Source organism: Aeromonas salmonicida (assembly GCF_028355655.1).
Lineage (GTDB): Bacteria > Pseudomonadota > Gammaproteobacteria > Enterobacterales > Aeromonadaceae > Aeromonas > Aeromonas salmonicida.
In genome coordinates, this window is the sequence record NZ_CP110645.1 from 132,501 (window position 1) to 189,622 (window position 57,122).

49 protein-coding genes, 1 tRNA gene, 3 rRNA genes and 1 pseudogene (2 of these 54 cut by a window edge) are annotated in these 57,122 nt (G+C 59.0%); 27 read left to right on the forward strand and 27 right to left on the reverse strand.

What is annotated here, in order from left to right; genetic code table 11:
- From ONZ54_RS00640 to ONZ54_RS00665, 6 genes are all read left to right on the forward strand, one after another.
- Positions 1-2,727: ribosomal RNA gene (locus ONZ54_RS00640) — 23S ribosomal RNA — on the forward strand; it begins 161 nt to the left of the window's first position.
- A 121-nt stretch (positions 2,728-2,848) separates the two neighbouring features.
- A 5S ribosomal RNA gene (rrf, locus tag ONZ54_RS00645) occupies positions 2,849-2,963 on the forward strand.
- Positions 2,964-3,069: 106 nt separating this feature from the next.
- Positions 3,070-3,145, forward strand: a tRNA-Thr gene (locus tag ONZ54_RS00650).
- Between the two features lie 15 nt (positions 3,146-3,160).
- Positions 3,161-3,275: ribosomal RNA gene (gene rrf, locus ONZ54_RS00655) — 5S ribosomal RNA — on the forward strand.
- Between the two features lie 153 nt (positions 3,276-3,428).
- Positions 3,429-4,394, forward strand: coding sequence for a transcriptional regulator EbgR (ebgR, locus tag ONZ54_RS00660; protein ID WP_017412531.1), 966 nt, complete (start codon positions 3,429-3,431; stop codon positions 4,392-4,394).
- A gap of 364 nt (positions 4,395-4,758) precedes the next feature.
- The gene (locus ONZ54_RS00665) at positions 4,759-5,736 is read left to right on the forward strand and encodes a bile acid:sodium symporter family protein (protein ID WP_059169157.1); all 978 of its coding nucleotides are present in this window, start codon (positions 4,759-4,761) and stop codon (positions 5,734-5,736) included.
- A gap of 81 nt (positions 5,737-5,817) precedes the next feature.
- Here the strand turns inward: ONZ54_RS00665 and ovoA are convergent, their stop codons facing one another.
- Positions 5,818-7,968 (reverse strand): 5-histidylcysteine sulfoxide synthase, encoded by a 2,151-nt coding sequence (gene ovoA, locus ONZ54_RS00670; RefSeq protein WP_271787260.1) that lies wholly within the window; start codon positions 7,966-7,968, stop codon positions 5,818-5,820.
- Between the two features lie 347 nt (positions 7,969-8,315).
- Between ovoA and ONZ54_RS00675 the strand changes: the two genes are divergently transcribed.
- Entirely contained in the window at positions 8,316-9,038 is a 723-nt protein-coding gene (locus ONZ54_RS00675; RefSeq protein WP_271787261.1) for a head GIN domain-containing protein, read from the forward strand.
- 64 nt (positions 9,039-9,102) lie between these two features.
- Here the strand turns inward: ONZ54_RS00675 and fghA are convergent, their stop codons facing one another.
- Positions 9,103-9,939, reverse strand: coding sequence for an S-formylglutathione hydrolase (gene fghA, locus ONZ54_RS00680; protein ID WP_271787262.1), 837 nt, complete (start codon positions 9,937-9,939; stop codon positions 9,103-9,105).
- A gap of 50 nt (positions 9,940-9,989) precedes the next feature.
- On the reverse strand, positions 9,990-11,117 hold the full coding sequence (locus ONZ54_RS00685; protein ID WP_058395633.1) for an S-(hydroxymethyl)glutathione dehydrogenase/class III alcohol dehydrogenase: 1,128 nt from the start codon (positions 11,115-11,117) through the stop codon (positions 9,990-9,992).
- A 120-nt stretch (positions 11,118-11,237) separates the two neighbouring features.
- Here ONZ54_RS00685 and ONZ54_RS00690 point away from each other — a divergent pair, with 120 nt between their 5' ends.
- The gene (locus ONZ54_RS00690) at positions 11,238-12,143 is read left to right on the forward strand and encodes a LysR substrate-binding domain-containing protein (RefSeq protein WP_005320039.1); all 906 of its coding nucleotides are present in this window, start codon (positions 11,238-11,240) and stop codon (positions 12,141-12,143) included.
- A 70-nt stretch (positions 12,144-12,213) separates the two neighbouring features.
- Here the strand turns inward: ONZ54_RS00690 and ONZ54_RS00695 are convergent, their stop codons facing one another.
- The 4 genes from ONZ54_RS00695 to ONZ54_RS00710 all read right to left on the reverse strand — a co-directional run bounded on the left by ONZ54_RS00695 (position 12,214) and on the right by ONZ54_RS00710 (position 17,042).
- Positions 12,214-13,179, reverse strand: a complete 966-nt coding sequence (locus tag ONZ54_RS00695) for an ABC transporter permease (RefSeq protein ID WP_017412537.1) — start codon at positions 13,177-13,179, stop codon at positions 12,214-12,216.
- Between the two features lie 2 nt (positions 13,180-13,181).
- Positions 13,182-14,300, reverse strand: coding sequence for an ABC transporter permease (locus tag ONZ54_RS00700; RefSeq protein ID WP_005320035.1), 1,119 nt, complete (start codon positions 14,298-14,300; stop codon positions 13,182-13,184).
- Positions 14,301-14,379: 79 nt separating this feature from the next.
- The gene (locus ONZ54_RS00705) at positions 14,380-15,960 is read right to left on the reverse strand and encodes an ABC transporter ATP-binding protein (RefSeq protein ID WP_271787263.1); all 1,581 of its coding nucleotides are present in this window, start codon (positions 15,958-15,960) and stop codon (positions 14,380-14,382) included.
- Positions 15,961-16,043: 83 nt separating this feature from the next.
- Entirely contained in the window at positions 16,044-17,042 is a 999-nt protein-coding gene (locus ONZ54_RS00710; RefSeq protein WP_017412538.1) for a BMP family lipoprotein, read from the reverse strand.
- 429 nt (positions 17,043-17,471) lie between these two features.
- Between ONZ54_RS00710 and uvrD the strand changes: the two genes are divergently transcribed.
- Positions 17,472-19,643 (forward strand): DNA helicase II, encoded by a 2,172-nt coding sequence (uvrD, locus tag ONZ54_RS00715; RefSeq protein ID WP_271787264.1) that lies wholly within the window; start codon positions 17,472-17,474, stop codon positions 19,641-19,643.
- 682 nt (positions 19,644-20,325) lie between these two features.
- Here the strand turns inward: uvrD and ONZ54_RS00720 are convergent.
- From ONZ54_RS00720 to ONZ54_RS00730, 3 genes are all read right to left on the reverse strand, one after another.
- Complete coding sequence (locus ONZ54_RS00720) at positions 20,326-20,775, reverse strand: primase 1D-like protein (protein ID WP_271787265.1); 450 nt, start codon at positions 20,773-20,775, stop codon at positions 20,326-20,328.
- A gap of 183 nt (positions 20,776-20,958) precedes the next feature.
- Positions 20,959-22,470 (reverse strand): dGTPase, encoded by a 1,512-nt coding sequence (dgt, locus tag ONZ54_RS00725; protein WP_334312717.1) that lies wholly within the window; start codon positions 22,468-22,470, stop codon positions 20,959-20,961.
- A 319-nt stretch (positions 22,471-22,789) separates the two neighbouring features.
- Entirely contained in the window at positions 22,790-23,227 is a 438-nt protein-coding gene (locus tag ONZ54_RS00730; RefSeq protein WP_334312718.1) for a DUF2846 domain-containing protein, read from the reverse strand.
- 183 nt (positions 23,228-23,410) lie between these two features.
- Here ONZ54_RS00730 and ONZ54_RS00735 point away from each other — a divergent pair, with 183 nt between their 5' ends.
- On the forward strand, positions 23,411-23,914 hold the full coding sequence (locus ONZ54_RS00735; protein WP_271787267.1) for a hypothetical protein: 504 nt from the start codon (positions 23,411-23,413) through the stop codon (positions 23,912-23,914).
- 50 nt (positions 23,915-23,964) lie between these two features.
- Here ONZ54_RS00735 and ONZ54_RS00740 read toward each other — a convergent pair whose 3' ends face one another.
- Both ONZ54_RS00740 and ydfZ read right to left on the reverse strand, forming a co-directional pair.
- Positions 23,965-24,495: an REP-associated tyrosine transposase gene (locus ONZ54_RS00740; RefSeq protein WP_271787268.1), complete on the reverse strand. Its 531-nt coding sequence runs from the start codon at positions 24,493-24,495 to the stop codon at positions 23,965-23,967.
- A 261-nt stretch (positions 24,496-24,756) separates the two neighbouring features.
- Positions 24,757-24,954 (reverse strand): putative selenium delivery protein YdfZ, encoded by a 198-nt coding sequence (gene ydfZ, locus ONZ54_RS00745; RefSeq protein ID WP_271787269.1) that lies wholly within the window; start codon positions 24,952-24,954, stop codon positions 24,757-24,759.
- Between the two features lie 332 nt (positions 24,955-25,286).
- On the opposite strand from ydfZ, the gene ONZ54_RS00750 reads away from it, so the two are divergent.
- Positions 25,287-25,787, forward strand: coding sequence for a DUF1993 domain-containing protein (locus tag ONZ54_RS00750; protein WP_005320018.1), 501 nt, complete (start codon positions 25,287-25,289; stop codon positions 25,785-25,787).
- 95 nt (positions 25,788-25,882) lie between these two features.
- Here ONZ54_RS00750 and ONZ54_RS00755 read toward each other — a convergent pair whose 3' ends face one another.
- The 3 genes and pseudogenes from ONZ54_RS00755 to ONZ54_RS00765 form a co-directional block, all read right to left on the reverse strand.
- Positions 25,883-26,332, reverse strand: a complete 450-nt coding sequence (locus ONZ54_RS00755) for an SRPBCC family protein (protein ID WP_271787270.1) — start codon at positions 26,330-26,332, stop codon at positions 25,883-25,885.
- Between the two features lie 74 nt (positions 26,333-26,406).
- Positions 26,407-26,919: a cupin domain-containing protein gene (locus ONZ54_RS00760; protein WP_021138684.1), complete on the reverse strand. Its 513-nt coding sequence runs from the start codon at positions 26,917-26,919 to the stop codon at positions 26,407-26,409.
- A 177-nt stretch (positions 26,920-27,096) separates the two neighbouring features.
- A pseudogene (locus ONZ54_RS00765) lies at positions 27,097-27,195 on the reverse strand (DUF3313 domain-containing protein); the annotation flags it as partial.
- Between the two features lie 57 nt (positions 27,196-27,252).
- On the opposite strand from ONZ54_RS00765, the gene ONZ54_RS00770 reads away from it, so the two are divergent.
- The 4 genes from ONZ54_RS00770 to ONZ54_RS00785 all read left to right on the forward strand — a co-directional run bounded on the left by ONZ54_RS00770 (position 27,253) and on the right by ONZ54_RS00785 (position 28,579).
- Complete coding sequence (locus ONZ54_RS00770; RefSeq protein WP_271787271.1) at positions 27,253-27,420, forward strand: hypothetical protein; 168 nt, start codon at positions 27,253-27,255, stop codon at positions 27,418-27,420.
- Between the two features lie 232 nt (positions 27,421-27,652).
- Positions 27,653-27,811 carry a DUF3309 family protein gene (locus ONZ54_RS00775; RefSeq protein ID WP_005320005.1) on the forward strand — a complete coding sequence of 53 codons (159 nt, stop codon included), beginning with the start codon at positions 27,653-27,655 and terminating at the stop codon, positions 27,809-27,811.
- Positions 27,812-27,838: 27 nt separating this feature from the next.
- Entirely contained in the window at positions 27,839-28,258 is a 420-nt protein-coding gene (locus tag ONZ54_RS00780) for a BON domain-containing protein (protein ID WP_271787272.1), read from the forward strand.
- A gap of 33 nt (positions 28,259-28,291) precedes the next feature.
- Positions 28,292-28,579: a sll1863 family stress response protein gene (locus ONZ54_RS00785; protein WP_271787273.1), complete on the forward strand. Its 288-nt coding sequence runs from the start codon at positions 28,292-28,294 to the stop codon at positions 28,577-28,579.
- A 325-nt stretch (positions 28,580-28,904) separates the two neighbouring features.
- Here the strand turns inward: ONZ54_RS00785 and ONZ54_RS00790 are convergent, their stop codons facing one another.
- Positions 28,905-30,065, reverse strand: a complete 1,161-nt coding sequence (locus tag ONZ54_RS00790; protein ID WP_271787274.1) for a CgeB family protein — start codon at positions 30,063-30,065, stop codon at positions 28,905-28,907.
- Positions 30,066-30,580: 515 nt separating this feature from the next.
- On the opposite strand from ONZ54_RS00790, the gene ONZ54_RS00795 reads away from it, so the two are divergent.
- Positions 30,581-31,264 (forward strand): chromophore lyase CpcT/CpeT, encoded by a 684-nt coding sequence (locus tag ONZ54_RS00795; protein ID WP_192895816.1) that lies wholly within the window; start codon positions 30,581-30,583, stop codon positions 31,262-31,264.
- Here ONZ54_RS00795 and ONZ54_RS00800 read toward each other — a convergent pair.
- Complete coding sequence (locus ONZ54_RS00800) at positions 31,231-32,178, reverse strand: LysR family transcriptional regulator (RefSeq protein ID WP_271787275.1); 948 nt, start codon at positions 32,176-32,178, stop codon at positions 31,231-31,233. The genes ONZ54_RS00795 and ONZ54_RS00800 overlap by 34 nt on opposite strands.
- Positions 32,179-32,279: 101 nt before the next feature.
- Between ONZ54_RS00800 and ONZ54_RS00805 the strand changes: the two genes are divergently transcribed.
- Both ONZ54_RS00805 and ONZ54_RS00810 read left to right on the forward strand, forming a co-directional pair.
- Positions 32,280-32,900 (forward strand): LysE family translocator, encoded by a 621-nt coding sequence (locus tag ONZ54_RS00805; protein WP_271787276.1) that lies wholly within the window; start codon positions 32,280-32,282, stop codon positions 32,898-32,900.
- A 388-nt stretch (positions 32,901-33,288) separates the two neighbouring features.
- Complete coding sequence (locus tag ONZ54_RS00810; protein WP_271787277.1) at positions 33,289-34,446, forward strand: DUF2920 family protein; 1,158 nt, start codon at positions 33,289-33,291, stop codon at positions 34,444-34,446.
- A gap of 92 nt (positions 34,447-34,538) precedes the next feature.
- Here ONZ54_RS00810 and ONZ54_RS00815 read toward each other — a convergent pair whose 3' ends face one another.
- Positions 34,539-35,573, reverse strand: coding sequence for a YeeE/YedE thiosulfate transporter family protein (locus ONZ54_RS00815; RefSeq protein ID WP_034523575.1), 1,035 nt, complete (start codon positions 35,571-35,573; stop codon positions 34,539-34,541).
- A 1,336-nt stretch (positions 35,574-36,909) separates the two neighbouring features.
- Between ONZ54_RS00815 and mgtA the strand changes: the two genes are divergently transcribed.
- The gene (gene mgtA / locus ONZ54_RS00820; protein ID WP_271787278.1) at positions 36,910-39,672 is read left to right on the forward strand and encodes a magnesium-translocating P-type ATPase; all 2,763 of its coding nucleotides are present in this window, start codon (positions 36,910-36,912) and stop codon (positions 39,670-39,672) included.
- Between the two features lie 135 nt (positions 39,673-39,807).
- Here the strand turns inward: mgtA and ONZ54_RS00825 are convergent, their stop codons facing one another.
- The 6 genes from ONZ54_RS00825 to ONZ54_RS00850 all read right to left on the reverse strand — a co-directional run bounded on the left by ONZ54_RS00825 (position 39,808) and on the right by ONZ54_RS00850 (position 45,253).
- Positions 39,808-40,455 (reverse strand): LysE family translocator, encoded by a 648-nt coding sequence (locus ONZ54_RS00825; RefSeq protein ID WP_271787279.1) that lies wholly within the window; start codon positions 40,453-40,455, stop codon positions 39,808-39,810.
- Between the two features lie 116 nt (positions 40,456-40,571).
- Positions 40,572-41,408 carry an AraC family transcriptional regulator gene (locus ONZ54_RS00830; RefSeq protein WP_271787280.1) on the reverse strand — a complete coding sequence of 279 codons (837 nt, stop codon included), beginning with the start codon at positions 41,406-41,408 and terminating at the stop codon, positions 40,572-40,574.
- A gap of 68 nt (positions 41,409-41,476) precedes the next feature.
- On the reverse strand, positions 41,477-42,379 hold the full coding sequence (gene rarD / locus ONZ54_RS00835) for an EamA family transporter RarD (protein WP_087756736.1): 903 nt from the start codon (positions 42,377-42,379) through the stop codon (positions 41,477-41,479).
- Positions 42,380-42,504: 125 nt separating this feature from the next.
- Positions 42,505-42,678 carry a hypothetical protein gene (locus tag ONZ54_RS00840; protein ID WP_165484205.1) on the reverse strand — a complete coding sequence of 58 codons (174 nt, stop codon included), beginning with the start codon at positions 42,676-42,678 and terminating at the stop codon, positions 42,505-42,507.
- 125 nt (positions 42,679-42,803) lie between these two features.
- The gene (locus ONZ54_RS00845; protein WP_271787281.1) at positions 42,804-44,300 is read right to left on the reverse strand and encodes an aldehyde dehydrogenase; all 1,497 of its coding nucleotides are present in this window, start codon (positions 44,298-44,300) and stop codon (positions 42,804-42,806) included.
- Positions 44,301-44,710: 410 nt separating this feature from the next.
- Positions 44,711-45,253, reverse strand: a complete 543-nt coding sequence (locus ONZ54_RS00850) for a cupin domain-containing protein (RefSeq protein ID WP_005319966.1) — start codon at positions 45,251-45,253, stop codon at positions 44,711-44,713.
- 173 nt (positions 45,254-45,426) lie between these two features.
- Here ONZ54_RS00850 and aptA point away from each other — a divergent pair, with 173 nt between their 5' ends.
- The 6 genes from aptA to ONZ54_RS00880 all read left to right on the forward strand — a co-directional run bounded on the left by aptA (position 45,427) and on the right by ONZ54_RS00880 (position 52,024).
- A complete protein-coding gene (aptA, locus tag ONZ54_RS00855) occupies positions 45,427-46,758 on the forward strand; it encodes an omega-aminotransferase AptA (protein ID WP_271787282.1) in 1,332 nt (443 codons plus the stop codon).
- Positions 46,759-46,864: 106 nt separating this feature from the next.
- Positions 46,865-48,361 (forward strand): CoA-acylating methylmalonate-semialdehyde dehydrogenase, encoded by a 1,497-nt coding sequence (locus tag ONZ54_RS00860; RefSeq protein WP_271787283.1) that lies wholly within the window; start codon positions 46,865-46,867, stop codon positions 48,359-48,361.
- An 85-nt stretch (positions 48,362-48,446) separates the two neighbouring features.
- Positions 48,447-49,202 (forward strand): glutamine amidotransferase-related protein, encoded by a 756-nt coding sequence (locus tag ONZ54_RS00865; protein ID WP_271787284.1) that lies wholly within the window; start codon positions 48,447-48,449, stop codon positions 49,200-49,202.
- Complete coding sequence (gene ald, locus ONZ54_RS00870) at positions 49,199-50,314, forward strand: alanine dehydrogenase (protein WP_058395608.1); 1,116 nt, start codon at positions 49,199-49,201, stop codon at positions 50,312-50,314. The genes ONZ54_RS00865 and ald overlap by 4 nt, the downstream gene beginning before the upstream one ends.
- Positions 50,315-50,433: 119 nt before the next feature.
- A complete protein-coding gene (locus ONZ54_RS00875; protein WP_058395607.1) occupies positions 50,434-51,273 on the forward strand; it encodes a PfkB family carbohydrate kinase in 840 nt (279 codons plus the stop codon).
- Between the two features lie 298 nt (positions 51,274-51,571).
- Complete coding sequence (locus ONZ54_RS00880) at positions 51,572-52,024, forward strand: Rrf2 family transcriptional regulator (RefSeq protein WP_005319948.1); 453 nt, start codon at positions 51,572-51,574, stop codon at positions 52,022-52,024.
- A gap of 102 nt (positions 52,025-52,126) precedes the next feature.
- Here ONZ54_RS00880 and ONZ54_RS00885 read toward each other — a convergent pair whose 3' ends face one another.
- Positions 52,127-52,639, reverse strand: a complete 513-nt coding sequence (locus tag ONZ54_RS00885; RefSeq protein ID WP_271787285.1) for a ferredoxin-type protein NapF — start codon at positions 52,637-52,639, stop codon at positions 52,127-52,129.
- Positions 52,640-52,777: 138 nt separating this feature from the next.
- On the opposite strand from ONZ54_RS00885, the gene ONZ54_RS00890 reads away from it, so the two are divergent.
- Together ONZ54_RS00890 and rmuC are read left to right on the forward strand one after the other, a co-directional pair.
- Positions 52,778-52,993 carry a hypothetical protein gene (locus ONZ54_RS00890; protein WP_005319942.1) on the forward strand — a complete coding sequence of 72 codons (216 nt, stop codon included), beginning with the start codon at positions 52,778-52,780 and terminating at the stop codon, positions 52,991-52,993.
- The gene (rmuC, locus tag ONZ54_RS00895; protein ID WP_058395605.1) at positions 52,990-54,330 is read left to right on the forward strand and encodes a DNA recombination protein RmuC; all 1,341 of its coding nucleotides are present in this window, start codon (positions 52,990-52,992) and stop codon (positions 54,328-54,330) included. Before ONZ54_RS00890 ends, rmuC begins: the two co-directional genes overlap by 4 nt.
- Positions 54,331-54,418: 88 nt before the next feature.
- Here the strand turns inward: rmuC and ONZ54_RS00900 are convergent, their stop codons facing one another.
- Together ONZ54_RS00900 and trkA are read right to left on the reverse strand one after the other, a co-directional pair.
- Positions 54,419-55,861, reverse strand: coding sequence for a TrkH family potassium uptake protein (locus tag ONZ54_RS00900; RefSeq protein WP_005319936.1), 1,443 nt, complete (start codon positions 55,859-55,861; stop codon positions 54,419-54,421).
- A gap of 95 nt (positions 55,862-55,956) precedes the next feature.
- A protein-coding gene (gene trkA, locus ONZ54_RS00905) for a Trk system potassium transporter TrkA (protein ID WP_005319933.1) crosses the window boundary here: on the reverse strand, positions 55,957-57,122 show its 3' portion. It continues 211 nt past the right edge of the window; only the last 1,166 of its 1,377 coding nucleotides appear in the window; its start codon lies off the right edge, out of view; the stop codon is at positions 55,957-55,959.

Below are 57,122 nucleotides of genomic sequence, written 5' to 3' on the forward strand. Positions count from 1 at the left end.
ATACATAGTGCAACGAGGCGAACCGGGAGAACTGAAACATCTAAGTACCCCGAGGAAAAGAAATCAACCGAGATTCCCTCAGTAGCGGCGAGCGAACGGGGATTAGCCCTTAAGTTTCTTGGAAGTTAGTGGAATGGTCCTGGAAAGGCCAGCGATACAGGGTGATAGCCCCGTACATGAAAACGACCTTGAAGTGAAATCGAGTAGGGCGGGACACGTGACATCCTGTCTGAATATGGGGGGACCATCCTCCAAGGCTAAATACTCCTGACTGACCGATAGTGAACCAGTACCGTGAGGGAAAGGCGAAAAGAACCCCTGTGAGGGGAGTGAAATAGAACCTGAAACCGTGTACGTACAAGCAGTGGGAGCCCTTCGGGGTGACTGCGTACCTTTTGTATAATGGGTCAGCGACTTACATTTTGTAGCGAGGTTAACCGTATACGGGAGCCGTAGGGAAACCGAGTCTTAACTGGGCGTCTAGTTGCAAGGTGTAGACCCGAAACCGGGTGATCTAGCCATGGGCAGGTTGAAGGTTGAGTAACATCAACTGGAGGACCGAACCCACTAACGTTGCAAAGTTAGGGGATGACCTGTGGCTGGGGGTGAAAGGCCAATCAAACTCGGAGATAGCTGGTTCTCCCGAAAGCTATTTAGGTAGCGCCTCGGACGAATACTACTGGGGGTAGAGCACTGTTTGGACTAGGGGGTCATCCCGACTTACCAACTCCATGCAAACTCCGAATACCAGTAAGTAATATCCGGGAGACACACGGCGGGTGCTAACGTCCGTCGTGAAGAGGGAAACAACCCAGACCGCCGGCTAAGGTCCCAAAGTTCTGGTTAAGTGGGAAACGATGTGGGAAGGCTCAGACAGCTAGGATGTTGGCTTAGAAGCAGCCATCATTTAAAGAAAGCGTAATAGCTCACTAGTCGAGTCGGCCTGCGCGGAAGATGTAACGGGGCTCAAACCAGGCACCGAAGCCGCGGATTCACACTTATGTGTGAGTGGTAGGGGAGCGTTCTGTAAGTCTGCGAAGGTGTATCGAGAGGTATGCTGGAGATATCAGAAGTGCGAATGCTGACGTAAGTAACGATAAAGGGGTGAAAAGCCTCCTCGCCGGAAGACCAAGGGTTCCTGTCCAACGTTAATCGGGGCAGGGTGAGTCGACCCCTAAGGTGAGGCCGAAAGGCGTAATCGATGGGAAGCAGGTTAATATTCCTGCACGACTTGTAATTGCGATGGGGGGACGGAGAAGGCTAGGTGGGCCAGGCGACGGTTGTCCTGGTGAAAGTGCGTAGGTGGTGTTTCTAGGCAAATCCGGAGACACAACACTGAGACACGAGACGAAGCCACTACGGTGGTGAAGCCATTGATGCCCTGCTTCCAGGAAAAGCCTCTAAGCTTCAGATTACAAGTCATCGTACCCCAAACCGACACAGGTGGTCGGGTAGAGAATACCAAGGCGCTTGAGAGAACTCGGGTGAAGGAACTAGGCAAAATAGAACCGTAACTTCGGGAGAAGGTTCGCTCTTGACAGTGAAGTCCCTTGCGGATGGAGCAGTTGGGAGTCGCAGTGACCAGATGGCTGGGACTGTTTATCAAAAACACAGCACTCTGCAAACACGAAAGTGGACGTATAGGGTGTGACACCTGCCCGGTGCCGGAAGGTTAATTGATGGGGTTAGCGCAAGCGAAGCTCTTGATCGAAGCCCCGGTAAACGGCGGCCGTAACTATAACGGTCCTAAGGTAGCGAAATTCCTTGTCGGGTAAGTTCCGACCTGCACGAATGGTGTAACCATGGCCATGCTGTCTCCACCCGAGACTCAGTGAAATCGAATTCGCCGTGAAGATGCGGTGTACCCGCGGCTAGACGGAAAGACCCCGTGAACCTTTACTACAGCTTGGCACTGAACATTGAACCTACATGTGTAGGATAGGTGGGAGGCTTTGAAGGCGTGACGCCAGTTGCGCTGGAGCCGTCCTTGAAATACCACCCTTGTATGTTTGATGTTCTAACGCAGGGCCCTGAATCGGGCTCGCGGACAGTGCCTGGTGGGTAGTTTGACTGGGGCGGTCTCCTCCCAAAGAGTAACGGAGGAGCACGAAGGTTGGCTAATCCTGGTCGGACATCAGGAGGTTAGTGCAATGGCATAAGCCAGCTTAACTGCGAGACGGACAGGTCGAGCAGGTACGAAAGTAGGTCATAGTGATCCGGTGGTTCTGAATGGAAGGGCCATCGCTCAACGGATAAAAGGTACTCCGGGGATAACAGGCTGATACCGCCCAAGAGTTCATATCGACGGCGGTGTTTGGCACCTCGATGTCGGCTCATCACATCCTGGGGCTGAAGTCGGTCCCAAGGGTATGGCTGTTCGCCATTTAAAGTGGTACGCGAGCTGGGTTCAGAACGTCGTGAGACAGTTCGGTCCCTATCTGCCGTGGGCGTTGGATGATTGAAGGGAGTTGCTCCTAGTACGAGAGGACCGGAGTGAACGAACCTCTGGTGTTCGGGTTGTCACGCCAGTGGCACTGCCCGGTAGCTAAGTTCGGAATCGATAACCGCTGAAAGCATCTAAGCGGGAAGCGAGCCCTGAGATGAGTCATCCCTGACCCCTTGAGGGTCCTAAAGGGCCGTTGGAGACCACAACGTTGATAGGTGGGGTGTGTAAGCGCGGCGACGTGTTGAGCTAACCCATACTAATTACCCGTGAGGCTTAACCATACAACACCCAAGAAGTGTTCTAAGGCTTGTAGCAAATCGAAGAACTACTACCTAATTCAGTGATAGCGAAGCCAACAGGCAAATCGTTATTCACGTCAGCTTTCTCAGATTGAAGAATTTGCCTGGCGGCCATAGCGCCGTGGAACCACCTGATCCCATGCCGAACTCAGAAGTGAAACGCGGTAGCGCCGATGGTAGTGTGGCATTCGCCATGCGAGAGTAGGACACTGCCAGGCTTCAATTAAGCAATCACAGCGATGTGGTTGGTCGTGTGACAATGTAAGGTTGTTGCGGACAAGAGATTTAGATAACGCACGCAGTGCGGTCTTTACCGGTTAGTGTGCTGATATGGCTCAGTTGGTAGAGCGCATCCTTGGTAAGGATGAGGTCCCCAGTTCGACTCTGGGTATCAGCACCAGTTTTAAAGCTTTTGCCTGACGGCAATAGCGCTGTGGAACCACCTGATCCCATGCCGAACTCAGAAGTGAAACGCAGTAGCGCCGATGGTAGTGTGGCATTCGCCATGCGAGAGTAGGACACTGTCAGGCACCTATTTAGAAGAGGCCTCCCATTCGGGAGGCCTTTTTGCTTTGGAATTTTTCCTTCCGCGAAGTCATTTTTTAGTAAAAAAGCTGGGACGCCAATACGTTGCCCGATAGTCTTGTCTGATGTTGTCGGGAGCCATCGCCAAAGGAGTATGCATGGCCACGTTGAAGGAAATTGCGCAGGAGGCCGGGGTGTCCCAGGCGACTGTATCGCGAGTGCTCAATGAAGACCCTACGCTGAGCGTCAAGGAAGATACCCGACAGAAGATATTCGAGATTGCCGAGCGTCTGGAGTACAAGACCAGCAGCGCCCGCAAAGGGGTTCACAAGAGCAAGCTGCACTTTCTGGTTGTCTATGCCTACCCGCAGAGTACCGAGGTCAATGATCCCTACTATCTCGCCATCCGATATGGCATCGAGACCCAGTGTGCCCGCCTCAATATCGAGCTGACCCATTTCTACAACGGTGGTGAAGGTCGTGAACTCTCCGCCGTTGACGGTATTCTGGTCGTCGGACATTTGCCGCCAGAGCGTCTTGCCATGCTGTGCGGCCTCTCCACCCACCTGGTGTTTGTGGATTGCCGCTCCCAGAAAGAGTTCGATTCTGTGGATGTGGATCTGGCACTGATCAGCCAGCAGGTGGTCGATTACTTTATCGAACAAGCGCACCGGCGTATCGGTTATATCGGTGGTCAGAATGAGGCACCGGACCTGCGTGAGCTGGCTTTTTTCGACTACGGCCAACGGTTGGGAGTCGTGCAGGAGAGGGACCTCTACTGCGGGGATTTCTCCAGCGCTTCTGGTTATCGGTTGGCAAAAGAGATGCTGGAGGGGGATTGGCCCAAGGCGTTGTTCGTCGCCTCCGACTCCATCGCGATCGGGGTATTGAGGGCCATTCACGAGAAGGGATTGGCCATCCCCCAGCAGATTGAGCTTATCAGCGTCAATGACATCCCCACCGCCAAGTTCACCTTCCCGCCCCTCTCCACAGTGCGGATCCACTCCGAGTTGATGGGCTCCCAGGGGATCAATCTGCTGGTCGAACGGCTGCGCGATCAGCGCTCTGTACCACTGCGAGTATTGGTGCCCAGCCGGCTAATCTTGCGTGGTACCACCCGGTAGTTTTAGTAAAACTTGCTTACCTTCGGCCGCCTGATCCCGATACGGGGCTGCCTGGCTCTTTATCCATGATTGGTCGGGTGTGCTGGTTGATGCCGCCCTTGGCGCAACCCCGAGCGGGGATATTCAGCTGGAGGTGCCGTGCGATCACCTTCTGGTCCGGTACCTGTCAGGACTGGGGTGATCCGGGCATGTTTAATTTCCCTCTATCCACTGGTCGTTGCTCAACCTTGCGCCTCCTGGTTATCACGGTAAGCTGGAGGTTCGTCTCAATGGGAGGTGTCAGACACTTGCCGTTGTGTGTATTTCCCTCCCTGATCCTGACTCCCGCCGTGGAGGCGGGATGCGCTTCTGATGGAGATTCCTTGTGCGTCTGGATCCCTTTACTTCTGTGTTGATTGCCGTGGTGGCTCTGGCCTCCTTCTTCCCTTGCGAGGGGCAGGTGGCCGTCTGGTTCGGTCTGCTGACCAAGCTGGCGGTGGCACTGCTGTTCTTCATGCACGGTGCCAAGCTGTCGCGCCAGAACCTGCTGGCGGGCCTCGGCCACTGGCGACTGCATCTGGTGGTGATGGCCAGCACTTTCGTGCTGTTCCCGCTGCTGGGGCTGCTGCTCACTCCGCTGGTGCCGCTCTGGCTGAGCCCGGCCATCTACCTCGGCTTCCTCTATCTGTGCGCTCTGCCCGCGACTGTACAGTCGGCCATCGCTTTTACCTCCATGGCGGGGGGCAATGTGTCGGCGGCGGTGTGCAGTGCCTCGGCCTCCAGTATCCTCGGCATCTTTCTCTCCCCCGTACTGGTGGGATTGATGATCAATGTGCAGGGGGAGGGGATCGATACCTGGCACTCCATCCAGGCCATCATGGTGCAGCTGATGCTGCCGTTCGTGGTGGGCCACCTTTCCCGGCCACTCATCGGCCGCTGGGTCGACAGCCATCGCCCGCTCATCGGCAAACTGGATCAGAGCTCCATTCTTCTGGTGGTCTATGTGGCCTTCAGTGAGGCCGTGGTGCAGGGGATATGGCATCAAGTAGGCTGGTACGATCTGGCCAGTATAGTGCTGTTGAGTTGCGTACTGCTGGCGCTGGTGCTGGGTTGGAACATCTGGATCAGCCGCCGCCTCGGTTTCGACAAGGCGGACGAGATCACCATCGTCTTCTGCGGCTCCAAGAAGAGCCTGGCCAACGGGGTGCCCATGGCCAACGTCATGTTCCCCGCTGCCAGCGTCGGGGTCATGGTGCTGCCGCTGATGATCTTCCATCAAATCCAGCTGATGGTCTGCGCCGTACTGGCGCGCCGTTATCATGAGCAGGAGACCAGTCCCCTTGTTCCAAGCCGGGAGGGGTGACGTCACCCGAGTTGAAAAGAGAGGGAGGCCAGCTGGCCTCCCTCTCTTGTTTCTCCGGCTTGTGTCACCCGCAACGTCAGTTCAACGCTTACGCCAGACGGTCAGTTGCGCCACAGTATGTTGATACTTGCGGGCGGTCTCGCGGATGACGAAGGGGACATCTCGCGGTGGGCAGTGTTCCTCGAACTCCTCCGCCAGCAGACGTTGCAACGCCTGATAGGTGCTGAGGGCTTCGCCATTTTCACGGATGCCACCGAGCCAGTTGGCCTTTGGTGTGTACTCCGTCAGCCAGGTGTAAGGGCTGGTGAGCACCAGCAGGCCGCCGCTGCGCAGACGAGGGGCAATGTCCCGCAGGAAGCGGGCCGGTTCACGCAGTCGGTCGATCAGGTTGGCGGCGAGCACCAGATCGTAGTGGTCGTACTTGGGCTTGAGGTTGCAGGCATCCCCCTGACTGAAGTGGATGCGCTCGGCCTGCTCGGTGCCAAGCTGATGGCTCGACAGACGCGCCTCGCAATACTCCACAAGGTCTCCCTCCAGCGGTACGGCATAGCGGAAGCTGTCCTGACTGGCGAGGGAGAGTGCCACGTCGATGAAGCGGGCCGAGTAGTCCACCCCGTCCACATGCTGAAAGTGGCGAGCCAGTTCAAAGCTGGCACGACCGGTGGCGCAGCCGATATCCAGCGCCCGTTGGTGATTGCTGCACAGCTCGCTGGCAAGATCTGCCAAGGTCTTGGCGTAGTTGGCGACACCAAAGTGGGTCGGGCCGTACTGGAAGTCGAGGTATTGGGCGACCAGAGTATCGGTTTCGTAAGGATTCACTATGACGGGTTCCTGATAACGTGAGACCAGATAGCGGAAGCCCGCATGCTGGAAGAAGTGGCGACGAAAGGCGTAACGGGACGATTTGAGCGCCTCGTTGCCTGTGCTTATCCAGCTGCCGCCCTTGATGAGGGTGTGCTTGCCATCAAAAGTGGGTGTAGAGAAGTCATCGTAGAGCGGGTGAACCCGAAAGCCGTTGAAGCCATCAATGGCGGTGCTGGTCCACTGCCAGACGTTGCCCACCAGATCGAAGAAGCTGCCCTGGGGGCAGGCATCCACCGGGCAGGAGGAGGCGAAGCGTGCCAGGTTGATGTTGCCGGGCGCATCGATCCAGTCCGGCTGATCCCCTGCCAGTTGTTCACGCAGCAGCATCCACTCCCCTTCGCTCGGCAGCTGGATGGGTAGTCCGGTCTGGGCCGACTTCCAGCGACAGAAGGCGGCAGCTTCCAGCTGGTTCACCTCGGCGGGCCAATCCCAGGGCATGCTTACCCGCTCCGTCATCAACCTCAGCTGCAACTGCTCAGGCTCGGCAGGGTCGCCGACCCAGAAGGTGGGCATGCGCGCCCTGGCATACTGGCACCAGCCCCAGCCTTCTTGATCCCACCACTCTTGCTGTTGATAGCCGCCGGCCTGAACGAAGTCGAGGTATTCGGCATTGCTCACCAGCATGCGGCTGGCCTGGAAGGGGGGGATCTCGATGTGGCGCTCGCCATATTCGTTGTCCCAGCCATAAGTAGCGTCCCGTTTGCCGAGGCGCACCTGACCACCGGCCACTGGCAGCAGGCTGTTGGCAGGCACTTCGTCAATCCGGTGGCGAGCTTCTGTGCAGGCGGGCCAATAAGGCTGTGGCTGCACCCAGGCCAGCGGCAGCTGGCGGATCAATACACTGGAGGTCTCGAGGTGGATACGCTCGTGCTCTATCCCCATCAATATGACCCAGGCCGGGCTCTGCCAGTCGATGGGCAGGGTCAGCGGCATGTGGCGAATGAAGTCAATCACGCGGGTACGTACCTTGGCGCGGTAGCTGCGCAGCTCGGCCACTCTGGGCCAGTCGTAGTGGGTTTCATCCAGATCGTCCCAGCTCATCTCATCCACACCGATGGCGACCATGGCCTCGATGCGGGCGTCGATGCGGCTATCGATGAGCCGGGCTGCCAGCAGCTTGTTGATGAAGAAGGCAGCTGTGTGGCCGTAGTAGAAAATGAGTGGATGGCGTAGCGGGATCGCCTTGTTGAACCAGGCGTGCTCATCGGCCAGGCAATCGAACAGACTCTCGTAGAGATCGAAAGTCTGGCAGAAGTAGCCGAGCAGTTCGCGGCGCTTCTGCTCGGGATCGCTGCCGGTCAGCAGCGGGGTACGGGTCGGCGCGGGCAGGCCGACGGCGGTGGAAAACTGGGTGCTGACTTGGGTCACACTCTGACTCCTTGTTGGCAGTAGTAAATGGATTACCGCAATGGAGAGCTTTATACGCACAAGGTATCACTATTGGCTCAACAGACAGGTGCGACAACCAAAAACTTCCCTGGCCCGTCAGCTGGGTGGCCCGGCGGGCGGTTGCAAGCTGACCGGGACTTGCCCCCGTTCGGGCATGGTCAGTTTTACCAACTTATGGTCTGAATGGCTCTCTACATTTTGATGACGATGCCATGAATAATAGGTATATCCATAAAAATCATATAGTTGGTTATATGGCAAGATGTTTGCGCTCTTTGAGACCGAATGGGTCCGGACACGGCCAGAACACAACGAGGATAGTGACGATGAAACTGATAATGGGAATGATGCTGGCCATGGGGCTCAGTGGCTGCAGCTGGCTGGATGAGACACGGGTGACCGGGGCGGGGGCTGTCATCGAGCAGCATCAACCCATGGGCAAACAGGTGACCCGGGTGTTGGCCGGTGTGCCCGCAAACATTCATCTGGTGGCGGGTGAGGCGAGCGGCATTCATATCAAGGGACAGGAGAACCTCTTGCCCTATCTGGAGTTGACCGAGAGTGGCAGCAAGCTGGAGATAGAGGTGAAGGATGGCTACCGGCTTGACCCCACAGAGCCGCTGGAGCTGACCATCACTCTGCCCGAGCTCCATGAACTGGCGCTGGCGGGCACGGGCCGTGGTGATCTGCATGGCTTCAAGGGAGACAGGCTGGTGCTGTCTGTGGCCGGAACAGGTGACATAGTCGCCAGCAAGCTGGATTTGAACCGTCTGGAGGGCAACATAGCCGGCTCGGGCAGCCTGGATCTGGGTGAGGGATCAGCCAAAGCCATGGAGCTGAACATCGCCGGTTCCGGTGATGTGCTGGGGGCCGGGCTCGCCAGCGAAGATGTCGAGGTCAACATAGCAGGCAGCGGGGACGTGGAGGTACGGGCGCAGGAGCGGCTCAAGGTCGGCATCGCCGGATCCGGCTCGGTCAGTTACTGGGGAGATCCCAAGCTGCAGAGCGAGATCGCAGGTTCGGGAGACGTGACCCGCCAGGGCAGCTGAAGCCTGACCGCAAGCAGATAATCGAAAGTAGAAAATAAACAGGCCCTTCATGGGCCTGTTTTGATCAGAGATGGCGGGCGTGGAAGCGCAGGTGTGCCTCGATAAAGCTCGCCACAAAGTAGTAGCTGTGGTCATAGCCGGGGTGGCGATTGAGCTCCAGCGGCCAGGCCTTGCTGGCGGCAATATCCGCCAGGGCATCGATGTGCAGCTGCTCGGCGAGGAAGGGATCGTCCAGCCCCACGTCTACCATGGTCGGCAGCGGTGTTACCGGGTGGTGGCGCAGCAGCTGGCAGGCATCCCACTCCTGCCACAGCAGGGGATTGTTGCCGAGATAGGCACCGAGCGCCTTCTGCCCCCAGGGGCAGCGGCTCGGGTGGCTGATGGGGCTGAAGGCCGACACGGATCGGTAGCGACCGGGCTCGCGCAGGGCGGCGATCAGGGCGCCGTGCCCCCCCATGGAGTGGCCGCTGATGGCGCGGCGGGTCGAGACCGGGAAGTGGGTCTCTATCAGGTCAGGCAGCTCGCGGGTGACGTAATCATACATCTGGTAGTGATCACGCCAGGGGTTCTGGCTGGCGTTGACGTAAAAGCCTGCCCCCATGCCGAGATCGTAAGCGGGATCGTCCGCCACTCCTTCGCCGCGGGGGCTGGTGTCCGGTGCCACCAGGGCGATGCCGAGCTCGGCGGCGATGCGGTGCGCCCCCGCCTTCTGCATGAAGTTTTCATCGGTGCAGGTGAGGCCGGAGAGCCAGTAGAGCACAGGCACCTTCTGGCCGGTGAGGGCCTGGGGCGGCAGATAGATAGCGAAGCGCATCTCACAGCCGAGCACGCTGGAGCTGTGGCTGTAGCGCTTGTGCCATCCATCGAAGCTCTTGTTGCTGCTGATAATGTCCAGATTCATCGAGGAACTCCTGCACCCCGCCCGTCGAGGGACGGGCGGGGTGATCATGCTCAGTAGTGAATGACGGTGCGGATGCTCTTGCCTTCGTGCATCAGCTCGAACGCCTCGTTGATCTGCTCAAGCCCCATGGTATGGGTGATGAAGTCGTCCAGCTTGAACTCCCCCTGCATGTAGCGCTGCACATAGCTCGGCAGTTCGCTGCGACCGCGCACGCCACCGAAGGCACTGCCGCGCCAGACCCGACCGGTGACCAGCTGGAACGGACGTGTGCTTATCTCCTGGCCCGCTCCTGCGACGCCGATAATGACCGACTCGCCCCAGCCCTTGTGGCAGCACTCCAGCGCTGCACGCATGACCTTGACGTTGCCGATGCACTCGAACGAGAAGTCGACGCCGCCGTCGGTCATCTCGACGATGACCTCCTGGATGGGCTTGTCGTAATCGTTCGGGTTGATGCAGTCGGTGGCGCCCAGCTTGCGGGCCAGCTCGAATTTGCTCTCGTTGATGTCGATGGCGATGATGCGACCGGCCTTGGCGAGGCGGGCGCCGATCACGGCGGAGAGGCCAATGCCACCCAGCCCGAAGATGGCGACGCTCTCACCTTCCTTCACCTTGGCGGTGTTCATCACGGCGCCTATGCCGGTAGTGACGCCGCAACCGAGCAGGCACACCTCTTCCAGCGGAGCAGCCGGGTCCACCTTGGCGATGGAGATCTCGGGCAGGACTGTGTACTCACTGAAGGTGGAGGTGCCCATGTAGTGATAGATGGGCTGACCATCCTTGGAGAAGCGGGTGGTGCCGTCCGGCATCAGTCCCTTGCCCTGGGTGGTGCGGATCTTCTGGCACAGGTTGGTCTTGCCGGATTTGCAGAACTTGCACTCGCCGCACTCGGGGGTGTAGAGCGGGATCACGTGATCACCCACCTTGACGCTGGTGACGCCTTCCCCGATGGACTCGACGATGCCGCCGCCTTCATGGCCCAGAATACAGGGGAAGACCCCTTCCGGATCTTCGCCGGATAGCGTGAAGGCATCTGTGTGGCAGACGCCGGTGGCGACGATCCGCACCCGCACTTCACCGGCCTGGGGTGGCATGACCTCCACCTCTTCGATGGAGAGGGGCTGGCCCGGTCCCCAGGCGATGGCGGCTTTACACTTGATGCTTTGAACCTGTGCCATGAATGACATCCTTCTTGTTGCGGTAGGTGAACAGAGATGAACTCAGGTATGCAGTGTAGTTTCCCTTCGATTTTGTGATAATAAGGCTAAATATCAAATCACTTTTACACACAGGTAATAATGCTCGGCTGGGAAGGGATCTGTGAATTTGTCAGCGTGGCGGAGCAGGGGGGCTTTACCCCAGCTGCGCGCAAGCTGGGGGTGTCGGTGGCGCAAGTCAGCCGGCAGGTGGCACAACTGGAAGACAGGTTGCAGGCCAAGCTGTTGCTGCGCACCACCCGTCAGGTGCGGCTTACCGAGCTAGGCGAGATCTACTATCGCCACTGCCGTCAGCTGCTGGACAACCTCTACGAGGCAGAGCTGGCGGTGGGACGCCATCAGGCGGTGCCGCAGGGTTCCCTGCGCATCACGGCGCCCGTCTCTTACGGTGAAAGCCGCATCGCCCCGCTGGTAAACGACTTCATGGTGCGTTTCCCCCAGCTGGAGGTCACTCTCAACCTCACCAACCAGCTGCTGGATCTGGTGCACGAAGGTTACGATCTGGCGATCCGGCTTGGCCACCTCAAGGATTCGAGTCTGGTGGCGCGCAAGCTGGCGCAACGGGTGCCCTATGTGTGCGCCTCGCCAGCCTACACAGCCCGCCACGGCATGCCCAACAGCCTCTCCGAGCTGACCCGCCATACCTGTCTGGTGGGCAATGGCGACGAGTGGTACTTCACCCTGGATGGCCGCCCTCACAGCGTCCGGGTGCACGGTCTGTTGCAGTGCAACAGCGGCCACGCACTGCTGGATGCGGCGCTCAAGGGGATCGGCATCATCCAGCTGCCGGACTACTACGTGAGTGACCACCTGGCCCGGGGGGAGCTTATCGAGCTGCTGCCCGAGCTGAGAGCACCGGAGGAGGGGATCTGGGCACTTTATCCCCACAACCGCCACCTATCTCCCAAGGTACGGTTGCTGGTGGACTATCTGGCCGAGCGGCTGAGCGATCCTAACCAACCCGCCCTGGTTCGCCCGGTTGGTTGAGTGTGCGCGCGGCATGGAGAGGACATAAAAAAGGCCCACTTCCGTGGGCCTCTTGTTGAGAGCAGCAGGGTTACTCCCGCTCCTTGACGTAAGGGGTACCGAGCGCCTTGGGGGCCACCGCCTTGCCGATGAAACCGGCCAGCAGGAACACCGTCAGTATGTAGGGCAACGCCTCTATGGCCTGCACCGGAATGGCGAAGTCACCTATGCTGACCCCTTGCAGCCGGATGGCGACCGCATCGAGGAAGCCGAACAGCAGGCAGGCCGCCATGGCACTCCAGGGTTTCCACTTGCCGAAAACCAGTGCCGCCAGTGCCATAAAGCCCTTGCCCGCGCTCATGTTGGGGATGAACTGGGCCGTCTGGGCTACTGCCAGATAGGTGCCGCCGATACCGGCCAGCAGGCCGCCGATAATGAGCGCCGTGTAGCGCATCCGCACCACAGAGATACCTGCGGTGTCGACCGCCGCCGGGGCCTCGCCCACCGCCCGCAGACGCAGACCGAAGCGGGTACGAAACAGCACCCACCAGGCCAGCGGCACGCAGGCAAATGCCACGTACTCCAGCAGGGAGTGACCGCTCAGCAGCTCGCTGTAGAGCTGGCCTATCACGGGCACGTCATACAGCTCCCTGGCATAGGGCAGCTCTATGGGGGCGAAGCGGGCTGCACCGGACAGCGCCGGAGTCTGGCCACCCTGATCGAACCAGTAACGGCCCAGGGTCACGGTCAGACCGGCCGCCAGTATATTGATGGCCATGCCGCTCACCACCTGATCACCCCTGTGGGTGATGGTGGCAAAGCCGTGCATCAGGGCGAACAGGATGGAGACACCCACGCCGGCGCCGAGACCCACCCAAGCAGAGCCGGAAACAGCCGCGGCTGCTCCCCCGGCGAAGGCGGAGGCCAGCAGCTTGCCCTCCAGCGCTATGTTGACCACACCGGAGCGCTCGCAAAACATGCCAGCCATCGCAGCCAGAATGAGCGGCGGTGCGGTACGAATGGTCGCATCCAGCATCAGGATCAGCAGTTCAAACATGATCACACTCCCTTGGCTTGCGCGGTTGAGCGATTGGCAAACGCCAGATAGAGCTGCTCGATGCGCGGACGCATCATGTGCTCAAGGGCGCCACAGAACAGGATCACCAGGCCTTGCAGCACCACCACTATGTTGCGGTCGACCCCGAACTCGAAGCTGAGTTCGGCGCCCCCCTGATAGAGGAAGCCAAACAGCAGGCTGGCGATGATGACGCCGACCGGATGGTTGCGACCCATCAGCGCCACCGCGATACCGGTGAAGCCGAACCCTTCCACGAAGTTGAGCTTGATCTGGTGCAGTTCCCCCTGCAGCACGTTGAGGGCAAAGAAGCCCGACAGCATGCCGGAGATCACCATGGCCAGGATCACCACCTTGGGATAGGAGATACCCGCGTAGGCGGAGGCACTCTGGCTCGCGCCGACTGCCCGTATCTCGTACCCCCAGCGGGTATGCCAGATGAAGACCCACACCAGGGCCGCACAGATCAGCGCCCAGAAGAAGCTGATGTTGAGCGGGCTGTTCGGCATCTCCATGCCAACACCGCTCGCCAGCTCGCTCATCTTGGGCAGCCAGCTCGTGACGGCAAACACCTTGCTCTCGGTGGCCATGGAGCCGGGGGGCTTGAACACCTCGACCAGCAGATAGGCCATCAGGGAGGCGGCGATGAAGTTGAACATGATGGTGGTGATGACGATGTGGCTGCCACGCTTGGCTTGCAGCCAGGCCGGGATAAAGGCCCAGGCCGCACCGAACAGACCACCGGCTATGATGGAGAGCGGCAGCAGCAGCACAAACGGCAGGGTGTCGCCGAGCAGCAGACAGACCATGCCAACCCCGAGGCCGCCGATATAGGCCTGACCTTCACCGCCGATGTTGAACAGACCTGCGTGAAAGGCCACTGCCACCGACAGGCCGGTGAAGATGAAACCGGTCGCGTAGTAGAGGGTGAAACCGACCCCTTCACCAGTACCGAAGGCGCCATACCACATGATCTGGGCGGCATCGACCGGATTGATGTCGAGGTAGTAGAACAGGATGGCCGACACCAGGAAGGCCAGCAATATGTTGACCGCAGGCAGCACGCCCACGGAGATCCAGGCAGGAATACGTGCTTGGCTCATCAGTGGGCCTCCTTGGCAATCTCGTCAGGCACCCGCTGTGCCATCATCCAACCAGATACGATGCAGCTAGAGAGAGCATTCATGTTGTGGCTCCTTGGGGCTGGCTTGCCGCCACCTCATCGGGAACTATGTTCGCCATCATCAGCCCTATGGTGCGCTCATCCGCCTTGGCGGCATCCAGCTCGCCGACGATGCGACCGTCGGCGATGACCAGGATCCGGTCAGACAGGCTCATTATCTCGTCCAGCTCCACCGATACCAGTAGCACAGCCTTGCCCTTGTCGCGCATGGCGATGATCTGCTGGTGGATGTACTCGATGGCGCCTATGTCGACCCCGCGGGTCGGCTGGCCGATCAACAGCACATCCGGGTCCTGCTCGACCTCCCGGGCGATCACCAGCTTCTGCTGGTTGCCACCGGAGAAGTTCGCGGTCTTGTGATCGGGGTGGGGCGGGCGCACATCCCACTTCTCCATCTTGGCCTGACAATCCTGCTGGATCGCCTCTTTGTTCTGCAGCCAGCCCTTGTTGTACTGGGGGCGGCGGTGATAGCCGAGGATAAAGGCCTCTTTCGCCTCGAAGCGGTTGATGAGTCCCATCTTGTGCCTGTCTTCCGGCACATGGCCGAGGCCATAGTTGCGCACCCGCTCCGGGTCGGCTGGATGAGTCAGGCTCACCTCGTGGGTCTTGCCGTCGTTGGTGATGGTGAAACTGCCCTTGCTGGGCTTGAGGATGCCGCCGAGCAGGCTGAGCAGCTCGGACTGGCCGTTGCCGGATACCCCGGCGATGCCGACCACTTCACCAGCTCGCACCTCGAAGCTGACGGATTTGACCCGCTCCACCCTGGCGTCATCGATATAACTGAGGCCGTTGACCTTGAGCTTGGCTGCCCCCGGCAGATTCGGGCCCTTGTCGACCTTGAGACGCACCTTGCGGCCTACCATCAGCTCGGCCAGCTGCTCCTTGTCGGTATCCTTGGTCGCCACGTGGGCCACCATTTCACCCCGGCGCATGATGGAGACCTGATCCGTGATGGCCAGGATCTCCCGCAATTTGTGGGTGATGAGGATGATGGTCGCGCCCTGATCCCGCAGCTTTTTCAGCACCTCGAACAGGTGATCCGCCTCTTGCGGGGTCAGCACGCCGGTCGGCTCGTCGAGGATCAGGATGCGGGCGCCGCGATAGAGCGCCTTGAGGATCTCGACCCGTTGTTGCAGGCCCACTGGCAGATCTTCGATCTTCTCGTGCAGCGGCACGTCGAGACCATAGTCCCGCGCCAGCTCGCCGAGCAGCTTCTCGGCTGCCGCCAGACTCTGGCCCAGGTGCCAGCCGTTCTCCGCGCCCAGGATGACGTTCTCCAGCACGGAAAAATTGTTCACCAGCATAAAGTGCTGGTGCACCATGCCCACGCCTGCGGTGATCGCATCTTGTGAGCCATGGGGGTTGAAGGGGTTGCCGTCGATGAACATCTCGCCTCTGTCGGCGTGGTAGAAACCGTAGATGATGCTCATCAGGGTCGACTTGCCGGCGCCATTTTCGCCGACGATGCCGTGAATACTGCCTTTTTGAACCTTGAGGTCGATCTGCTTGTTGGCGTAAACGTCGCCGAACCGCTTATCGATACCCCTTAATTCGATGGCATAGCGATCTGCCTGGTCCATGATGCAGTCCTTGCGAGTCATGAAAAGAGACTAAAAACCGGCCCGTGCGGGCCGGTCATCGGGTTGAGAGTCGTAGCGGTAACTCAGTATTTGCAGGTGCTGTCGCTCATGTAGTCATGCACCTTGACCTTGCCGGCAATGATGTCGGCCTTGATGGCTTCCACCTTGGCTTTCATCTCTGGGGTGATCAGCTTCTCGTTGTCCTTGTCGAGTGCCCAATCCACACCACCCTCGGCCAGGCCCAGGTTCTTGATACCCGGTTTCCAGGTGCCTTTGGCGGCATCATCCCAGGTTTGGTAGGCGGCCAGACCAACGGATTTGACCATGGAGGTCAGCATGGTGCCCGGTTGCAGGTGGTTCTGGTTGGAGTCAACGCCGATGGCGAACTTGCCTTCGTCCTTGGCGGCCTGATAAACACCGATGCCGGTACCGCCAGCGGCGGCATAGACCACATCAGCACCCTTGGCGAACTGGGACTTGGCCAGCTCGGCACCCTTGGCCGGGTCAGCAAACGCCGCCGGTGTGGAGCCTGTCATGTTCTGGAACACTTCGATCTTCGGATTGACGTACTTGGCACCCTGCTCGTAGCCGCACTGGAACTTGCGGATCAGCGGTATGTCCATGCCGCCCACGAAGCCGACCTTGCCGCTCTTGGAGGCGATGGCAGCCAGCGCACCCACCAGGAAGGAGCCTTCATGCTCCTTGAAGATGATGGACTGCACGTTCGGCTTATCGACCACCATGTCGATGATGGTGAACTGGGTTTTCGGGAATTCGGTCGCCACTTTCTCGACGGCCGAGCCCATGTTGAAGCCGACGGCGACGATGGGGCCGTTGCCACGGCTGGCCAGACGACGCAGACCCTGCTCGCGCTGGGCTTCGTTCTGGGGTTCGAACTCCTTGACCTTGACCCCTTTGTCCTTGTTGTAGACTTCGACGCCGTTGCGGAACACGGCTTCGTTGAACGACTTGTCGAATTTGCCGGCGGTGTCATAGATGACGGCAGGTTGGGTGGCTGCCTGGGCAGAGAGGGCAGCGAGAGTGAGGGCGGCCACGGTGGCCAGCTTGAGCACTTTAGTCACGATCGTATCCTTGATTGTTATGTGAGGGTCCACAGCCTGCCGGAGCAGGCATAAAGCACGCTGGCTAACTGTAAGTGAGCCATGGAGCGGGTCAAGCAGATCATAAAGGAAAAACGTTTGCGGTAACGGTTTGAAATATAAGCAGATCAATTTATAAGTGTTTGTTTTAATGTCTTTTTTTAGATTTAAATTCTGTGAAATACAGGCTTCAAACGACATTTGTGTTTACATTCATATGGTTATAAGCAAGCGTTTTCGTCTGTAAGGAGGAGAAGCGGTTTCTATTGGTGCCGGTTCATGACTTCCCCCGATCTCGGCCTGCCACCAAGCCGCCCCTATACAAGCGCTGCGGTTCGTCATTCACTCGGATTTGGTCTGTAGCGCCACAGGTCGTATAATCCCCGCCTGTATAAATAAACAGGAGTGGTGATGGACGTTTCAACCCTGCTCGACGGGCTCAACGACAAGCAAAGAGACGCGGTGGCGGCCCCTCGCAGCAATCTGCTGGTGCTGGCGGGCGCCGGCTCGGGCAAGACCCGGGTGCTGGTGCACCGTATTGCCTGGCTGATGCAGGTGGAGCGTTGCTCACCCTTCTCCATCATAGCCGTGACCTTTACCAACAAGGCCGCCGCCGAGATGCGCGGCCGGGTCGAGAAGGTGTTGGGCAGCATGCAGCGCGGCATGTGGATCGGCACCTTCCACGGTATCGCACACCGCTTGCTGCGGGCCCATCATCTGGATGCGGGTCTGCCGCAGGATTTCCAGATCCTCGACTCCGACGACCAGTACCGGTTGATCCGCCGCGTCATCAAGGCGCTCAACCTGGACGAGAAGCACTGGGCCCCCCGCGCCGTGATGAGCTACATCAACGGCAAGAAGGACGAGGGCTTGCGCCCCGGTGACATCGATCTCTACGGCGACCCCGTCACCCGCACCTATCAGCAGATCTACAAGACCTATCAGGAGACCTGCGATCGCTCCGGGCTGGTGGACTTCGCAGAACTCTTGCTGCGCGCCCACGAGCTGTGGCTGGGCAAGCCCCACATCCTCGAGCACTACCGGGATCGCTTCCAGAACATACTGGTGGACGAGTTTCAGGATACCAACGGCATCCAGTACGCCTGGCTGCGGATGCTGGCAGGTGACAGCGGCAAGGTGATGATAGTCGGCGACGATGACCAGTCCATCTACGGCTGGCGCGGCGCCAAGATAGAGAACATCCAGCGCTTCCTGACCGACTATCAGGGGGCCGAAACCATTCGCCTCGAGCAGAACTACCGCTCCACCGCCAATATCCTCAAGGCCGCCAACTGCGTCATTGCCAACAACTCTGAGCGGCTTGGCAAGGAGCTGTGGACCGAGGGGGCCGAGGGCGATCCGATTTCGCTCTATGCCGCCTTCAACGAGGTGGACGAAGCCCGCTTCGTGGTCGGTCGCCTCAAGGATTGGAAAGAGAAAGGCGGCCTCTTGGCCGATTGCGCCATTCTGTATCGCTCCAACGCCCAGTCGCGGGTGCTGGAAGAGGCGCTGATGCAGGACGCCATGCCCTACCGCATCTACGGCGGCCTGCGCTTCTTTGAGCGGCAAGAGATCAAGGACGCCATGGCCTACCTGCGGCTGATCAACAACCGCGGCGACGACGCCAGCTTCGAGCGGGTGGTCAACACCCCGACCCGTGGCATAGGTGATCGCACTCTCGAGATCCTGCGCACCAACGCCCGGGATCAGGGGCAGAACCTCTGGCAATCGGCCAAGGGACTGCTCAATGACAAGGTGCTGACCGGTCGTGCCGGCAACGCTGTGCGCGGCTTTGTCGATCTGATCGACGCGCTGGAAGAACAGGTCGGCATGCTGCCCCTGCACCAGCAGGCGGATATCGCCATCCAGAACTCCGGCCTCAAGGCCATGTATCTGGCGGAAAAAGGCGAGAAGTCCCAGGCACGGGTAGAGAACCTGGACGAACTGGTCACTGCCTGCCGTCAATACAACCGCCCGGATGAGCTGGAAGACATGAGCGATCTGTCGGCCTTCCTCGCCCACGCGGCGCTGGAATCCGGCGAGAATCAGGCGGACGAATATGCTGACGCTGTGCAGCTGATGACACTGCACAGCGCCAAGGGGCTGGAGTTCCCGCTGGTGCTGCTGGTCGGCGTGGAAGAAGGCATGTTCCCCAGCCAGCAATCGACCGAGGAGTCGGGCCGCTTGGAAGAGGAGCGGCGCCTCTGTTACGTCGGCATGACCCGCGCCATGGAGAAGCTCTACATCTGTTATGCCGAGAGCCGCCGCATCTATGGCCGCGAGATGTTCCACAAGCCGAGCCGCTTTATCCGCGAAATGCCCGCCGAATGTCTGGAAGAGATCCGGCTGCGCACTCAGGTGAGCAGACCCACCCAGTACGGCCGTTTCAGCCAGAATGAGGTGCAGCAGAGCTTCGACGCCAGCGGCATCACCTTGGGCCAGCGGGTGCTGCATCCAAAATTCGGGGAAGGGATAGTGCTCAACTTCGAAGGGGTCGGCCAGCAGAGCCGGGTGCAGATCCAGTTCGACGACGTCGGCGCCAAGTGGCTGGTGGCGGCGTATGCCCGCCTTGAGGCGCTGTAGGGCGCAGCGCACCCGCCTGTGATGTGAAAAAGGAGCCGTTGGCTCCTTTTTTGTCAGGACTGTAGGTTCGATTAGCGAAGCGTAATCGGACGTTCGCGTCATGGGTAAATTGTGTGCCTGGTTGTTGGCAGCACGGCTGGCGCCGTGCAGGACGCGAGGGCTGGGCCCTCGACAGGGTTTCGCCCGCCCTTCGGGCTGGGGCGAGTGACTTTTCTTTGCGTGGCCAAAGAAAAGTCACCAAAAGAAAGGCCCCCCCCGCCAATCCGCTGGCTTCGCCAGTGCCCTCGGGCCAGAGCCAACGTCGGACGGGCCGCCGCAGACGGCACTTTGGCCTACGCCATCCATGGCTTCGGCCAAAGCCCGCTTCGAACATCCTTGTTCTCGCGCCAAATCGGGGTCGAGCTGTGCTCGCCCTGACCCGATTTGGCCCCTGTCAGCTGCGGCTACGCCATCATCCCTGATGGCGTCCCTAACGTTGCCTCTGACCCTCGGCAGATTGGAGGGGGAATGAAAACCTTACCTACAATCTGGCTTCTAAGCACTCTATGCAAGGCTCAATGAGTAAATCATCACTTGATGTTTACAGAACCGAAGACCAACCTGAAATAAGTGCAACAGTGTTTATTATTCGGCTGTCTAGACGAGCTTCGCTGTTCTAATCAGCGAGTTTGAGGTCTGATATTCATCTCCTCATGTAGTAATTATTTATTAATTCACTCATCATTGAGTGGAAGATTGGATAGCGTTTATAGTGAAAGCTATTATTTGACCAGCGAAGCGAGGATTCTCCAGCAAGTATTCTATGCCCGATCCACCTTGTATCAATCAATGTTTTTCCGCCCCTTTTATTTAAAAGTAACAGGCTACCCATGAACTTTGTCCATGTTCTGTTACTTAAAAGCAGTTTTGTCCCATACAGATGGAAGGAGCGGCCACTATCAAAAACAAAAAAATCCATATTCCAATAATCCATAAACTCATCAAAAACTCTAATGTTATCTATAGTTAAATCACTAGTCGAAAGATCAATCATTGGTATAAAAAAATTTCTTCCGTCAATATTGAGTGTTGAGTTTATAGCTAGTTCTTCATCATGCTCTAGTTCATTTAGACAGTCATCGAGCCAGTCCATATTTATATCATCTATACTTTCTGAGAAATGGATGTTTTCGTCCAGAATAGTCGATGGTATGTATATGTATTTCTTAAAGGAAACTATCGTGTTTTCAGAATGCCTCACTCGTCTCAAGCCGAGTAAGTGGTCTATATAAGTTCGACAAGGATGCCTTCTATAATTAACACGATTCACACCCATTTACTTCACCTTAATACCAGTTAGTAATTGATATAATTCAACTGAGAATCCATCTGTCATCCCTGATATATAATCTACTATTAAATGACATCTGTGGTTGAGCTCACTGGCCTTGCATATTCCACTAGGTGTTGACCTTCTATACTCATTGATATGCTTTGAAGGTAACAGGTTAAAGAGTCTAGAATGAACGAAGAGCTTTCTTTTTCTTATTTCTTTGTTGTCTTTGTTTAGTAGTATACGAAAGTCTTCTTCTTTCATCATAATTAATGGCGAAAACTTCTCTATTAATCCATATATTACAGAATAGCCACCAAGTTCAATTTTTTCTGCTTCTTCAGAGGTGAAAATATACTTTGAAGTAAATTCCTTTAATGTTTTTTGAATCTTACCTACAGAGCTCATTTCCTTATCTACAATGCTATTACTATCTCCCTGCAAGATAATACTAAGGTCTTCTAAGAAAATCTCAGCAACTTCTTGAACGCTTAGGTTCGTAATATATGTTTTGAGTAGAATAAACTTAGATGCTAATCCTTCATTATCTTCTGAATTAGTGATGGCTGTTACTGAATGTTCATATGCTATATCAAGAGTTCTTAAGAATTTATTTAAGTGGTTATCATGGGCACCGCCTCTTCTTATAAAGTCGGTTGCCATTTTACCTTTTAAGAAAATGAAAAATTGCTCGTAAGAAACAATACCTTTCTCAATTCCATCCTCGATATCACTTATGCAATAAGAAATGTCATCTGCTGCCTCCATTATATATACTAGAGGATGTCGCTTACCACTCTTATCAATACCAATGTTTGACCATGAAAAATCTACAATATCTTTTTCCGTGGAAAAATAACCCATTTTCTTTTTATGTAATGCTTCCCCATTAATGCCTTTGTTGGACGCTGTATATTTTATGATGGACGCGATTTGAGATATAGTTAGATTCAATCCAAAACCATCGTGACCTTGGAGTCTCGTTACTATTCTTAGACCTTGTGGATTGCCATCAAAGTGTATGAAATCTTCATACTCATGGGGATCTTTATCCGTAATTCCATGTGTGTAAAATATAGTTTCTTTATTATTTGAAAACCATGATGATATTGCGCTCTCGCCAAAATGACCAAATGGCGGGTTCCCGACGTCATGTATTAAGCAAGCGGTTTCCACAGTGTTTCGTATAGCGCCTTCATTCTCTGAAATATATTTCTCTACTTCAGATGCATTGTCTTTTGTAATTTTATTATTTATTATTTCAGTTATTTTTTGAACGATAAAAATACCAATGTGAGCAACTTCCATGGAATGTGTTAACCGACTTCTTACTGCGGCATTATTCTCTAGAGAGAATACTTGGGCCTTCATTTGAAGTCGCCTAAATGCTGGGGAATAAATGTATCTGGCCCGGTCGCTCAACGTTGCCGATAATAAGTCTAAATGACTAGCTTCAGACTTTCGCATTCTAGTCATTGATAAAATCTGTGGGGAGTGGCTTTCTGTAACTACCATGTTAAATGTGATTCCTTATCTTTAATTTAGATTCGTCATTATAACCATTAACTAAACTCTCTCACCAGAGGGCCGTAGGTTCGATTTGCGAAGCGTAATCGGACGTTCGAGTAATCGGACGCTTACGACGGAACAACCCTTTTAGGTGTTCACTCCAATCCCCCCGACGCCCCATCCCCTGGCCCGCACCAATCCTGCGGATAGATGCCACTCGCCACGTAACGATAGAAAGTGGAAAAGAAAAATCTGGGACACCCATATACCCGACAGAGGCGTAGCTAGTGAGGCTACGCCGTGTTTGTTAGGTGAAGGTATCTGGTCACTTAACCAGTTTGCTCTCCATCACCCCTTGCTTGCCCTCCTCTTCACTGACCTGACTCAGCTTGGAGCGGGCCATCAGCAGGCCCATCTTGACCTCCTGCCAGACGTAGTAGTTTTTACCCGCCTCGGTGCTGAGGGTCAGAGTGGCGTCGTTCTCCGACTTGGAGATGATGGTGTGGCTGCCCGGCGTCACCTGCTTGAGGATATAGCTGTGGGCCACCGTATCGCCTACGGCAAAGCCATCCACCAGCACCGGCATTTTAACGGCCGTGCCGAAGGTCTCGTTGCGATAGATATAGAGGTTGGCCGCATCCCTGGGGGTCACAAACTGCTTGGCCTGGGCGTCTGCGGTGGCATCGGCCATGGGTACGGAAGCACAACCGGAAAGAAGCGCCGCCGACAGCAGGGCGGCACTCATCATTATTTGCCTGAACATAGTGTTTTTTTGAGTGGGTTAACTGGATTGAAAGGTTCGCATGGGGCTTGGTTGCCGGGCAACCACTCAAACCGCAGCCGGTGTGACGAGATTCAATATTCCGACAATTAACCGATATGGTGCGGCACTTTGACGGTGCTGCGAACCGCGGCATACTGCCCCGTCACCAGATGGGAGTCATTGATGTCTAAATGGATGCCGACACTGCACCGGCTGGGGCGCTGGTTTTTGCGAAAGACGGCGCTGGCGCTGCTGACCAGCCTGTTGTTTATGATCTCGTTTACCCTGTTTCAATATGTATCGTGGTGGCCAGCCCTGACCGAGGATACGTCCCTCGAATGGAGTGGCTTTTCTTCAGGGCATACCTTTGCCGTGCTGGCCCCGACCATGCTGGAATTCAGCGCTGTACTCGCCTGCGCCTTCTTGCCGCTGTTCTTGCTGACGCCCCGCCTGCTGTTGCTGCCGCTCTTTGCCGGGTTATGGTTGTGGCAAACCTATGACCTCGCCTTTATGACGGCGACCGCCTCGACCTGGCAGTCTCACGAAATCATCTGGGCCTTTATCCTGCCCCATGCCCACTGGTTTCTGCTCACGCTGCTACCGTCTCTTCTGCTGATCCGCCATCTCGGCAAACGGCTATTTGCCACGACACCAATAGGTGTCGTAGGTTCGATTAGCGAAGCGTAATCGGACGATCGCGTAATCGGCGCTTGCGACGGGCAAATCCTTTCAAGGGGTTACTCCAATCCCTCCAACAGCCCATTCGCTGACCCGCACCAATCCTGCGGATAGACGCCGCTCGCCACATAACGATGGAAAGTGGAATAGGGCCAGTCGGCCACCCGGGTGACATGACCATGCTTGAGCGGGTTGATATGGACGTAATCCATATGGCGGCGGTAATCCTGCTCATCCCGGATCAGGTGTTCCCAATAATGGCGTTGCCAGATGCCCCGCTCACCGTGGCGCAAGCGGGTATGGCTGCGCCGCTCGTTCACCGGCAAGGCGCGGGAAAAGCGGCTTTTGATCAGCCGCCAACGCAGGGGGAAATCGGTGTCCCCCTCCGGCAAAGAGAGAATGCAGTGGAGATGGTCGGGCAACACCACCCATGCGTGAATGGCGAAGGGGTGAGCCTGCTGCACCTTGGCAACGCTATGACGCAGCAGATCGATCTGCTCCACTAGCAACCTGTTGTTGCGCCGCTCCAGCAGGTTGACGGTAAAGAACCAGGTTCCTCCGGGACACCATGCCCGCCGCCAGTTGGCCATGTCCTTCCCCTCGCTTCTGCCGAAAAGCCAAGCATAGCTTCGCCCCAGTTCGATCTGCTTGCTGGCTGTGATGACGTGGATGTTCCATTACGCGATCGTCCGATTACGCTTCGCTAATCGAACCTACTCGACGACTCAAACCGGCTTGAAGCAGTGCAATAGAAGGGTGGATAAAACAGAGAGGGGAGATCAGAAACCCGGCCGCCAGATGGGGCGCGGTGGCCGGGTGAATTGTAAAGAGTAGGGTGACAGGGAAAGGGATCAGCCTAGTCTAATCAACTCGATGGGCGCGTAACGCTCTTGAGTGTTTGCCAGCAGCACGCACTTCTCATGCTCCGCCTGATAGGGGGTCATGTTGTCGGTCTGAGCCTCTTTCAGAAAATCGACGGCGCCGGTGGCGGCAATCATCACACGCTGACCCAGCTTCAGCGCATTGCGGTTTCGGTCATAGATTTTCATGGCACTCTCCTTTTCTTGTGTTGTACCCGGTTGGATGCCCGGGCTGCGGGATCAGCCTACGCCCCTGAAAAATCGTGATGCATGTTACAGATCAAAAAAGAGCCAAAGAAGGACTCAGGGTGCCGGCAGCCTCAAGTAAATCTGGGACACCCATCTTTCTGAGTAAGCCTTAGCCAGGTTGGTGATAGGTAAAAGATGGGTGTCCCAATATGCATCTTCCTGTCGATGGGCATACCTTGTCGCGGCGGTTGTGGAGTGGGGGTGATACTGCAGGGGGATGCGCTATAGTGGTGCCGCTCGTTTAACTGCCTTCAACCAACCGAGAACGCACCATGAACCGTGATATTGCTGCCCAGTTTATCAAGATGCTGACCAACCTCGATCTGTGCCTGGCCAAGGCCGCCGCCCATGCCGAGGCGAAGCAGTTCAATGTGGAGAACTTCTTCGGCGATCGGCTGATCGTCGACATGCTGCCCCTCAGCAAACAGGTGCTGATCTGCTGCGATTCGGCCCGCACCTGTGTCGCCACCGCCAGCCATGGCGAGCAGCCCGTGATGGGGGATGAGCCGAAGACGATGGCGGATCTGCGCGCCCATATCGCCAAGACCATCGCCTTTTTGCAGAGCAAGCTGGATGCTGATTTCAGCCAGTTCGAGAGCGGTCGCTACGTCCCCCACTGGGCGGGCGGCAAGGGGATGGATGGCCATACCTGCGTCCACGAGTACGCCATCCCCAACTTCTATTTCCACCTCACCATGACCTATGCTCTGCTGCGCCGGGCCGGGGTCGATCTCGGCAAGCGGGACTATCTGGGCGGGTTGAACCTGCAATAAGTCTCAGGGTTGCCGGAATGAAGAGAGCCTGCCATGTGGCAGGCTCTCTTTTTTGGGCGGGCTGACGCGCGCAACCCGCTCTGGCCTGTGCCCGGCTACTCCCCCGGGATCTCGGGTTCGACCAGGGCGGCCAGCTGGGTCAGGGACTCCTGCCAGCCGAGATAGCACATCTCCACCGGTATGACCTCGGGGATCCCGGCCTGTTCGATGGCAAGCTCGGTGCCGCAAAGCATCCCGGTCAGGCTGATGGTCACCTGCATCACCCCTGGCAGGTTGGGGTCGTCGAAGCTGTCGGTGTAGCGGATGCGCTTGCCGGGTTCGAGCTCGAGGTACTCGCCGCCAAAGGCGTGGGCATGCCCGCTGGCAAAATTGCAGAATGACATCCGAAACGAGCCGCCAACCCGAGCCTCCAGCTGCGCCACCTGGCAGGTAAAGCCGTGGGGCGGCAGCCACTTGGCCAGCGCATCCGCTTCGATAAAGGCCCGATAGACCCGCATCGGCGGCGCCTTGAGCACCCTGTGCAGTCGTACTGTTCCCGTCGTCATGATCAACTCCTCCTGATTGAGATCCGCATCAAGGATAGTCGCCAGCGCTGGGTCATTCTGGTATGAGCGCCGGATCAGAAAGGACCGTTACTGTCGCGCAGCTTGTCCGGCAGGCCGTCATGATCACCCAGCTCGCGCTCGGGGACATCGTCCCAGTGCAACTTGCCGAGGGTGATATTGCGCTCGGGGTGAACGGCATAGTGGATACGGTTGTCCTCCCGATCCGTGTCACCGATGCAGAGCAGCCGAACAGTCTCTTCGGTGTTGTTGATAAAGGCGTGGGACAGCCCGTCACCGGCCTTGAAGCCCACCGAGTCGCCCGGTTGCAGGCGATAGAGGACGCCATCGAGCCAGACATCCGGCGTCCCTTCCAGCACGTGAACAAACTCGTCCTCGGTCTTTTCGGCATGGGGCCAGCTGGTGCGATGGCCGGGTTCGACAATCTCGTGGTGAATGCCAATCCGGCTAAAGCCAAAGTGTTTGCCGAGGGCGCAGCCGCGCGAAAGCGGCTCCTGACTGCCGGAGTAGTAGCGCGGCGTCTGCTCTTGCAGCTCGCGCCAGTGTTTGATGCAGGGGTGGCGATTCATAGTGGTTCCTTTTCTATGAGGATGCAGTCACGGGAGGGGTCATCCTAACTGCCAGAATGCGGGGGAGAAAAGCAGAAATCGGCAGCCGGTTTCACTACTGATGGCGAGACGGCGGACTCGGCTACGTGTCGCGCGCCCGTCCAGCAAGGGCTGTGCGGCCATGTCAAAGGCAGCGGTGCGGCTGGCAGCCCACTGGTCGATCATCTTCTCCATCTCCTCGGCGGTGATGGTCTCATCCTTGTGGGTGCTGTCCGGGTTTTCGCGGGCATCCATCACCCAGCCCGGATCCCTGTCCGGTGCAGTGTCATGGTTTGACGCTGTGAGTGTGGGCGGATGCAGAAGATGTTGTGGGTGACAGAAGCGGAATGGTCCATCAAGGAAATGCATTTGCAGACCCCCTTGCAGAATGAGCCCGTCGCCTCCGGCCGCTTGGTGTTGCACCAGGTCAATAACCTTGCTGATGCAGCCGCGACGCGGGCTGCAGGGGTGCCAATGCACTGACCAAGAAGACGGATTGTCAGCTGAGCCAGCAGGATCATGGTCGACGAACGTCAGATGTCGGGCTGGCTTTGCAGCATCCAGGTGGTCGATTTCATCAGCGAACCGCTCTCGCTCCGCCATATCGAAGGGGTTGTCTGTGCGTTGGAGAACAGACCAGACCCCGTATCCGGAGCACCATCACCACGGCATGGGTCGTTTATGTCATCCAATATGCAACATTTAGGAGAAAGAAATGACCATGGGAACCATTCTGCTGATCGTTCTTGTCTTGTTGTTGATCGGCGTCATTCCAAGCTGGCCGCACAGCCGAGGCTGGGGTTACGGCCCAAGCGGCGCCATTGGACTGGTGCTGACCATACTGCTCATCCTGGTCTTGCTCGGCAAGATCTAGGCAACCTAGCACCGGAGAAACCACCACATGATACAAAGCAAAGCTATCCTCATCGCCTTCTCGCTGCTCCTCACACTCGGGGTGAGCGGATGCGACCAGCCAGGGTCGGCCGAACAGGCCGGCAAGAAAATTGATGACGCCGCCAGCGAGACTGGCGAGAAAGTCGATGCAACCGTCGACAAGTATGAAGACAAGATGACTGAGCAAACTGCCAAAAGTGCCCAGTCCTGGAATGACACCGAAGTGACGGCCAAGGTCAAAGCCGAGTTCCTCAGCGAGCCTGGTTTGAAGTCAATGGACATCAGTGTCAACACTGTCCAGGGTATGGTCACTCTGACCGGTACTGTCGATTCGCGAATCAACAGCGACAAGGCCAGTGCCCGTGCGATGGCCATCAGCGGCGTCAAGGGTGTCGTTAACCAGCTCGTTGTCTCGGCTGTCCAATAACGCCATCGCTCATCAGCACCCAAGGAGAACACCATGGAAGTGCAAAAGGCATACAAGGAAAAGTTGAATGCTCAGCTCAATGAGTGGAGCAGTCAGATCAATCTGCTGGAAGCCAAAATGGAAAACATCTCGGCCGACCTGAAAGTCAAACGGGCGAAAGAGATCCAGGCTTTGCGTGCCAAACAGCGCGCAGCCTCCGACAAGATGGATGAGCTCGGCAAGGCAAGCGGTGAATCCTGGGAGCAGGTCAAGTTGACCGCTGACAAGATGTGGAGCGACCTGAAGACTGGTCTGGCCGAAGCCCAGTCGAAATTCAAGTAAGCACTGCGTTTTAGGCCTTTGGGCCAATCTGGTCCGGTTGCGAAAATCAGGCATAAAATCATCATTCCCGCGAAAGCTGGGATGATGATTCTCTCATCTGGCCGCACACCCCGGTGACTGCGCGCTTCACTGACATATCCCATCAAGGCCGGCGCGGTTCAGCGACAGGTCGAATAGATACACACCACAGCACTACATCAATCCGGGTCTGTGGAAGAGAGGCTGCGGCTGCCGCTTTCTGACACGCCAAAACATTCATCCCCCCTCAAGTTCCGATATGACATGGTCAAATTTGCTCACACTGCGCCGGGTTTCAGTACCGCTGTCAGTTGTTTGAATACGCCTGGGCTTCAAGGTGTGGTGTGGCCTGCAGGGCACTTTGTACTGTCTGGAACAGAGTGATCAGGCGTGATCGATAGGTGTGGTGAGTCAATACCGTCAGTTGCCCATGGGCGGCGATGGCGGCGCGTTCTTCCTCGTGGCTCAGGTAATAGCGGCAGATCTCCAGAAGGTCCTGCTCGTCGCGAAAGATCACCAGATCCTTGCCCGGGGTAAAGAGGTGATGCAGGTCCTCCTTGTCATTCGTTACCATGAACCCACCCGCTCCCAGTATGTCGAACACCCGCATGGGCAGACCCGACTCGACGAAGCTGCGGATCAGATTGAGGTTGATCCTGCTGCGTTGAAAGAGGCGCGGCATCATCTCGTAATGTTCGGCGTGTCCGCAGTAGGCGTTGGTGCGTGTCGCCCACTCTTCGTTTCCGTACACGGCTACTCGCTCAAACCGAGCCTCCAGTGCCCGGATAGTGGCCACCCTCTCTCGATAGGAGTGCTCGCGCCCCAGCAGATAGACCAGTTTTTCCTGTTCGCTCAGGTAGGCGAGCCCGCTGAGCGGATACACCTCCTTCACGATCTTCAGATGAGCCTTAGTGAGTTGTTCGGTCAGGGAAAAGCAGGCTGAATGCACATCGAGTTGTGCAATCAAGTCTTCCAGTATTTGCAGTTGCCCAGCGGCTAGCCGTGGTCTGATGTGGGTCTGGTATTCCGAAGGGGTCAAGTTGGCGATGAAGGAAACATCGTGATCATAGCCGGGCTCTGCGGGGATCAAGCGCTGCTCGTTCACCGCTACCGGCAGGTAATAGACGTTGCCCTGACTGCGCTCCTTGAGTCTGCTTGCCACGGCCAGGTCGTAGACAAACGTGAAAGAGAGGGGGTTGCAGATCGCCTCCTGATACAGGCCATAGCAAGGGGTGTCGACCACCCATGCAATGTAGGGCTTGCGCAAAGCTTCGGCTGCTTGAGAAAGGAAAGGGTTGAAGTTGATGCTGAAGAGATAATCGAAGGAGAGAAACGGCAGTTTGGTAAACACCTCGGGCGAATAGGTCATGGGTATCACGTTAAATCCCAGCGCCTGGAGTGTGTCCATGCAATCTCTGGCTATGGTGGCATGCTCAAAGCAGAGCACGGTTGCTGCCTGATCCTTCATTTTTTCTTCCCATTATCCATCGTGTTCCCCGTCATGGGGACGCGCCACAAGCCCTTGAGGCCACCTGCTTGTGCGACAGCCCAAGATGTCTGCAAACCAGTTATTCCCTGATGGCAGGCCTGTTACCCCATCACTGGATGCACCTGTTTTCCTGACAACCTCCTCTTCACCGGGCTTAAACAGACCGGCAGTAAGGAGGCGTTGCCTGGATGTGGCCTTTGTTCTTCTTGGATAAAAGAAAGCTTCGCATGAAGCCGTTTTGTCGGCAATCACCCAAGCTGGGGGGGGGCAACATGCTCCCCGCGGTAGAGGTTGCTCGCGAGATTGATGATCCGGGGTGGCTTGTTTCAGTGGTTCACTAGTTGCCGCTCTCATCCTTGTTGCGTATCCGCCGTCAGCTTCTTTCGCTAACACTGTGATTTTTCAGTGGATTGGTAAGGATTTGATCAAGGTTGAGGTTATTGCAGCCATTCGCTCATATAATCGCCGCCATGAAAATGATTCGGATGGATTCGATGGTCACGCTGATGGCGGCCCTGTTCGGGCTGCTCTGCACCAGTCTGGTATGGGCGGCACCCACACCTTTTGTCGCCATTCCGACCGGCCCGTCAGCGGCCAGTGCGACAACGACCCGGGCCGGCATGGAGCCGTTGCTCTCCTGGTTTACCGGTGAGTTTTCCAGTCGCGAGCAGGCCGGCTATGACACTCGTTTCACCAGCGCCGAGCTGCGGCTGGTGGAGATTTGGCCCGGTTATCAAGGCTTTCGCTGGGTCTATGCCGAGCAGTTCCTGACCGAGCGCTCGGTGCGCCCGTTCCGTCAGCGTATCTACCGTTTTTCTCCCGTGCCCGACGGCCGCATCCTGATGGCCGAACTGACCATGCCCAGAGCCGTCGACTTTGCCGGTGCCTGGCGCGACCCCGGACTGCTTGACTCCCTTACCCCGCAACAGCTCTCTCTGCGCCAGGGCTGCGAGGTCTGGCTGAGCCGTCAACCCTCGGGGGAGTATGCAGGCCACAGCAAGGTCGGCAGCTGCGCCACCAACTTCGGCGGTGCCAGCACACTGGTGCAATATCTTTGGGTCGGCCCCGACAGCGTCAGATTGCTGGATCGCGCCTACGACAACGAGGCCCATCAGCGCTGGGGCAGCCCGGGTGAGGGTTATGTCTATCTGCGCAAGGTGAAGCAGCGCGGGGAGTAGCCGGCCTGGTCTCCCTCTTGAGCGGGCTGATCCAGTTCATGGCGCTGCTCGCTGAGGTAGTCGATCAGCAACCGCAAACGCAGCGGCATGGGTTCTCGGGCGGGATAGAGCATATTGACAGGGCGAGGGGCAGGCAGAGCATCCGGCAGTATTTCCAGCAGGACGCCGCTTTCCAGCTCCTGAGTCAGCAGGGCCCTGGGTTGCAGCACTATGCCCGCATGGTTGATCGCGGCTACCTTGAGGGCGCTGCCATGGTTGCTGATGAACTGGCTGTCCCAGAGGTGCAGGTGTTCGAGGGGAAACTCCTCTGCCAGGCTCGATTGTGTCAGCCAGGGGGTGAAACCCAGGCATTGATGGCGGGCCAAGTCCGCCAGCGCCATTGGGGTGCCGTGGCGTTGCAAATAGCGCGGCGAGGCGCAGAACACAGAGGTTGAGCTGGTCAGTGGGCGGGCGATGTAGGCGGCATCCTTGGGAGTGCCGACCCGAAAGATGAGGTCAAAACCGTCGCCGATCACATCGACCAGTCGATCGCAGAGATCCAGTTCGATGCGGATCTGCGGGTACTGCGCCATGAAGCGGCACAGCAAGGGGGTCAGCCGATAGCTGCCAAAGGTGATGGGGGCATTGATGCGGATCTTGCCCGCCGCCTGGCCTGTATGGGCCCGGGTGTTCTGCTCCAGCTCCCGATAGTGCTGCAGCAGGTTCTGGCAACCGCCGAGGTACTCTCTGCCCGCCTCGGTCAGGCTCTGGCAGCGGGTGTTGCGGTTGAGCAGGCGGGAACCCACTCTGGCCTCCAGCCATTTGATGTATTTGCCGATCATGGCCGGCGTCATCTCGAATCGCTCCGCCACGGCACTGAAGCTGCCCGCGCGGGCGACTTCGACGAAGATCTCGATGGCGGTCAGACGATCCACTCTAAACTCCTGGTTTATAAAGCCGAGCGCCACTATGTCTGGCTGGCGAAGCGACTGTCAATATACTGGGCGGCACCACACCGACCATGGAATGCCCTGTGATGAGTCTCGAATATTACGCCCTCTACCTGCTGCTCGCCGTGGGGACTGTGCTCAGCCCCGGGCCTGCGGTGATCTACACCATAGGCAACACCCTGACCCGGGGGACCCGCCACGCCATCGCCGGTTTTGTCGGAGTGGCTGTGGGGATCCTGCTGGTGGCGACCCTGGCCTCGCTGGCTGTGCTCTGGTTTACCGGCTGGCTGGCCGAGGGACAGCAGATCCTGACCCTGGGGGGCGCCCTCTATCTGCTCTATCTGGGAGTGAACTCCTGGCGTCAGCGCGCGGTCGGCCCGGTCGTCGGGGCTTCGACCGATCGGGATTGCGGCCGCAGTTTCGCCAAGGGTGCGCTAATCAGCCTGCTCAATCCCAAGGCGATCATTTTCTTCACCAGCCTGTTTCCCCAGTTCATCGATTTTCGTCAGGGGGCGCTGGGCCAGTGCATGCTGCTGGCGCTGACCTTCAGCGCCGTTGTGCTGGTGGTACACGGCGGCTACTGTCTGGTGTTTCGCTGGGTGGGCTTGCAGGGGTATGGCGAGCGTTTCGCCAGAGGTATCAACCGGTTGTCGGCCGTGATGTTCACCGGCTTCGCAATCCTGCTGCTGATGAGGGCGCTGGACTGAAGTAAAGGAGAGAGCTGGTGATATGACGCCCGCTCCGCGGTCATCAGGCCGAGACATAAGGAAAGGTATTTCAACGGGATGGCGCACTTGTGCGCCATCCCGTTATTTCATTAGAGCTTGAACAGCGGCCGCAGGCGGATGCCAATACCAGCCTCGCCCCCAGGCTCCCCAGCCAGAATATGCCGACATGGAGTTGATAACGAACGGCTGGGCTAGCCTGGGTTCCCTTCTATCCTCCCAGACGTAGGAACAGTGAAAATCAGATTCCATTGACGCTTGTAATGCAGCATGCTCGGTTCTTTTGGGGGAATTGCATGGCGATAGCCAAGACCCAGTCTGGAATGGTCGAGGCGATGCGGGTTGCATCGCCGTCTATGAGGTAGACATAGTGTCCTATTACGAACACAGCGTGGCTGGTCACCCCGATGCCGAGCTGGGGCTCTGCGGCGAGCGCAAGGTGCGCTACCGGATCCATGGCTCCGATATGGCCAGCGCGGGGATCGTGGTCTATATACCGGGATTTGGCGGTGATTTGGGTGCTTATAGCGAGGTATTTTGCGAGAAGGTGGCCGGACACCACGGCATGGCTGCCATCTGCGTCGACTATTTTTGCATGCGGTCGCGACCGTCAGTAGGAGCAAGTATCTCGTTGCTGCCGGACGAGCGGGCACGAGCCCTCACCTTGCTGGGATTGTCACCAGAGACGGTAGACAGTGACCTGCTGCGGGCGCTGGACTGTTTCCGGCCGCGCGAGTCGCTGCGTTTTCATGGTTTGCTCACGCCCCCCGACGGTGCCTACCAGAACTTCGGTGTGATGGCGGCGCTCGATATCCTCAACGCCATTGAAGATGCCATGTGCCGTTACAATGGCAATCGCGACAACCTGATATTGGTGGGATCCTCCTATGGCGGCTATCTGGCGCAAATGGTCAACAAGTTTCGCCCCGGCTATGCCCGTGCCCTGTTCGACAACTCCTCCTGGGCCGAGCCCAATCTGGCGTATGTGGTAGGGCGGGATATAGGGGCGGTGGAGTACCAGTGTACTTTGCAAGGAGGTGTGGAGCTGGCGTTGTGCGTGTGTTCTCCCTGGCGGATGGTGGCCGGGCACCCTCATGAGTTTGACGTGGATGCCTTCATCATCCGCTCCTTCAGTGCCTCCCAGCTCGATCAGATGGCGGCGCAAGGAGGGGTGGCCACCTTCTGTCTTATGGTGCACGCCATCCATGATCCCATCGCCCCCACCGAGGCAAAACTGGCCATGGCGCGAGCCATGCTGGCGCGGGGCTTCAACGCCGAGTTGGTCCTGTTCGATGAGTCCAGCATTGATGGCAACTTCATTCGCAACATGGATCACGGCATGGGGCTCTCCATGCTGCAATTTTTCGAGCAGGGGCTGGCCCTGCTCGCCGAACGCTCGCCGTACTTTCACGCCACCCGGGCAACCGAGGTAACCTTGCACGCTGGTCACTCTGTCTATCACCTGGACTTTGGTGATCCCTCGGTGCGATTGCATTGCCACCGTATCGAGAGCATGGCGCCGGCCTGACGCCCCATGCCAGGGTTGCCTTGAACGGGGCGTTTGCCAAAACAACAACGGGGGCTTGGCCCCCGTTGTTGTTGATATGGATGGAAAGTAGATCAGAGCTTGAACAGCGGCCGCAGGCGAATGCCGATCAGGCTGCCGGCCAGGGCCATCAGCATCCAGACCCAGCCGTGCAGGCTGCCCGACGCCGTGCCATCGAAGAAGCCACCCAGATTGCAGGCGCTGTACATGGCGCCCATCCCCATCAGCAGGCCGCCCAGGATGGATGCCAGGCTGTTGCCGAGCCGCATCGGGGCGAAGTTGCCGCCACCGCTGATGCAGCGCGCCAGCATGGCCCCCAGGATCCCCAGCCAGAACATGCCGACCATGGGGTTGATAAAGAGCGGCTGGGCCAGTTTCGGGTTCCCCTCGAACAGGCCGAACAGGGAGGCGCCGCGCAGCGCCATGTCATAGACGGCGCCCGTGATGGTCCAGGCAGAGCCGTGCAGGGCGACCACGGAGGAGTTGAGCAGGGCGATGAGGATGCCGCCGGTCAGCACGGTGAAGCGGCCGTCGCGCCAGAACAGGTTGCCACCGCTGAAGAGGGGCTTGAGCTCGCCGGTGCGTTTGAGTTCGCTCTTGCGAAACAGCAGGAAGAGCACGGCGACCAGCGCCAGGTTGAGCAGCATGCCGCTCCAGAGATTGCCGGTCAGATCCTTGGCCAGCACCACATGACTGGAGAAGGTAGCCTCCAGCTCGGGGCGGAACTGGTTGCTGATCAGGGTGCCTATGCCGTAGCAAATCAGCACCAGCCAGAAGCGGGGTTGCCCCTCGCCGCAGCAGTAGAGGGTGCCGGTGGCGCAGACGCCCGCCAGCTGCATGCCGATGCCGAACAGGAAGGCGCCGACGATGAAGGGAATGCCGATGGCCATCACGTTGCCCACCATGGCGTCGCCAAACAGGGCGTGGCTAAAGGAGAGGAAGCAGGTGAACAGCAGAATTTCGATGGCGATGGTGAGCAGGTGAACCCGCACATAGTAGCTGTTGCGCTTGGTCAGCATTTCGCGCCAACCGAAGACGATGCCGAAGCGGCTGAAGGAGAGGGTGAAGCCGAAGCCGAATCCGATCAGGGCCATCAGGGCCCATTTCATACCAAAGGTGTTGCCGAGCCAGAGTAACGCTCCCCCCGCGATTGCCACGATGGGGAGCGACCATTTTCGATTCATCTTGCTGTTTCCTGTGCGTCATGTGTGAGTAGAAGCCGTGCATCCTATTCCCACATTGAGTCCGATTCCAGCGCGGATCCGTGCCTGTGGCGGAAAATGAAAGCAAAACCCCATCCAGATCAATTCCTGGCAAGGGCCCATGGCGAAATGAGTATGAATCTATTTCAGGGGCGGGAAATAATGGTGTGACGAGTGTGAAACTAATTAAATGGAAAAAGATGAATTTAAATTTTGCGCCCTCGAATGCTTTTGGGTAGAATCTCGGCGTGTTATCAACAGATGGAAGGATATTATGGAAAGCGACAGTTGTAGCCGATTGCAAATCGCGATGTGGGCTTGCCAGAGCTGAGGTTGATATCCTTTCTTCCCCCTCACTCTGATTGCTCAGAGTGCAGCATAGAGTGCAGCATCTATATGAGTCACCTTCGACTCTCACAACCGCTTAATCCCGGCCTTCATCAGGGATTGTCGTTGTAAATCTGGATTGTTCCGCTCACCTGCGAGCCATGCCGCCTCGCGACCCTGCAATTGAACGCTTCATCATGCGCCCCGGGTGCTGCCCGTCAGGGCCGCCACAGCGTCGGAACCGTGCATCCGTTCCGTGGCCGGGAAGTGATCGAGCGTAAAATAACAAGATGGACAATACCATATTGAAAACAGATTCGTTTTCGATAGGACAGGTTGCGAAATAAAATAATTGACGTGATTGCTCAATATATTCCGGTAGTGGCAAAGGTTGCACCGTAATATTTCCATGGGGCGCGGTTTTCTCCGTTATCTTCACCCGCCCGGCATCGCTGACATTATTCCCTGCCCGGCATCCAGTTATTTCAAGCTGTCGTTATCCTTATTTCCTTTATGGGTGTATGCCGCTCTGGTGGCGGGATCACCGGACTCGTCCGCCGATAATACAGACCCGCGTGTCATGCTCGCCAACGACAGTGTATCTGGCTGTCAGTGGCCGCACCCGGCCCTCTCTCCACCCCACTCGGAGGATATCGTATGACCGAAGAGCCCAAGCCTCGACCCTCGGGGTCCACGCCTCCCCACGCCTGATCCCCCTGCGGGTAACAGGATGCGGAGTCCTGATCCCTGATAGCCCCCTACCTGCTGGCAAGCTTGCCCGACAGACATACCGTCTGGCGGCAGCCATGCTGCGCCTGCGCCAACCGGGGGCCCATTGCCTGTCTCACATTAGAACTGACGCCTGGCCTGGCCCGCGACAGGGCCTTGCTGCAAGCGAAAATCAGGATAAAGAGTTATGAAGCAAGAACATACCGCCAGCCGGCACAAGCAAAAGGGATTCGTCTCCCCGGGCCGTGCCAATGAGAAGCTCTCCTCACGGGTGCTCGACGAGGCCGACAAGTCCCTCGAATACACCCTCACTGCCGTGCGCGGCAATATCGACGGCCTGACCTCGACCGAGGCGGCCAACCGTCTGGTCCAGTTCGGCCCCAACGAGGTGACCCACGACAAACCGCCCCATCCGCTGATCCAGCTGATGCAGGCGTTCAAGAACCCCTTCGTGATGGTGCTGATCGTGCTCGGGCTGGTCAGCTACGTGATGGACGTGCTGATGGCCGAGCCGGGTGACGAGGATTGGGTCAAGGTGATCATCCTCGGCGTCATGGTCAGCCTGAGCGGCCTGCTCCGCTTCTGGCAGGAGTACCGCTCGGCCAAGGCGGCCGAAACCCTCAAGTCGCTGGTGCGCAACACCGCCACCGTGCTGCGCCGCCCTTCGCCGGGAGCCCCCTCCCTGCGCAAGGAGGTGGCGATGGTCGAGCTGGTGGCCGGTGACATAGTGCACCTGCAGGCGGGGGACATGATCCCGGCCGACATCAAGCTGATCGAATCCCGCGATCTCTTCATCAGCCAGGCGGTGCTGACCGGCGAGGCCCTGCCGGTGGAGAAGTACGACACCCTGGGAGCCGTGGCCGAAAAGTCGGCGGACGGCAGCAGCACGGGGGAGGTGGGTCTGCTCGACCTGCCCAACATCTGCTTTATGGGCACCAACGTGGTGAGCGGCACCGCCAAGGCGGTGGTGGTGGCGACCGGCAGCGACACCTACTTCGGTTCGCTGGCCCGCAACGTGGTGAGCCACAAGCGCATCGAAACCAGCTTCGATCGGGGCGTGAACAGCGTCACCAGGCTGCTGATCCGCTTCATGCTGGTGATGGTGCCCGTGGTCTTTATGCTCAGCGGCGTCAGCAGCGGTGACTGGATGTCGGCGTTGACCTTCGCGCTGGCAGTGGCGGTGGGGCTGACCCCGGAGATGCTGCCCATGATAGTCTCCGCCAACCTGGCGCGGGGCGCCGTGGCCATGGCCAAACGCAAAGTGGTGGTCAAGCGGCTCAACTCGGTGCAGAACTTTGGCGCCATGGACGTGCTCTGCACCGACAAGACAGGCACCCTGACCCAGGACAAGATCATCCTGGAGCACCACTACGACGTGCGCGGCAGCCGGGACGACAGGATCCTGCAGCTGGCCTGGCTCAACAGTCATCACCAGAGCGGCATGAAGAACCTGATGGACATAGCCGTGATCGAGCACGCCGATGTGCTGGGTGACAGCTGCAAGCCGGGCAACTACAGCAAGGTGGATGAGCTGCCGTTCGACTTCGTGCGTCGTCGCCTGTCGGTAATAGTGCAGGACGATCTGGGCCAGCAGCTGATGGTCTCCAAGGGGGCGGTCGAGGAGATGCTCTCCGTCTCCAGCCACATCGACGACGGCAAGCAGATCCGCGAGCTGGATGAGATTGAGCGCCGTGCCCTGCTGCGCCGCAGCGAGGAGTACAACGCCGACGGTTATCGGGTATTGATAGTGGCGACCCGCGATATCCCGGCTGCCGAGTGCAAGCAGAGTTACCGGACCAGTGACGAGGCCGGACTGGTGGTGCGCGGCTTCCTCACTTTCTTCGATCCCCCCAAGGATTCAGCCGCCCCGGCCATCCGTGCGCTGAATGACTACGGCGTGGCGGTCAAGGTGCTGACCGGTGACAACCCCATCATCACCAGCAAGGTGTGTCGCGATGTGGGGCTAAACCCGGGGGTGCCGCTGCTCGGCAAGGACATAGAGGTGATGGACGACGTGGCCCTGTGCGCAGTCGTCAAGCACACCACCATCTTCGCCAAGCTCACTCCGCTGCAGAAGTCGCGGGTGGTAAAGGCGTTGCAGGCCAACGGCAACACGGTCGGTTTCCTCGGTGACGGCATCAACGACGCCCCGGCGCTGCGGGATGCTGACGTGGGGATCTCGGTGGACAGCGGCGCCGACATCGCCAAGGAGACGGCCGACATCATCTTGCTTGAGAAGAGCCTGATGGTGCTGGAAGAGGGGGTGGTCAAGGGACGCGAGACCTTCGGCAACATCCTCAAGTACCTCAACATGACTGCCAGTTCCAACTTCGGCAACGTCTTCTCGGTGCTGGTCGCCTCCGCCTGGCTGCCCTGGGCGCCTATGCTGGCGATGCAGATGCTGATCCAGAACCTGGTGTATGACGTCTCCCAGATGCTGCTGCCCTGGGACAAGATGGATCCCGAGTTCCTCAAGCGCCCGCGCAAGTGGGAAGCCAGCAACATCAAGCGCTTCATGCTGTGGCTCGGCCCGACCTCCTCGGTGTTCGACATCAGCACCTTCTGCCTGATGTGGTTCGTGTTCGGTGCCGGCGCCATGTATGCCACCGCCAACGGCAGCATGGATCCCCTGGTCAATGGTCAGGCCATCATGAACTCGGGCTGGTTCATCGAGGGGCTGGTCTCCCAGACCCTGGTGGTGCACATGCTGCGGACCCGCAAGATCCCCTTCCTGCAGAGCACGGCCACCCTGCCGGTACTGTTGTCGACCTCCATCGCCATCGCCATCGGCTGCTACCTGCCATTCTCGCCGCTGGCGGAGCACTTCGGCTTCATCACCCTGGAGGCGCCCAGGTACTTCATGTGGCTGGTGATCACCATGCTGGCCTACATGGGGCTGACCCAGGCGATCAAGACGATCTACATCAAGCGCCACGGTCAGTGGTTCTGACGGGATAAGCCTGGTCATCGAGCGCCACCGTCAGTGGTGCCCGGTGTGAACCAGATTGCCATGCGGGTCTTTATCCGTGTGAATGAAAGAGGGATGGCTCAGGCCATCCCTCTTTTTCATGGGGGCGGGAGGAGATCAGTGCGGGACCAGGGCATAGGCCTCGCCGGCCATGCCAGTCAGGATGGAGAGGCTGACGGCACCGAACAGCAGACCTGTGACCAGATTGAGCGGGCGCTGGATCCGGCCAAGCAGGCGTTGGGCCCGCGGGGTGGAGAGGCTCCAGGCCAGCACGCCGAACCAGACCAGAGAGAGCAGGAACAGCTCCAGCACCAGCAGGCCGCGCGTCAGGCCGTCCACCTGCGGCGTCACCATGGCCGCCAGCAGTCCCATGAAGAACAGCAGCGCCTTGGGATTGAGCAGATTGGTGGCAAGCCCGTTCCATATCCCCTTGCGCCAACCCTGCTGCTCTCCGCCAGCCTTGAGGGCCAGTGTTGTCGAGCTGTGCCAGGCGGCTTTGAGCGCTCCCCAGCCGAGCCAGCCCAGATAGAGGGCGCCGACCACCTTCACCGCCATGAAGAGCCAGGGATGTTCGGCGATCAGCAGGCTGATGCCGGTCAGGCTGAGGGTGGCGTGCAACAAGATGGCAAGTGCTATGCCGAGCGCCGCCCCCAGTGCCGTGGGCCTGTGCAGGCTGGTACGCAGGATCAGCGCGAAGTCCGGCCCAGGGCTCGCCAGGGCGATCAGGTGGATGAGACCTATGGTCAGAAACAGGCTGGTGAACATGGTAAAACCTCGATGACGGTATGAGGTGACAGCATGGGGGATCAGGGCGGGGAGGCGATTGTAAAAGATTGCAGCTGTTGATGGTTATCGGCCGCGCTGGCCTGTCATGGCCCTGGCTAGCCGGGCTGGCCCGTAAAAGACTGCATCTGCTGACGGTAATCGGCGGGGGTCAGCCCGAAGGCCTGCCGAAAACCGTGGTGGAAGTGGCTCTGATCGAAGAAGCCAACCGCCAGCGCCACCTCGCTCACCGGCAGGCCGCTGCCGAGCAGGCGCTTGCCCTGCTCCAGTCTCAGTCGCTTGAGCCAGGCATAGGGGGTCATGCCAGTCTTTTTCTTGAACTGACGCAGGAAGGCGAAGCGATCCAGCCCGAACAGGGCGGCCAGATCCTCCAGGCTGTGGCGCTCATCCAGTCGGGCCAGCAGATAGTCGCGCAGGTATCTGAGCTGGGGATCCGCCAGGGCGTGGCGCTCCGGCGCTATGCGCAGCAGCTCGCCGAGCAGGCCCAGCAGCTGGCTCTCCGCCAGCAGCTGGCTCTCCGCCAGCAGGCCGTCTGGCTCGTGACCGTCCAGATACATGTGCAGATGGGCGAAGCCCTGATAGAGGTCGGGACGGCTCTGCAAGCCCTTGTCGAAGAAAGGCTCGGGACTGTCCGGCAGCCAGCGCGCCAGCTGCTCGGGGGCAATGGCAAACACCCGTACCTCATACCCTTCCGGCAGCAGACTGAGGCCATCGTGCATCTCGTCCGGGTTGACGGTGGAGAGCTCGCCGCGCACCAGATTGTGGCTGTTGCCCTTGTGGATGAATTTCTGGCCGCCCTGCTGCACCAGACCTATGTGATAGTCCAGGTGAACGTGGCGGCCATAGCTGAACTCCCTGTGATGGGAGTGGGAGAGTTCAACTCCCGGCAGCAGCCGGGATTGCCAGTAGTGGATGCGGGATTGGGGAGCGCTCATCGGCTATTGATAACCTGAAACCTGAATATTGGCTTGTAGATTATTGCAGTGTCGACGCGGCCATGCCGTCAACCCTGACTGGCAGCCCGGCGCCGCTTGCCACTGCGCAGTCCGTCCAGGCTGAACAGCACAAGCGCACTCCAGATGCAGCCGAAGGTGATCAGCTTGTCCGGTGTCAGCGCTTCCCCGTACAAAGTCACCGCCAGTATGAACATCAGGCTGGGGCCTATGTACTGGAAGAAACCCAGGGTGGAGAGCTTGAGACGGGTGGCTGCGGCGGTGAAGCAGAGCAGGGGCGCCGTGGTGACGGCTCCGGCGGCGATCAGCAGCAGGTTGAGGTGCCAGTCGTTCTCTGTCATATGGCTGGTGGGGCTGTCGGCAAATCCCCACAGGTAGATGGCGGCCGGCGGCAGCATGATCATGGTTTCGATCAGCAGGCCGGTGAGGGCATCGAGGGCCAGCTTCTTGCGAATGAGGCCGTAGATGGCAAAGCTCGAGGCCAGTACCAGGGCTATCCAGGGCAGGGAGCCGAAGGCGATGAGCTGGACGGCGACACCGATCACCGCCAGTCCCACGGCCCACCACTGCAGGCGACGCAGCTGTTCGCTCAGGAACAGCATGCCGAGCAGCACGTTGAACAGCGGATTGATGTAGTAGCCGAGGCTCGCATCCAGCATGTGGCCGTTGTTGATGGCCCAGATAAAGAGCAGCCAGTTGCCGCCGACGGTGACCGAAGTAAAGGCCAGGGTCAGTAGCACTTTTGGCTGGCGCAGCACGGCCTGCACCTTGTGCCACTGGCGCCCGAGCAGGGTCAGCACCATCAGCAGAACGCAGGACCAGATCATGCGATGGGTCAGGATTTCGGCGGCTGGTACGGCGGAGAGGGTTTTGAAATAGATGGGGGCGAGACCCCAAAGGGTATAGGCGCACAAGGCATAGATGATGCCCTGACGCTGAGCTTGTTGCTGCATGCGGATAACCTTCACTGGAGAGTCGGACGTTGGAAAACATCGCAAAAAATCAGTGTAGCGATCCTTTTGGAGGGAAAGAAGTGAATAAATGGTGATCGGCGGATTTTAGCGGTACGTTTCTCTGCTCAGCGGCCCCCGCCACGACGGATCTTCTCGACGTCCAGCAGCAACCACAGCATGAGTGCGATGGCGGAGATCCACGGACCCCAGGTCACATAGGCCTCACCCTGCCCCAAGAGGTAGAACAGCAGGGGCAGTCCTATCACCAGAAACAGTACACTTCCCAGAAAAAATAGCATTTTTATCTTTATATTTAAGGGCTTGTCTAGTTGACGATTATATCGATTGAGGCGGGCGATGAAAGGGCAAAAATGAAAAAGGAGGATTTCTCCCCCTATTTCACGAATGAGCGTCATTTCTGATGCTATTCGAGCTGGATCCAGGTGCTTTTCAGCTCGGTGTACTTCTCCAGGGCGTGCAGTGACTTGTCGCGGCCGTTGCCGGATTGCTTGAAGCCGCCAAACGGCATCGTCATGTCGCCGCCATCCCAGTTGTTGACGAAGACGGTGCCGGCACGCAGGGCGCGGGAGCCCTTGATCGCCTTGTTGAGATCCGCCGTCCAGAGCGCTGCGGCCAGGCCGTAGTCGGTGTCGTTGCCCAGCGCTATGGCTTCTTCGAGCGTGTCGAAGCCGGTCACCGCCAGCACAGGGCCGAAGATCTCCTCGCGGAAGATACGCATCTCGGGTGTCACCTCGTCGAAGATGGTGGGCTCGATGTAGAAGCCACCGCTCTCCATATTGGTGCGCTTGCCCCCGAGCAGCAGCTTGGCCCCTTCCTGCTGACCGATATCGATGTAGCGCAGCACCTGCTCCATCTGGATGCCATCGACCATGGCGCCGATGCGGGTGGCGGGATCGAGCGGGTTGGCGGAGATCCACTCGCGGGCATGGGCCAGCAGCCGTTCCATGAACTGCGGCTTGATGCTGTTTTGCACCAGCAGGCGGGAGGCGGCGGTACACACCTCGCCCTGGTTGTAGAAGATGGCGCCGGCGGCACTCTTGGCGGCGGCGTCCAGATCCGGCGCGTCCGCCAGTATGATGTTGGGGCTCTTGCCGCCACACTCCATAAAGGCACGCTTGAGGTTCGACTTGCCGGAGCACTCCACCAGATGTTTGCCGATCTTGGTGGAGCCGGTGAAGGTGATGCAATCCACGTCCATGTGCATGGCCAGCGCCTCGCCCACTGTATGGCCAAAGCCCGGCAACACGTTGAAGACACCGTCAGGAATGCCCGCCTCTTTCGCGATCCCTGCGATGCGCAGGGCGGTGAGAGGGGATTTCTCGGAGGGCTTGAGGATGACGGAGTTGCCGGTGGCCAGCGCCGGGCCCAGCTTCCAGCAGGCCATCACCAGCGGGAAGTTCCAGGGGACTATGGCGGCGACCACGCCGAGGGCCTCTCGGGTCACCAGCGCCAGAGCGGACTCTTCCACCGGCGCGACCTGATCGTAGATCTTGTCGATGGCTTCGGCGTTCCAGGCGATGCAGTTGGCGGCGGCGGGGGCGTCATACCCCATGGCATCCCCGATGGGCTTGCCCATGTCCAGCGACTCAAGCAGTGCCAGCTCCACCTTGTTGAGACGCATCAGGTCGGCGAAGCGCTGCATGATCAGCTTGCGCTGTTTCGGGGCCAGCCCGCTCCAGCGTTTGTCATTGAAGGCGGCGCGGGCGGCCTGCACCGCCAGCTCTGCATCGGCGGCATCGCAGGCGGCGACCTTGGTCAGCAGCTGGCCGTTGGCCGGGTTGATGCAGTCGAAGGTGGCGCCATTGATGGCATCCCGGTAGCTGCCGTCGATGAAGGCTTGTGAGGGCAGGGTCAGATGTGAGGCCTTGTGTTGCCACTGGGCCAGGGTCAGGTCACTCATGTTCACTCCTTGAACCGGCAAAGAATTGGTATCCGTGTATCAATATGCTAAACATACTGCCGCTTGTAAATCCATCCTGTAACATTTTGTTAAACAGTTGAGGCTGTTCCCGTCAGAAACTGGCCGAGATGCTTTGCCTGAGAGCAGCTCGAACATTGTTCAATGATGCTGCCTTGCGACTCTGTGTAGCCGACGTGAGCTGTTCGAGATCAGCCCGAATTCTGTCAAATGGCGGCTTGGAAACTGGCCGGCTTGATTTGCCCGAGATCAGCCCGAACTCTGTCAAATGGGGGCTTGGAAACTGGCCGGCTTGATTTGCCCGAGATCAGCCCGAACCCTGTCAAAGGGCGACTTGGAAACTGGCCGGCGTGACTTGCCCGAGATCAGTCCGAACCCTGTCAAATGGCGACTTAGAAACTGGCCGGCGTGTTGGCCGAGATCAGCACGCACTCCTGCTCGCCCACGTTGCGAAAACGGTGCGGCGTGCGGCTGTCGAAGTAGTAGCCATCACCCGGTGCCAGCTGGTGGATCTGCTCGCCAATGGTCACCTCGACCGTCCCCTGAATGACGATGCCGCACTCTTCCCCTTCGTGGCTCAGCATGTCGTCACCCGTGTCTGCGCCCGGTGGCAGTATCTCCTGCATCATGCCGATGGCACGGTTGGCGCGGCTGTGGCCCACCAGTCGGTAGCTGATGGGATGGGTGCCAAGATCCGGCATGTCGCTGGCGCGGAAGATCACCTCTGTCCCCATCTCTGTCTCTTCGGTGAAGAAGCTGGCCAGGGACATGGGAATGCCTTCGAGTACCTTGCGCAGCGAGGACACTGAGGGGCTCACCTGATTTTTCTCGATCTGGGAGATAAAACCGTTGGTCACACCGGAGCGTTTGGCCAGCTCGCGCTGGGAGAGGGCCGCCTTGGTGCGAACCGCCTTGAGGCGGTGACCGATATCCATCAATAGACACTCCTTGACTGTTTACTATTATTAAAATTGTGTTAAATATCTTATACCACCCCGGTCGGGGTGACACCAAGCAGGGCAACATTGAGCCCTTTTTTATGGATTCAGGTGTTTAATTTAATAGGCATTAGCCGATAGTTACTAAACACCTTAAGGATGAGGTGACCATGAAACCGATCAGCGACATCAATACGCCTTCCGACATGTCCGCCTTCTGGATGCCGTTCACCGCCAACCAGCAATTCAAGGCGGCGCCGCGCATCCTGAAGTCGGCAGAGGGGATGTATTATCACTCAGAGGATGGCCGCAAGATACTGGATGGCACTGCCGGGCTCTGGTGTTGCAACGCGGGTCATGGTCGCCGCGAGATCGCTGAGGCGGTTTCCCAGCAGATTTCCCACCTCGATTTTGCTCCTACGTTCCAGATGGGGCACCCCTTGCCGTTCGAGCTGGCCAACCAGCTGGTGGAGATAGCCCCCCAAGGGTTCGGTCACGTCTTCTATACCAACTCGGGTTCTGAATCTGTGGATACGGCGCTGAAAATCGCGCTGGCCTGGCAGCGGGCGCGGGGGCAGGGCACCCGCACCCGGTTGATTGGCCGCGAGCGTGGCTATCATGGAGTGGGCTTTGGCGGCATCTCTGTGGGGGGGATCCCCGGCAACCGCAAGTGGTTCGGCTCCCTGCTGACCGGGGTGGATCATCTGCCCCACACCCTCAATATTGCCAAGCATGCCTTCACCAGGGGATTGCCCGACGAAGACCTGACCCTGGCCGACGAGCTGGAGAAGATCGTCTTCCTGCACGATGCCAGCAACATAGCGGCTGTCATCGTCGAACCCATAGCCGGCAGCACCGGTGTCATCATGCCACCCAAGGGTTACCTCAAGCGGCTGCGGGAGATCTGCACCAAACACGGCATTCTGCTGATCTTCGACGAGGTGATCACTGGCTTCGGTCGCCTCGGTTCCCCCTTCGCGGCACAGGAGTTCGATGTCATCCCCGACATGATCACCTGTGCCAAGGGGCTCACCAATGGCGCCATCCCCATGGGAGCCGTGCTGGTGCGCAATGGCATCTATGACGACATGATGGCCGCCGGCACGGGCGCCATCGAGCTGTTCCACGGCTACACCTACTCAGGTCATCCGGTGGCCGCCGCCGCCGCGCTGGCGACCCTCGACATCTACCGCAACGAAAACCTGCTTACCCGCGCCGCCGATCTGGCGGGCTACTGGGAGGAGGCGGCCCATTCGCTGAAGGGCTGCAAGCATGTGAAGGATGTGCGCAACTACGGTCTGGTGGCGGGTATCGAGCTGGAATCCATGCCCGATGCCCCTGGCAAGCGTGCCTATGAGGTGTTCGTGCGCTGCTTCGAGAAGGGAGCCCTGGTTCGTGTGACAGGGGACATCATCGCCCTGTCGCCGCCGCTCATTATCGAGCGCAGCCAGATCGACGACCTCTTCACCCTGTTGCAGGATGTGTTGCAGACCCAGGACTGACCTTTTTCACCTTGTTTCATGGCGCCCGCGGCTTGTCGGGCGCCATCTCCCTGTGCCCGGCCCGTAGGCCCGCAGGGGAATGCGGATTACTCATCATGGAGGATATATGACATACAGGGTCAGCAACTTTATCGACGGCCAGCTGCAACAGAGTCACAGCGAGCGGTTTGGTGCCATCTTCAACCCGGCCACCGGCCAGCAGCAGGGGAGTGTGGCACTCGCCACCGCCGCCGAATGTGGCGAGGCCATCGCCGTGGCGGAGCGTGCTTTCACCGACTGGTCCCAGACACCGCCGCTGGTGCGCGCGCGAGTGCTGTTTCGCTTCAAAGAGCTGATGGAGCGGCACAGGGATGAGCTGGCGGAGCTCATCAGCCGCGAGCATGGCAAGGTCTTCTCCGATGCCCAGGGTGAGCTGACCCGGGGGCTGGAAGTGGTGGAGTTTGCCTGCGGCATTCCTCATCTGCTCAAGGGGGAGCACTCCCTCAATGTGGGTCGGGGGGTAGACAGCCATTCCATGATGCAGCCGGTGGGGGTGTGCGCTGGTATTACGCCGTTCAACTTTCCGGCCATGGTGCCGCTCTGGATGTTCCCTGTGGCCATCGCCTGCGGCAATACCTTTATTCTCAAGCCCTCCGAGAAGGATCCCTCCCTCTCCCTGCGCATGGCCGAGCTGCTCAAGCAGGCCGGTTTGCCAGATGGTGTGCTCAACGTGGTCAACGGCGACAAGGAGGTGGTGGATGTGCTGCTGACCGATCCGCGGGTCGGCGCCGTCTCTTTCGTGGGCTCCACGCCCATCGCCGAATATATCTATGCCACCGCCTCGGCCCACGGCAAGCGGGTGCAGGCGCTGGGCGGCGCCAAGAACCACATGCTGGTGATGCCGGATGCGGATCTCGATCAGGCGGTCTCCGCCCTGATGGGGGCGGCTTATGGGGCGGCGGGCGAGCGCTGTATGGCCATTTCGGTCGCTGTGGTGGTGGGGGATGAGACCGCCGATGCACTGGTTGCCAAGCTGGCGCCGCTGGTGGAAGCGCTACGGGTCGGGCCTGGCCTGGGTCAGGTACCGGAGAACGAGATGGGGCCTCTCATCAGCCGTGAGCATCTGGCCAAGGTGCGGAGTTATGTGGATCAGGGGGTGGCCGAGGGCGCCCTGCTGCGAGTAGATGGTCGCGGCGTGAATCACGGGGAAGGCTACTTTATCGGTGGCAGCTTGTTTGACGAGGTAACCCCCGAGATGCGCATCTACCGGGAGGAGATTTTCGGCCCCGTGCTCGCCATAGTGCGGGCCCCGGATTACGAGACGGCGCTCGGGCTCATCAACCAGCACGAGTATGGCAATGGCACTGCCATCTTTACTTGCGACGGCGATACTGCGCGGGACTTCACTGCCAGGGTTCAGGTCGGTATGGTAGGGGTGAACGTCCCCATTCCCGTGCCCATGGCGTTTCACAGCTTTGGGGGTTGGAAACGGTCCATCTTCGGGCCGCTCAACATGCACGGGCCGGATGGGGTGCGCTTCTATACCCGGATGAAGACGGTAACGGCGCGCTGGCCACAGAGCCTGCGGGCCGGTGCCGAGTTCTCCATGCCGACCATGAAGTAAGCAACCATGCAGCAGCTAGTCCAGGCATGGCCCGGTGGTAAAACGCTGCCGGAGTGCCCCGCTATCCCTGTTGAAGGAGTAACAGATGCGACTGGGAATTCTCGATTGTGACCGGCTGGATCCCGATTTGGCGGATCATTTTGGCCCCGTTTACTCCGAGATGTTTATCAAGGGCTTTCGGGCGTTTGCCCCCGAGCTGGAGTTCAGGATCTGGTCGGCGCTCGATGGCGAGCTGCCGGACGATCTGCAAGAGTGTGATGCCTGGCTCATCACGGGTTCGCGGCACGATGCCTACAGCGATCTGCCCTGGATCCAGGCACTGCGCGCCTGGATCCGGCTGGCCCACGACGCCGACGTCAAGCTGGCCGGGGTCTGCTTCGGCCATCAGGTGATTGCGCAGGCGTTGGGGGGCGAGGTGGTCAAATCCACCAAGGGGTGGGGGCTGGGGGTCTCGGTTCACCCCATGCTGGCGACCGGATCCTGGATGCAGCCTGGGCTGGATCAGATCCGGATCCTGGCCAGCCATCAGGATCAGGTGGCCCTGTTGCCACCCGGTGCGACCCGGCTGGCGGGCAACGATTTTTGTCCCAACTTCATGTTCTTGCAGGGGGACCACATAGTTGCCATTCAGGGGCATCCGGAGTTTTCGGTGGAGTACAACCGGGCGCTGATCGAGCGGCGGCGGGACTTCTTGTCCGATGATCGTTATCAGAGCAGCCTCTCCTCGCTGGAGGGTGAGGTGGATTCGGCCACCATGATGCAGTGGTTGTTACAATTTTTGGGCATCCTGCCCGGTAGCGAAAGGGCGGCCGGCGGGATCATAGCAGGAGAGCGAGCATGATTATTGGCGTACCCAAGGAAATCAAAAACCATGAATACCGGGTCGGCATGACTCCCGCCGGAGTGCAGGAGCTGGCGGCCCGGGGACACAAGGTACTGGTGCAACAGCAGGGAGGCGAGGCGATCGGGCTGTCCGATGCCGAGTACCAGGCTGCCGGTGCTGAACTGGTGGCGAGTGCGGCTGAGATATTCGCCCGGGCCGAGATGATAGTGAAGGTGAAGGAGCCCCAGCCGGAGGAGTGTGAATTGCTGCGCCCCGGTCAGCTGCTCTTTACCTATCTGCACCTGGCGCCGGATCCGGTGCAGACCCAGCTGCTGGTCCACTCGGGGGCGGTGGCCATCGCCTACGAGACGGTGACCGACGAGCGTGGCGGTCTGCCACTGCTGGCGCCCATGTCCGAGGTGGCGGGGCGGATGGCGATCCAGGCCGGCGCCCACAGTCTGGAGAAGGCGCAGGGGGGCAATGGCACCCTGCTCGGTGGCGTGCCTGCAGTGGCCCCTGCCAAGGTAGTGGTGCTGGGGGGCGGCGTGGTGGGCGTCAACTCGGCGCGCATGGCGCTGGGATTGGGGGCTGATGTCACCATTCTGGACCGTTCCCTGCCGCGCCTGCGGGAGCTGGACAGCCTCTATGGCCCGGCCCTCAAGACGCTTTACTCCACCCGCACCAATATCGAAGCCTGCATCGCCCAGGCGGATCTGGTGATCGGCGCCGTGTTGATCCCGGGAGCGGCGGCGCCCAGGCTGCTGACCCGCGACATGCTCAAGCTGATGCGCAAGGGCTCAGTGCTGGTGGACGTGGCCATCGATCAGGGCGGCTGCTTTGAAACCTCCCACCCCACTACCCATGAAGAGCCGACCTATGTGGTGGATGGCATCATCCACTACTGCGTGGCCAACATGCCGGGCGGTGTCGCACGCACCTCCACCTTCGCGCTGACCAATGCCACCTTGCCGTTCGTACTGGCGCTGGCAGACAAGGGTTACGCCCAGGCGCTCAAGGATGACAAACACCTGCGGGCCGGCCTGAACGTGTTCAAGGGCAAGGTCACCCAGGCGGCAGTGGCCCAGGCGCTCGGCTACGAGTACGTCAGCGCCGAATCCGTGCTGGCGTGACGCAGCCGGTGTGGATCCGGCTGGCAAACGTCGAGCTGGTTCACAAACCCCGTGATTTCAGGGAGGGCCGTCAGGGCCCTTTCTCATATACTGGGGTCCCTTGTCAGTGAGGCTTCTCCATGTCCCGCATTCTGCTGCTTGCCAATCTCAACTGTGATCATGTGCTCTCCCTCTCCGAACCCCTGGTGGCCGGTGCCCGTCTGCAATACGTGGATCAGGGCCGCAGGCTGGGGGGCGGTGCCGCCAACACCGGCATAGGGCTGGTATGGGCGGGCCATGAGGTGACCATCGCCTCCCGCATCGGGCTGGATGAGGCCGGCGACTGGCTGCTGGAGCAGGCGGCGGGTTACGGGCTGGACTGCTCTCATGTGGAGCGCTTCGGGGGCGAAACAGGGGAACTGCTGATCCTGGTGGATTCCACCGGCGAACGCACCATCCTCAGGCGGCCGCGTCGCCCCGACCTGCCTGGCGACTTGCCGGTGGAGGGGGTGGACTGTCTCTACGTGAACTATCCCGGCACCGCCATCACAGGCTATATGCGTCAGATGCTCGGCAAGAGTTTCGTGGTGGCCCAGTATCCCAAGGGCGGGCAGGCTCGCCGTCCCTGTCACGTGCTGGTGGCCTCCCGCTCCGATCTCGGCGAGGTGAGCGACCCCTGGCTGCATGCGCGTCAACTGGCCGGGGAGCAGCTGGAGTGGCTGGTGCTGACCGAAGGCAAGGCGGGGGCCGTGGCCATCCATGGTGAGGAGCAGATCCGGGTCGCGGCGCGGCCCGTGTCAGTGGTGGATACCACGGGAGCGGGGGATGCGTTCGCCGGTGGCCTGATCCACGGACTGGCGCGAGGCATGGCGATCCAGGATGCCTTGCAGTGCGCGGTGGACTGGGGCGCCTTCGCGGTTGCCTCCGAGAGCTCAATTCCCTCCACAGCGTTGAAAAACTGGCTCAAGCAGCCCCATTGAATCCACACAGCAGGAGTCGTGTGGTGCACGCCGATCCGCGCCGGCCTTGGGGATGGCGTGGCGAAGTTAGCCGCCCAAAACCCCTCAAACCCGGGAGCCAGCCTGCAAGTTTGCGATCAATCAAAGAAAGTGTCGATTTATGTGCATCTTCATCGACACCCGCCTGAGCTGCTCTTAACCTTGTCACTCCACGACTCGGATTAAGATGCGGACTCTGCGCGGGCGCAAGAGCTGTCCCGCCTCTTAGCTTTAGGTTGTCGTCCTGATTTCCAGCTTGTAGTAAGAGGCAAGTGCGACCATGCAACTGACACGATTTACCGACTATGCCCTGCGTACCCTGACTTTTTTGGCGGTTCAGCCGGGAGATCGCCTGTCGACCATCACTGAGGTGGCCGATACCTTTGCCATCTCCCGCAACCACGTGGTCAAGATAGTGCATCAGCTTGGCATCAAGGGGTACATAGAGACGGTACGCGGCAAGCATGGCGGCATCCGCCTCGGTCGCTCCGCCGTCTCCATCAACCTGCGTGATGTGGTGATGGACATGGAACACGTGCTCTGCCCTGTGGATTGCAAGCGCGAGAACTGCCGCCTCTCCGGTGGCTGCCGTATTCAGGGTATTCTGCGCCGCGCCATGAACGCCTTCCTCGAGGTGCTGGGGGAATACACATTGGCCGATGCAGTGCGGGATCCCACTCGTCTCTGCCACCTGCTCGGCATTGAGCATGACTCCATTCTGGCCATGGCATAGAGCCAGCGTCAGACCATGAGGGGCCCACGGGCCCCTTTGTGCTTTCTGGCGTCTGGTAGCAGTGGAATATGGCTTCAGTGCTGAAGACGGGGTTCTGGGGCGTCAAAGCTGGGGGATCAGGGTGATGGCGCCGTGCAGGCAGGCGAGACCGCAGGCACCGCAGCCATCACACGCCGCCATGTTGACGCTCACCCCATCGCTGGTGGCCTTGATCGCCTGCTGGGGACAGGCATCTTCACACAGCAGGCAGTAGAAGCCCTGCTTGGCCTGACAGCTCGCTTCAATCTGAACCCGGGTCTGCACCTGGCGCCCCCATTGCAGATCGAGAGCGCCGGTCGGGCAGGCTCTGGCACAGCTGCCACAATAGCTGCACTGGCCGCAGGCGAGATCCAGCACAGGGGTGCCGGCGATGGCGGTACCTTCGTATTCGGGTTGACTGGCCGGTTTGAGCAGGCCGTTGGGGCAGGCCTTGAAGCACTCACCGCAACGGGTGCAGAGGGAGAGGTACTGGGACTCTTCGATCGCCCATGGCGGGCGAGCCTCGTGACAGACCACGTCCGGTTTGCGGGTGCCCCCCAGTGCGTGCGTCAGCCATCGACAGAAAAAATGAGTCATGCTCACCCCTGATACCTATTAGGGGTTAATTTTATCCAAGTTTCTGCTGGCAAGCCAGAGAATAGCGGCGGTCAGGATCGCAAGCCGGGTTGCCCTTGTGTAAGCTAGGCGGGTCTTTTTGCGGGATTGAATGAACTCATGTGGTTATTTTTGTGGCGTGCTTCTCTGTTGTATATCTTCCCTCTGCTGATGTGGGCTTACTGTCGCATCAAGGGTATCGAATTTGCCGAGCTCGATACCGGGGTTAACAGTCACAAGTGGGTGGTGCTGGCCGCCTACCTCCTCTACGTGCTGCTCTGGCTGCTGCTTAACCGTTACCTTGAGCTCTTCCTGCGTCAACGGAGCCGCAAATGATCGAGCTGGCGACCTGGGGGCCGGCGCTGCTGGCAGCCCTGCTCGCCCTCTGTGTCGGCTGGTTGGCAGGGCGCCGCTTTGCCAGCGCCCAGGAGCAGGAGTTGCTGCTGACCCAGGAGCGCCATCAGGCGCTGCAGGATCGCTTCGACGAATTGCAGGATGAGCGGATGCAGGGTCAGCAGAAGCTGGATCAGCAGCAGACCCTGCTCATCAAGCTCACTGCCCGCCTCAAGGATGCCGAAGCTACCCTGCGCAGCGAGCGACTGGCCGCAGCCGAGAAGCTGCAACTGCAGCGGGATGGGGAACAGCGTCTCAGCCAGCAGTTTGAAAACCTCGCAAACCGTATTTTCGAGCAGAACTCGGGTAACTTTCGCGACCTGAACCAGAACAGTCTGGATCTGCTGCTGACACCGCTGAAAGAGCAGCTGGAAGGCTTCCGTCGCCAGGTGGGAGAAACCCACGCCCAGGAGACGGCCCAGCGCCACAGCCTCAAGTTCGAACTGGAGCGTCTGGCCGAGCTCAACGCACGCATGACCGAAGAGGCGGCAGCCCTGACCCGCGCCCTCAAGGGGGACAGCAAGCAGCAGGGTAACTGGGGGGAGGTGGTGCTGGCCCGCATCCTCAGTGAATGCGGTCTGCGTGAGGGCCACGAGTACCACACCCAGGTCAATATCGAGCTGGACAAGGGCAAGCGCTATCAGCCCGACGTGATCGTCCATCTGCCGCAAGAGAAAGACATCATTATAGACGCCAAGGTATCGCTGACCGCCTACGAGCGCTGGTACAACGCCGATGACGCGCTGGAAAAAGCGGTAGCGCTCAAGGAGCACGTCGCCTCGGTGCGCAACCATATCCGCGAGCTGGGCCGCAAGGATTACCAGCAGCTGCCCGGGGTGCGTACCCTCGACTACGTGTTGATGTTTGTGGCGGTGGAGCCCGCCTTCCTTACGGCGCTGGAGGCGGACCCTTCCCTGGTACGCTACGGCCTCGACAACAACATCTTGCTGGTAAGCCCCACCAATCTGATGGTGGCGCTGCGGACCATAGAGAACCTGTGGCGCTACGAGCGGCAGAACCAGAATGCCCGCCAGATTGCCGAGCGTGCCGGGCGCCTCTACGAGAAGCTGCGGTTGTTTGTGGAAGAGATGCAGCAGATGGGGGGCAGCCTTCACAAGGCGCAGGAGAGCTATGACAAGGCGATGGGGCGGCTGGTCAACGGCCGTGGCAACCTGATCGCCCAGGTCGAGCGTTTCCGCGAGCTGGGGGTGGAGGTAGCCAAGCCCCTGCCAGAGACGCTGGTCAATCGCGCGCTGGAACGGGAAGACCCGGCCGAATAGCACCGAGTCTTGTCAGCATCATGAGATGGAGAAGGGCAGCCGCAGGGCTGCCCTTCTGTTTTCTGTGTTCTCGCTATCCTGGCAGGAATTACTGCTTCCAGAACGAGGGGAAGAAGATCACGGCCACGGTCAGGATCTCGAGGCGCCCCAGCAGCATGCCGAACGACAATATCCACTTGGCAGAGTCCGGCAGGGTGGCGAAGTTGGTGCTGGGTCCTATGACGGGGCCCATGCCGGGGCCCACGTTTGCAACTGCAGTGATGGAACCCGAGATGGCGGTCAGGGGGTCCAGGCCGATGGCGGCGAGCAGGGCGGCGATCAGCAATATGATGGCGAAGTAGGCCAGCACGAAGGAGATCATGGATCGAATGATGGCATCGCTGACTGGGCGGCCGTTGTACTTCTGCGGGAAGACAGCTGAGGGATGCATCAGCTGGCGCATCTGCTTTTTGAACAGGGCGAATGCTACCTGCACCCGGAAAATCTTGAGACCGCCGGCAGTGGAGCCGGAACAGGCGCCGAGTGCCAGCAAGATGATGAAGATGATGCTGGTGAGGGGTCCCCAGGTGCCGAAGTCGCCGAGGCCATACCCCGTAGTGGTGAGCACGGAGACGATATTGAAGCTGCTGATGCGCAGGGCATCCATAAAGCCGTAGATATCTCTGACCCACAGATAAAATGTGACGACGACTGTGACCCAGACTACCAGCCAGAAGAAGCCCTGCACCTGAGCATCCTTGAGCAAGCTGTTGTCACGGCGACTCAAACTCTGCACATAGAGCAGGAAGGGCAGCCCCCCGAGAAACATGAAAAGGGTACCTATCCAGTGCGCCGAATGGGAAAAGTGGGACATGGATTGGTCCGAGGTGGAATACCCCCCGGTACTGAGCGTGGTCATGGCGTGGTTGACCGCCTCGAACAGCGTCATGCCGCTCACCCAGTAGGCGAGGAAGCAACACATGGAGAGCACCAGATAGACCACCACTATGTTGTTGGCCACCGTCTTGGCGCGGGGAGCACTCTTGTCAGACCAATCCGAGCTCTCGGTCTGGAACAATTTCATGCCGCCCACGTTGAGGTAGGGCAGTACCGCCACCGCCATCACGATAAAGCCCACGCCCCCCAGCCACTGCAGGGTAGAACGCCACAGCAGTATGCTGTGTGCCATGCCGTCCAGCCCCGAGAGCACTGTGGATCCCGTGGTGGTGACCCCTGACATTGTCTCGAAATAGGCATCGGCAAAGCCGATGTGGGTGATGAAGACGAAAGGCAACGCCCCGAAGATGCAGGCCACGACCCAGACAGAGGTGGTGAGCAGGAACATCTCACGCACGCCGAGGTGAAACGCCGCCTTGCGGCCGTAGTGGAGGCAGAGCAAAGCAGCACCATGGGTGATCAGCACGGATTTGAGGAACTCGACAAATCCCTCCGAGCCGGTGAACAGGGCAAGCAGGGTGGGCAACCACATAAACAGGGCCAGCTTGGAGAGCACCAGCCCCAGAGTGAAGATGATAGGACGCAGCTTGATCATGCTGGATAACCTGGTCGTTGAGTGACAAGAGACCCGGATACTTCCATTGGGAGGCAGTGCCGGGTCTGGGTTGTGCTGGCTGGATGCATGGCAGATTACAGGAAGAAGGGACTTGGCTGGAATAGCCGTTCCACTTCCGGTATGTACTTCTTGTCCACCAGGAACATCACCACATGGTCATCCTGCTGGATCTGGGTGCGATCGTGGGCGATCAGCACCTCATCACCGCGGACAACGGCGCCTATGGTGGTGCCGGGCGGCAGCTTGAGCTCGCCCACCGTCTTGCCCACCACCTTGGAGGTGTTCTCGTCACCGTGGGCGATGGCCTCGATGGCTTCGGCCGCCCCGCGGCGCAGGCTGTAGACGTTGGCAATATCGGCCCGGCGCACGTGGGTCAGCAGGGCCGAAATGGTGGCCTGCTGTGGCGAGATGGCGATGTCGATGGAGCCGCCCTGCACCAGGTCCACGTAGGCGCTGCGCTGGATAAGCACCATTGTCTTCTTGGCACCCATCTTCTTGGCGAGCAGGGCCGACATTATGTTGGCCTCATCCTCGTTGGTGACCGCGATGAAGACATCGATCTGATCGATGTGCTCCTCGGCCAGCAACTCCTGATCCGCTGCATCACCACAGAAGACGATGGTGTTCTCCAACTGTTCCGAGAGTTGCTCGGCCCGCTTCTGGTTACGCTCTATGAGCTTGACGCTGTAGCGCTTCTCCAGTTGACGGGCGAGACCGGCACCTATGTTGCCACCCCCGACTATCATGATGCGGCGATAAGGGCTCTCGAGCCGCTGCAGCTCCGACATGACGGCCCGGATATGACCGGCGGCAGCGACGAAGAACACTTCGTCATCCGCTTCTATGATGGTGGTGCCTTGCGGACGGATGGAGCGACCCTGGCGGAAGATGGCCGCTACCCGGGTCTCTATGTTGGGCATGTGATCCCGCAGAGTGGAGAGAGCATTGCCCACCAGGGGGCCACCGTAGTAGGCCTTGACTGCCACCAGACCCACCTTGCCACCGGCGAAGTCCACCACTTGCAAGGCGCCGGGATATTCGATCAGTCGGCGAACATAGTCGGTGACCAGCTGTTCTGGCGCTATCAGGTGATCCACCGGCACGGATTCCGGTAAAAACAGCCGGTCCCGCTCGGTTAGGTAGGCCGGGGAGCGAATGCGCGCCACCTTGTTCGGGGTGTTGAACAGGGAGTAGGCCACCTGGCAGGCGATCATGTTGGTCTCGTCGCTGTTGGTGACCG

Coding starts and splice junctions, on each gene's coding strand:
- ONZ54_RS00805 (WP_271787276.1), top strand. CDS start 32,280: ATGAGTCTCGAATATTACGCCCTCTACCTGCTGCTCGCCGTGGGGACT.
- ONZ54_RS00880 (WP_005319948.1), top strand. CDS start 51,572: ATGCAACTGACACGATTTACCGACTATGCCCTGCGTACCCTGACTTTT.
- ONZ54_RS00900 (WP_005319936.1), bottom strand. CDS start 55,861: ATGATCAAGCTGCGTCCTATCATCTTCACTCTGGGGCTGGTGCTCTCC.
- ONZ54_RS00865 (WP_271787284.1), top strand. CDS start 48,447: ATGCGACTGGGAATTCTCGATTGTGACCGGCTGGATCCCGATTTGGCG.
- ONZ54_RS00875 (WP_058395607.1), top strand. CDS start 50,434: ATGTCCCGCATTCTGCTGCTTGCCAATCTCAACTGTGATCATGTGCTC.
- ONZ54_RS00735 (WP_271787267.1), top strand. CDS start 23,411: ATGTCTAAATGGATGCCGACACTGCACCGGCTGGGGCGCTGGTTTTTG.
- ONZ54_RS00690 (WP_005320039.1), top strand. CDS start 11,238: ATGCTCGGCTGGGAAGGGATCTGTGAATTTGTCAGCGTGGCGGAGCAG.
- ald (WP_058395608.1), top strand. CDS start 49,199: ATGATTATTGGCGTACCCAAGGAAATCAAAAACCATGAATACCGGGTC.
- fghA (WP_271787262.1), bottom strand. CDS start 9,939: ATGAATCTGGACATTATCAGCAGCAACAAGAGCTTCGATGGATGGCAC.
- rmuC (WP_058395605.1), top strand. CDS start 52,990: ATGATCGAGCTGGCGACCTGGGGGCCGGCGCTGCTGGCAGCCCTGCTC.
- mgtA (WP_271787278.1), top strand. CDS start 36,910: ATGAAGCAAGAACATACCGCCAGCCGGCACAAGCAAAAGGGATTCGTC.
- ydfZ (WP_271787269.1), bottom strand. CDS start 24,954: ATGAAAATCTATGACCGAAACCGCAATGCGCTGAAGCTGGGTCAGCGT.
- ONZ54_RS00720 (WP_271787265.1), bottom strand. CDS start 20,775: ATGGACTGGCTCGATGACTGTCTAAATGAACTAGAGCATGATGAAGAA.
- ebgR (WP_017412531.1), top strand. CDS start 3,429: ATGGCCACGTTGAAGGAAATTGCGCAGGAGGCCGGGGTGTCCCAGGCG.
- ONZ54_RS00675 (WP_271787261.1), top strand. CDS start 8,316: ATGAAACTGATAATGGGAATGATGCTGGCCATGGGGCTCAGTGGCTGC.
- ONZ54_RS00815 (WP_034523575.1), bottom strand. CDS start 35,573: ATGAAATGGGCCCTGATGGCCCTGATCGGATTCGGCTTCGGCTTCACC.
- ONZ54_RS00885 (WP_271787285.1), bottom strand. CDS start 52,639: ATGACTCATTTTTTCTGTCGATGGCTGACGCACGCACTGGGGGGCACC.
- ONZ54_RS00860 (WP_271787283.1), top strand. CDS start 46,865: ATGACATACAGGGTCAGCAACTTTATCGACGGCCAGCTGCAACAGAGT.
- ONZ54_RS00850 (WP_005319966.1), bottom strand. CDS start 45,253: ATGGATATCGGTCACCGCCTCAAGGCGGTTCGCACCAAGGCGGCCCTC.
- ONZ54_RS00775 (WP_005320005.1), top strand. CDS start 27,653: ATGACCATGGGAACCATTCTGCTGATCGTTCTTGTCTTGTTGTTGATC.
- aptA (WP_271787282.1), top strand. CDS start 45,427: ATGAAACCGATCAGCGACATCAATACGCCTTCCGACATGTCCGCCTTC.
- ONZ54_RS00755 (WP_271787270.1), bottom strand. CDS start 26,332: ATGACGACGGGAACAGTACGACTGCACAGGGTGCTCAAGGCGCCGCCG.
- ONZ54_RS00785 (WP_271787273.1), top strand. CDS start 28,292: ATGGAAGTGCAAAAGGCATACAAGGAAAAGTTGAATGCTCAGCTCAAT.
- ONZ54_RS00730 (WP_334312718.1), bottom strand. CDS start 23,227: ATGTTCAGGCAAATAATGATGAGTGCCGCCCTGCTGTCGGCGGCGCTT.
- ONZ54_RS00845 (WP_271787281.1), bottom strand. CDS start 44,300: ATGAGTGACCTGACCCTGGCCCAGTGGCAACACAAGGCCTCACATCTG.
- rarD (WP_087756736.1), bottom strand. CDS start 42,379: ATGCAGCAACAAGCTCAGCGTCAGGGCATCATCTATGCCTTGTGCGCC.
- uvrD (WP_271787264.1), top strand. CDS start 17,472: ATGGACGTTTCAACCCTGCTCGACGGGCTCAACGACAAGCAAAGAGAC.
- ONZ54_RS00790 (WP_271787274.1), bottom strand. CDS start 30,065: ATGAAGGATCAGGCAGCAACCGTGCTCTGCTTTGAGCATGCCACCATA.
- ONZ54_RS00780 (WP_271787272.1), top strand. CDS start 27,839: ATGATACAAAGCAAAGCTATCCTCATCGCCTTCTCGCTGCTCCTCACA.
- dgt (WP_334312717.1), bottom strand. CDS start 22,470: ATGGTAGTTACAGAAAGCCACTCCCCACAGATTTTATCAATGACTAGA.
- ONZ54_RS00740 (WP_271787268.1), bottom strand. CDS start 24,495: ATGGCCAACTGGCGGCGGGCATGGTGTCCCGGAGGAACCTGGTTCTTT.
- ONZ54_RS00825 (WP_271787279.1), bottom strand. CDS start 40,455: ATGTTCACCAGCCTGTTTCTGACCATAGGTCTCATCCACCTGATCGCC.
- ONZ54_RS00700 (WP_005320035.1), bottom strand. CDS start 14,300: ATGAGCCAAGCACGTATTCCTGCCTGGATCTCCGTGGGCGTGCTGCCT.
- ONZ54_RS00705 (WP_271787263.1), bottom strand. CDS start 15,960: ATGGACCAGGCAGATCGCTATGCCATCGAATTAAGGGGTATCGATAAG.
- ONZ54_RS00840 (WP_165484205.1), bottom strand. CDS start 42,678: ATGCTATTTTTTCTGGGAAGTGTACTGTTTCTGGTGATAGGACTGCCC.
- ONZ54_RS00770 (WP_271787271.1), top strand. CDS start 27,253: ATGCAGAAGATGTTGTGGGTGACAGAAGCGGAATGGTCCATCAAGGAA.
- ONZ54_RS00695 (WP_017412537.1), bottom strand. CDS start 13,179: ATGTTTGAACTGCTGATCCTGATGCTGGATGCGACCATTCGTACCGCA.
- ONZ54_RS00890 (WP_005319942.1), top strand. CDS start 52,778: ATGTGGTTATTTTTGTGGCGTGCTTCTCTGTTGTATATCTTCCCTCTG.
- ONZ54_RS00795 (WP_192895816.1), top strand. CDS start 30,581: ATGGTCACGCTGATGGCGGCCCTGTTCGGGCTGCTCTGCACCAGTCTG.
- ONZ54_RS00760 (WP_021138684.1), bottom strand. CDS start 26,919: ATGAATCGCCACCCCTGCATCAAACACTGGCGCGAGCTGCAAGAGCAG.
- ONZ54_RS00750 (WP_005320018.1), top strand. CDS start 25,287: ATGAACCGTGATATTGCTGCCCAGTTTATCAAGATGCTGACCAACCTC.
- ONZ54_RS00685 (WP_058395633.1), bottom strand. CDS start 11,117: ATGGCACAGGTTCAAAGCATCAAGTGTAAAGCCGCCATCGCCTGGGGA.
- ONZ54_RS00830 (WP_271787280.1), bottom strand. CDS start 41,408: ATGAGCGCTCCCCAATCCCGCATCCACTACTGGCAATCCCGGCTGCTG.